The sequence below is a fragment of the Terriglobales bacterium genome (assembly GCA_035764005.1).
In the GTDB taxonomy this organism is placed as follows: domain Bacteria; phylum Acidobacteriota; class Terriglobia; order Terriglobales; family Acidobacteriaceae; genus Gp1-AA112.
On sequence record DASTZZ010000125.1, the window covers coordinates 1 to 57,671 of the forward strand.

Here is a 57,671-nt window from a genome sequence, read left to right on the forward strand (position 1 = left end):
TACCACGAAGGCGACGAATGGATGCTACGGCGTAGTCGTTGGGGCAGCGACGGCTGCGCTGCCATCGGGTGTCTATGGGACAATCGCGGGTGACACGCGCCGCGACCTTCCTGGTGTGCAGATGGTGTTGTCAACGGTCGCCCGTAAGTGAACAATAAACCGGCGACAGACGGAACGTATTCTCCTTATCCTTCCCCATTTGGGGAAACGTCCCGTCTGGAAGCTGTGAAGAAATGGCTTTCTGGCCCCATGTTTCTATGTTTCCCAGTGCCGGAGGCACAACATGTGAAAGCCCAGGACAAAGTCCTGGGTGCGATTGGTTTTAAACATGAGTCCCGCAGGGACGATACCTCCGCGAACGTAGGATTCAACAGAGCCACAATCCAAATCGCGGAAAACGGGAGTCCATCGTCCGTAACCGTCGCTTTCAACGGTGCCGTCCCTCCGGGACTCGAACTTTTTTTGTTGCTGACCCAAGACTTTGTCCTGGGTTTTCACCGGGGCCCCCAGCAAGCGCCGCTGTTGCGGTTACTGGGGTGGACGCATGCCGTGCCTCCGGCACTGAATCCACGACAAGAGGTGTATGCCGACTAGATCCCATCAGGAAATAGCGCGGTCAGGTTTCCCGCACTTCTCCGGCCTCCCGGATTCGTCCAGCGCAACCACTTCACCATCGAACACAGCCTCTTTGAGCTTCAGCCATTTCAACGCCTCCGCAATCTGCGGATATTTCGCTGTGTAGTTGAGGCCAGACATGGAATGCAGCACCGTCGTGTTGCCGTCGATTACCGCAATCACGCGGTACCCGTCCTGCTTGGGTTCATAGACCCACTGCTCGCCCTCCGGCAGCTTGGCGACGCGCTGACACTCCATTGGTTCAATGAATCGGGGACGCGGCTTCGGATGCAACCCAACACGCTGAACCATCTCTCGCGATTATGAGGGTGTTTTCCTGCTTGCTGTTGCCGTTGTTTTGGCTGGAAGCTGAGTGCCGAGTGCCGACTGCAGCTTTTCTTGTGTTGCCATTGCCGTTCGCAGTTAGCTAGCAGCTCAGCAGCTTAGAGGCTTAGCAGCTTGCTCACAGCCGAAAGCCGACTGCCGATTGCCGCTCTTCTCAGACGTATCGAGCGCGAGGAAGAGGGTATCTGAAGGTGCGGTGCGAGCGGCTTTGTGGGAGGGGCACCGTCAGGAAGCAAAACGGCGGATCGGGTTGTCCCCATGCGTTATTCGTTTTTCGTGTTGCAAAACGCCTTTACGATTTCGTAATGCCTGCTGACTCAGGTAATGCAAATTCCTTCCAGAAAACTGGCATGAAACAGGCAGAATTCCGCCAGTTATTTTCAATTTTGTAAGAAGTTGCTATACGCAGTAATTCGAGCAACGTTACCACAGTCGCAGCTGCTAAGATGCCCCGGATTGCTATTCGTTCCCTTGGGCCCCTCGGCAGTCATCGCGACGATTTGCAGCTCGCGCCACAGCTGCATTTAAAAAGGAAACCTTAAAACACTTTGACTCGGCTCTGAAGGTAGCAAGTCGGTCTGCGCGAAACAGGTGTGATCGGCGCTTGCTTCCGAGCGGACGGTCCAACTCCACGTGCGAACGCAATTCTAGCTTTTAAGGAGACTTGAGCGATGCTCAACATCTGTCGATTTCACTGTGAGCGATGCAACAAGGAGACGCATTTTATGCCCATTTATCGGGTTCTCGCCATGACAGGAGTAAGCTGGTCCACGATCTATTACTGGATGAGTAAACAATGGGTGCACTGGATGACGCTTCCGAGTGGGAGAAAACTTCTCTGCGTGGAGTCCCTGCATCAGTCGGGCAGTGCGTCCTCAAAAGCTCTGTCCAAAGGAGCCGCTGCGTAGAGAATCCTCCAAAAATATCCGAACGTGTACGAAAGTGTCGGACGCGGTAGGTTGAAGGATTAGCTTACTCCGCAGTATCGTTTGCTGCGTGATTCTTAGTAAAACAGATTTCGATCAGGGGTGTTTCAATGAAACTCTCAACAAAGCTTGAGGTAGCCGCGAATGTTGCAACCATTGTACTGGCCTCGGTAGCTTGTTTCGTGTTTATCAGAGGAAGCTTTAACTCCCCTCCCCGAGCAGCCCAGTCATCTCTTGCGCGAACACAGAGTCAGGTCGGCGCGAACCTAGCACATTCTTCTCTCCCTGTTGATTGGAGAGCCAACGATCGGACCCTAATTCTGGGGATGCAAACGACCTGTCACTTTTGTACAGATAGTGCTCCGTTTTTCAAAAGATTGTCCGCAGCTGCTTCGGGAAATGTGAAACTCGTTGCAGTGTTACCACAAACTGTGAATGACTCCAGAGCTTATCTAACTAAGTTGGGTGTGCATGTTGACGATGTCGTGCAAGAGCAACTTTCAACAGTAGGCATATCTGGTACACCTACGCTCCTTCTTGTGGATAAAAACGGTGTAGTTAAGAATGTGTGGGTAGGCAAATTACCGCCTGAACGAGAAGCTGAAGTGCTATCAGTCATCCAGAATAGAGCAGACTCCAAAAAAGCGAAGATGACGATGTTCAAGCATTCCCCAATCGGCTGACTACGTGATCGGAGTAGGATATGAAAGCTGGCACCTGAGATGACCGATTTGGAACCCTGTTCGTCAGCTAATGTGAAGCGAGAATGAGACTGGAGTGCTGGATGCGATAAGGGGAGCCTTAAAGCCGAGCCCGATCAATAGGTAGGTGGACCATCAGCCACAGCGACCAAAGATGAGAGGACGAAAACATGATGTATAGATTGATGATTGCTACAAGACTGCTGACTTATTTTCTTTGTGTTATGGCGGCTTCGCTAGCAGCCCAACAGGCCTCTCCTGAGCAGAACTCCGCTGTACTAAGGCGCCAACGGGAAATTCAAGCCGCTCACGTTCCCGGATCGAAAACCGTCCGCTTAGAGCGTTACACACGAGATGATCCGGTTCGTGTAGTCGGGATCATGGAAGACGGTCGGGATATTTCCGCAACCCCGCCGTTCAGACCAACGGATGGTAAACCGTTCTTGCCGAATGACAGTGAAAACTGGATTAAGGACATCAAAGTCGTAATCAAAAATGTGTCAAATAAGAAAATCGTTGGCGGAAGTATTCTACTCTTATTTCCGGAAACGATCACCGCCGAGCACCCAGGAGTTGCCCAGTCAATTACGCTTGGACAAAGGCCAGAGCACTATTCTCCGATCGCGAGGCACACCGTTAAAGGGTCATCTGATACTCCTCCTTTAAGCCTTCTCCCAGGTGAAGAATTGACAGTTTCAGTCGAGCCGTATTACGCCTCGCTAAAAGGGGCTCTCGCAGCCAAGGGCCCAGTATCAACAATTAGCAGCTGCATGGTTAAACTCAGCTTTTTCTACTTCGCTGATGGAACGAGATGGGCCCCTAACAATTTCCAGAAGCTTGGTTCTGACGGCAAATACACGAATATTAGCGTGGATGAGTTCCGATCGACTACGAGTGCGGATTAGGGCCACGTGCTTTCGCAATGCGGGAATAAGATCTACGAAGAGGTTTACCGATGCGTTCACTCTTGTTGCTACTCAGAGCTACTACAATTCTGGTTTTGGCGGTCGTTTTGTTTATGCATCCTAGGACTGTATATGGGCAATTTGGTAATTGCGAAACCTTTAACACCGACCAAACATGCTGCAGTGATAATCAAAGCTCTTGTACTCTTCCCAACAATTGTGCAGACTTTATCATAACTGGTAACGGGACCGGTACCAAGACACCTCAACCATTTAGTGTTTCCTGCACAGCGGAGAGTACTTGTGGTTCGCCTTGTCCGAGCTGCCAGGATTTGAGCGGCTTTATCGCAGTTGACAACGGCAATTGTTGTGCAAGCGGAGGCGACGCCTGCAACACGTCAAGCGACTGTTGTTCCCCCATGATTTGTTCGAGCGGCCAGTGTCTGGCATGTGCTCCGGAAGGAAGGTCATGTACGGCGGACTCCGATTGCTGCCAGTCCTCAGACGTTTGTCGTAACGGGACCTGTAGTGCACCTTGCCAAGTTTTCCCTTCGAATTGCGCGGATTGGGACGCCACGAATTGCATCTGTAATTCCTGCCCCGACACTTCCTATTGTCCCCAGGATCCGTACACCGAATTTCCTGCTGATCCGTGCTCGTCTGGAGGAACTGATAAGAACGGCTGCCCAGACGGCGCGGTTGACGACGGTGCGTGCTGCTATTGGCAGGGTAGCCCAATAATCATCGATACTGACGGCAGCGGGTTCTGCCTCGGTGATGTAGCACATGGCGTCAGCTTTGATTTCTTTGCAACCGGTACGCCTGTCCGCGTTTCGTGGACCGATCTCGGCTGCAGTAATGCATGGTTGGTACTTGACCGGAACGGGAATGGCGAGATTGACAGCGCTAAAGAGATGTTTGGCGATACTACTGATCAACCGCCATCGTCGAATCCGAACGGGTTTCTTGCACTCGCAGAATTCGACAAAACCGAAAACGGCGGCAACGACGATGGAGTGATTGACGCGCGCGATGTTGTATACACGAGACTGCGCCTATGGATCGATCGTAATCACAACGGCATTTCCGAGTCCGATGAACTCTCCACACTTCCGCAGCTTAACGTATCTTCAATTGACTTAAAGTATCAAGAGCACAAGTGGAAGGATGGATACGGTAACATGTTTCGATTCAGATCTAAGGTGGATGACGCTGCGCATAGCTCTACCAGCCGCTGGGCATATGACGTTTTCCTGCATTTCGCCAACGGAAGCAAATCGCGTTGAGGAAGCTACGGACAAATCGCCGGAACCGGGGGGAGAAATCGGGGACATCCTAAGAGCCTGTCGGAGATAGATTTTCTGGAACGAAGAATCAACAACTTACACGAAAGCCGCTGTCTGTAGGTTGTTGATTCCTGGTTCGGGAATCATTTACCGCGACAGGCTTTCAGGCTGTCGCACTTTGTTGAGGTTGTCCCGCTTTGTTGTTTCCTGGCTATTGAGGGCGAGTTGTAGGTTTTGAATCAGAATCGAGAATCTGAACTTCCGGCGCAGAGTATGCGGCGACGTCAATCAGATGATTCAGACAGATCAGCTTGTGGTGCTGAATCTCGCCTAGATGCCCGCCAGTGTCCTTAGCGATGTGATCAAGGAAGTGCGATTTGCTGTAACGTCGGAGTATTGTGCCGGTGTACGATTCGTCGCTGTACCCATCTCTTGCGTTGGAACCCACCAGCTCTTCAGTAACCAAAAATGCGACGTAGTGCCTCCAATACAGCTCGAATTTGCGACAGCCCTCGATTGATTCGATTGGACGCGCATCAGCGATGATGTGCTGCAGCTCGGGAAGTTGCGCCTGTGGGACAGCGAACTCATTTGCGACGGCTTCCTCGACGACCAACCTCAGTGAATTGTCCTTCGGCTCGTAAAGCTCGCGAAGATAAATGTACTTCACCGAGTTGAGTCGCTCGATGGCTTGGCGGTCTGACACTCAAACAGTTTATAAAACGGAGAGCCCGTCACCCTCTTTCATTGCCGTCTTTTGGTTTCGCCCTTGGTTTCCTGGCAGATCAGGGTGTGCCGCTTAATAATTTTCGAGTCCGCTCCCCCTCACCTCACAATTAGGGCTCATTCATGCGCAACTCGATTCTTGCTGGTACTCTCACCTTCATTCTCATTCTTCAACCACTGGCGCTGGCTCAGGAAAAGCCGTCTTCGCGGCTCGTCACGAACCCTGAACAAGTCGCGAACCCTGAACAAAAAGGAGCGACGGACGTCAATCCGATCGCTCCTGGTTTTGGTTTTGAATTTTCCGGGTTTGCGTTTCGTCTAAGCGGCTTTCACTTCTACTCTGTTTGCTTTCGTTGTTGTGGCTTTGGGTAAGGTGATGTGGAGCACGCCGTCTTGCACGCTTGCTGTCACTCTATCGGGATTCACTTTCGTGGGAAGGTTCAACACTCGGAAGAGCTGGTTCTTCTGCGTTTCGCTGTAGATCGTTCTACCCGCCGATCTCTGCTTGCTCTTTTCTGCCTCTCCGCGGATCAAGAGTCGCGTTGGCTCGACTCTGACTTCCAGATCCTTTGGCGTAAAACCAGGCACTTCAGCCCGCACGGTCAGTGTTTCATCATTGTCGGCAATTTCGACCGGAACCGGCTGTAGTATCTCTGATTCGGCGCGCAGCCAATCGTCGAAGTGCTGTCCGTGGGTGTATCCGCGCTGCGCAAATAGTTCATAGGCGCGATTTGAGATCTCGCTATAAAGCTCTGTCAAAGTGTGATCGAAGGTGCTGGTCGGCTCTGGCATGGTGATGACGGTGGGACTCGCTGCGGGAGCGAATGCCGCTTGACCTTTCATTTTTGGCTTCTCCTTTTCTGGAACCCTGGGTTGGGTCGGTTAAATGTGACTTTCTGGAAATAGGCTTTCGACGAGGGTTTGTCCGGCTGCAACTCGAATTGGAGATCTGTTGCAGTAAGACAGGAAGAAATGGATGCCAACACTCTAGGACCAAAGCAGAGCTGGTTCAATGTCACGGGCTGTATGCATGCCAACGAGGACTGTTGAGCTGCGAGCAAGTCGGCTAGTGGCTTCCGGCTAAAGCAAAGGCAACACCGTTGAAGCTACTAGCTGCAAGCTTCCAGCCAAAAACAACGGCAAATGCAAAGGCAAAAGCGCCATCGGCATTCGGCTCTCGGCTAAAGCAAAAGCAACACACGACACGGGATCGCTCCGGCCTCCCCGGCAACTCGTTTTCGTTGCTGGGGTGGTCGCACGGATGCTCACGGATTACACGGGGAAAAGGGAGGAAGCGTCGACAAAACGTCTTCGCGGGGGCAAGTGTTTCGTGTGTGCAGAAATCCGTACAAAAATTAAAAAGGAAGCTGCTGAGCTCCTAAGCTGCCAGCTGCTGGCTAACCCGCAAGCCAACAGCAAAGGCAAAACAACCCACGAGTCGCGAAGCTACGGAGCTGAACGGCGACGGCAAAAATCATTGAAGTAGCAACTCCTTCAACGCTGCTGTGCTCAGAAGGGGCTGGCGAACTTCGGGTCACTCAGGAACGCGTTGTCCGTCAGAGTATTCAAGAAATTGATGAGGTCTTGTTTGTCCGTAGATGACAGGTTCAGCTTTCGAACGGTGCCATCTGAGTTTTTAAGAAGCGGGTCGAGGTCAGGATTGTTCTGTACGCCGTTGTCGTAAAAGTCGATCACCGAGCTCAATCCCTCGAAACGGCCGTCGTGCATGAACCATATTCTTGCGCCGACATTGCGCAGCGACGGCGCCTTGAACTTTCCCGAGCCGGCGCCGACATCTTGGGTCACCAGGTCCAGGCCAATGTTGTGGATTGTGTCACTCACGTGTCCGCCGGTGGTGTGGCACTGCGCGCAGCCCAGGCTGGTAAACAGCGCTTGACCGTGCTGCTCTGAGGCATTGAACACAGCAGCGAAGTTCGGATTGCCGTTCGTGCCTGCTGCGAATGCCTGGTCGAACTTCGACTGGTAGCTGACCATAGAACGTATGAACTGCGCCAGCGCCGACGATATGCGATCGGGCGTGATGTCGGGCGTGCCGAATGCAGCCTGGAACAAGCCAGGATAGTAGGTGGTCTGCGCCATTTTCGGTATCAGCGTGGAAAGACTGTTGCCCATCTCAATGGAGTTTTGAATCGGCTGCAAGACCTGTTCTTCGAGCGTGGCGGCGCGCTCGTCGGAGAAGAAATGTCCGCGCTGGTAGAACTTGGCGTTGGAAAGGCCCATACTGCGGCGCGTCGTCAGGCCGCCTTGAAAGCCGACACTCAGCTGGTTGGGATCTGCGAATCCGTCCTGCTGTTGATGGCATGAACCGCACGACGTTGTGTTGTTGGCCGAGAGGAACTTGTCATAGAACAATACACGGCCGAGCGTCGCGCCGGCATTGGTGATCGGATTCGTGGCAGGCGTATTGTCAGTGCCCGCAAGGTTGCCGGCCGGTGAATTGGGATTCTTGTAGTGCTGCGGAAGGTTCGTGACCGCATAGCCCACGTAGTCGAACATGACGTTCGGCAGATTGGGTGGAGGCGGGAACGGTAGGACCACCGAGAAGCCTTGCGATTCAGTGGCATTGATGTTTGGGTTCCGGACCGAGACGATCACGGTGCTGGAGGCTGTCTGGGAGCCTCCTCCGAGTGTGAATGCTATGACGCCGGGCGCGGTGAGCGTGCCGCCGAAATCAACTGAACAGCACAAAATGCCTGGGCCCTGTGGCTGGATGATCGCGATTGCGCCGGGAATGAAATTGCTGCCGGTAATGGTGAATGTGACCAGGCCGCTTCGTTGCGTCACACTCACGCTTGCGATCGACGGTGTCGGCACTTCGCTTACAAGTTGCACGCTAAGATTCGCGCTCAAGGACGGCGACGCTGATTGCACCGCGCCGATAGTCACGGTCCGGGCAAAGGGCAAGATGGTTGGGGCCGTGTAGCGGCCCGATGAGTCAATCGTACCGAAGGCGGCACTTCCACCGTTGACACCGTTCACCGACCACTGGACGACGGCCGTGGTGCCGTCTGACAACACAGCGGTGAAAACGCTCGTGGTTCCTGCACGCACGCTAGTCGCTCCTTGCACAGTCATGGTGAGCACGGGAGCGGGCGGGGGTGGTGGAGGAGGTGGCGGGGGCGCAGGTTGTTGGGTTGAATTGACCGCAGGCGCCGCTGAAGCGGCACCTGATGCGCCGCACCCGGCAAGCGCAGCCGCAAACAAAAACATCGCGGCCAGGTAGCACCAGGTGAGAAACAGATTTTGTGAAAAACCTGCGCGATCAACAAAAAGAAAGAGGGGGCCCGAGTTCAAGGAATTGTACTTCCTATCCGCAGGGGAACTCTGAATACGAATATCTCTGATTCAGAGCTCCGGCGGCAGGATGTACTAAGAAAAGACGCGGGCTGAAGTTCGGTCCTTTGTTTTTCTTGGCTGACTTGTCGGCACGATCGTGGCAAGGTTCGCTGGTGATTCCCGAAAAGGAAAACAAGCTGCTAAGCTTCTAAGCTGCTGAGCTAGAAACCGGCTATCAGCATGCGGCATTCGGCTAAGCCAAAAGCAATACACGGCACGGATCACACGGAGATCGGCAAAAACGTGTTCGCAGGAGCAAGTGCTTCGTGTGTGCTGAAATTCGTACAAAAATTAAAAAGGAAGCTGCTGAGCTCCTAAGCTGCCAGCTGCTGGCTAACCCGCAAGCCAACAGCAAAGGCAAAACAACCCACGAGTCGCGAAGCTACGGAGCCACGAAGCTGAACGGCAACAGCAAGAAATCATTGCGGTAGCAACTTCGACAATGATGTTGCGCTCAGAACACGTCGGCGAACTTCGGATCGTTCAGGAACGTGTTGTCCGTCAGAGTATTCAAGAAATTGACTAGGTCTTGTTCGTCCGAAAATGACAGATTCAGCCTGCGCACCGTTCCATCTGAGTTGCGAAGCAGCGGGTCCAGGTCAGGATTATCCTGCACGCCGTTGTTGTAAAAGTCGATCACCTGCTGCAATGCCCCAAAGCGGCCGTCGTGCATGAACCATATTCTTGCGCCGACGTTGCGCAGTGACGGCGCCTTGAACTTTCCCGAGCCGGCACCGGCATCTTGGGTCACCAGGTCCAGGCCAATGTTGTGGATTGTGTCACTCACGTGTCCGCCGGTGGTGTGACACTGTGCGCAGCCCAGGCTGGTGAACAGCGCTTGACCGTGCTGCTCTGAGGCAGTGAACACAGCGGCGAAGTTCGGATTGCCGTTTGTGCCTGCTGCGAATGCCTGGTCGAACTTCGACTGGTAGCTGACCATGGAGCGTATGAACTGCGCCAGCGCGAATGACATGCGATCGGGCGTGATGTCGGGCGTGCCGAATGCCGCCTGGAAGAGGCCCGGATAGTAGGTGGTCTGCGCCATTTTTGGTATCAGCGTGGAAAGACTGTTGCCCATCTCAATGGGATCTTGGATCGGCTGCAAGACCTGGTCTTCGAGCGTGGCGGCGCGCTCGTCCGAGAAGAAATGTCCGCGCTGGTAGTACTTGGCGTTGGAAAGGGTCATACTGCGTCGCTTTGTCAGGCCGCCTTGAAAGCCGACGCTCAACTGGTTGATATCTCCGAATCCGAGCTGCTGTTGATGGCATGAACCGCACGAGGTGGTGTTGTTGGCCGAGAGCAGCCTGTCATAGAACAGGACACGGCCGAGCGTCGCGCCGGCATTCGTGATCGGATTCGTGGCAGGCGTATTGTCGGTGCCCGCAAGGTTCCCTGCCGGCGAATTGGGATCTTTGTAGTGCGGCGGAAGATTGGTGACCGCATAGCCCACGTAGTCGAACATGACGTTCGGCAGATTGGGTGGCGGCGGGAACGGTATGTCCACGGAGACGCCTTGGGATTGCGTGTTGTTCGGATTCCGGACGGTGACGCTCACGGTGCTGGAGGCCGTCGCGGAGCGTCCTGGGATTGTGGCTACGATGGCGCCGGCCGCATTGAGCCCGCCAACCTGTATGTCTGAACAGCACAAAATGCCCGGACCCTGTGGGTGGATGATCCCGGTCACGCCCGGCAGGAAATTGCTTCCAGTAATCGTGAATGTGATTTGGTCGAGGCCAAAGTTGGTGTGTTGCGTGACAGTCACGCTTGCGATCGACGGTGCCGGCGGGGGTGGCGGAGGAGGTGGGGTTCGAGTAACTGCAGTCTCCGGTGAAGCGGATGATCCGCCGCCGCATCCGGCAATCGCCACCACAACTAAAAAGATCGCGGCCAGGCAGCACCACGCGAAAAACAAATTTTGGGGAAAGCCTGCGCGCTCAACAAAGGGATCGAGGGGGTCGGCGTTCATGTACCCGTACTCCTATCCGCAGGGGAACTCTGAATACGAACAACTCTGATTCAGAGTTGCTGCTCTGGGATGTACAGGCAAAGACTTTGTTTTTTCTTGCCTGACTGGTGGGCACGGATGATGACAATGTGCGCTGGTGATTCCCGAAAAGGAAAACAAGCTGCTAAGCCGCGAGGCTTCTAAGCTGCTGAGCTAAGAGAAACCGGCTATCAGCATTCGGCACTCGGCTAAGCCAAAAGCAACACACGCCACGGATCACACGGGATTGCGCGGATGCTACGGATCACACGGAGACGGCAAAAACGTGTTCGCAGGAGCAAGTGCTTCGTGTGTGCGGAAATCCGGACAAAAATTAGAGCCAGATCGCCAAAACATGCCGGAAATCTGCATTTCTATCTGGCAGGCAAGCATGCACACGCTGCGGCTGTGCGGTAAAACGTACAAAAATTAGAAAACAAGCCGCAAAGCCGCAGCGCTGCGCAGCGAGTGCCATAGGCAGATGACAGCTCAGCGTGGAATCCACGACTCTCAGTGCCGGAGGCACGGAAGATGACAGCCCAGGGCGGACCTGCCGTTGGGGAGCCCTGGGATGGGAAACCGAACAAAATCAAATTCCTCTCTGCCGAGGGCGCGCGCGCAGCATCGCGGAGCGCTAAAAAAAATGGGCTTCTTTTATGGCTCCGCGCTGTCGCGCTCCGGGATAGCCTGCGGCAGGGTGGAATTGATTCCTTCCGCTGTTATCCACGGTTCCGCGATTCGCTTCACCCTGAGCTATCATCTGCCGTGCCGCCGGCACTCACGTTCCGATTTGCAGTTCCGCAATTATGCGACGCTTAGGCGGAGGCCTCTAGAGGCCTTCACGAAAACTCATTCCACCGCTTGGGATAGTAGAGAGTACAGGGGATTAGATACAGAATCGTGGTCCAGATCATCCCCCGCCAGAAGAAGGATGACTGAAGAAGCCAGAAGAGGTCCATGTGATGCGTTGCGAGACTATGCTCCATCAGCCACGCAAAATTGGCGTATGCCTCCAGAGCTATCAGATAAAAAAGAACGAGACCATAGCGTCGTTTATGACTGAGGCCGCGCCAAACGATGAGGCACACGACGCACAGAATCCAGTCAAAGTATCTTTGCCAGCCCCGAACGTCATATGCAACAAGGTATAGAGCGACGGCTGTAGGCAATGCCAGCCACGCTTGAAACTTTCCCCAAAGATACGGTTGTCTCGCAACGCGCTTCGCAGCGGCAGTAGAAATATCTTGTCCCATGGACCGTCTGAGTCCTGAGCGTGTGAGCATAACTCAATCTCATCCCACGCGAGAAGCGATCCGATTGCCCCAGGCCGCGGGACGGCATGCGTGAAAATCGGCAGAGCCTTGAAAATGGGAAGAAAGCTTGTCCTTATTGCGGAAGTCTATAAGGCGCAAGCTCGACAATTTCACCCCTGGTTGAGAAGCACGCGCCACGAACCCGGCTTGGTGCTGCTCGATGTCCAGGAGCACCGTGAGTTGTTCGCCGCAGCGGGTTTTTCCCACATTGAAATCACAACGCAACCGGAAAAGGTTGGATCTGTGTGTTGGGGACCAGGGCATCCGTCGTATAAAGCGAAGCCCACGAAGCCGCAAAGCTCAGATGTCTTTATTAAGATTAAGCAGCCGGTCATACGCCTGATCATCTACTGCACACCGATCTTTTTTAATCAGGGGTACCGTTGTGTGTCCGCAAAAATCTACGGGGCTGGTTTTACTGTTGCGATTTCGCTTGACTTTCGCCCTGTTTCGTCATAGCACAGAAGTAGAGGAGAACCAGCTACCAGCTACCAGCTACCAGCTACCAGCTACTGGCTACTGGCTACTGGCTGAAGTAAAGGCAAAGGCCAGATCACAAGCTGCTGAGCTTCTAGACTCTGAGCGGCTAGGTTAGGCGCAAAAAGTAGCAGCAAAACAAATGGCGATGATGAAGCAAAGAGTACGAGAATCCATTGGCTGTATGACGGTTGCTGGGGTAACGCCATGGAAGCTCGGGGTTACCGTGTGGAAAAGTCGGCGTTACCCCGTGGAAATTTCGGGGTTACCCCGTGCACAATTCGGCGTTACCCCAGGTGCTCGCTGTCGCCAAACTTCGCGTGTATGTACTTCATTGTTTGAGCGTTATCGATGGTCACAAGCTGCGGAGCTGCGAAGCCACAGAGCCACAAAGCGAACGGCTCAGAAAAGCGTAATTACTAAATAGTAATAAACAAGATGTCGGTACTTCGAATTTTCGGAATACAAGATATTGGGTACAAAATTGGGAAAAGTACGAAAAAACCAGGCTAAGTCTTTTGAAAGATGTATTTTGGCGAAAAAGGGGGAGGGGGGAGGGTAGAACGGCGTAGAAAAGGAGCAAAACAAAACCAACACGGATAGCACAGATCAGACGGAGTTGGAAAGCTCTTACGAATGTTCCGGAACGGCTAAGCATGCGCCGGACTGTTCGCGTTAGTCTCGTCTCGCTGCCTCGATGGCGGAGACGTCGATCTTTTTCATCGTCATCATCGCAGCGAAGGCGCGCTTGGCTTCACCGCCGCCGGCGGAAAGTGCATCGGTGAGGGCGCGCGGCGTGATCTGCCACGAGAGTCCCCAGCGGTCCTTGCACCAGCCGCACGCGCTTTCCTGGCCGCCATTGCCGACGATCGCGTTCCAGTAGCGGTCGGTCTCTTCCTGAGTGTCGGTCGCGATCTGGAAGGAGAAGGCTTCGTTGTGCTTGAATGCTGGTCCGCCGTTGAGTCCGAGACAGGGAATGCCCACGACCGTGAACTCCACGGTCAGGACATCGCCCTTCTTACCGCTGGGATAATCGCCGGGCGCGTTGTGAACGGCGGTGACCTTGCTGTCGGGGAAAGTGGCGGCGTAGAAGCGCGCCGCTTCAAGGGCGTCTTTGTCGAACCAGAGGCAGATTGTGTTCTTTGGCTTCATTCAGTTCGTCCGTGCGCTCGATAGGGTGAACGCTGTGGTTTTTCTTTGGTCCTTGTGCGCGTGCACAGGTGATGCTGTGCGGGCGCTCGAAATCCTCATCACGCGTGCTCCCCTTCCCCATCATATCGCTGGCGGGGGATCGATCAGATCATTCATGAGAGAGAGGCAATTAGCTAGAGAAGTGCACAATGAAGTTCCAAACTAGTGTGAGCCGGAATTACGGCTGATCCATGTCTTTACCACGCGATAGCTGCGCTGCAGGGCATTGCTGGTTTTTCTTTTGGCCGTTTCGAGCCCGTTATCTGTTTGTCCTTGAGCCAGTTCGAGACTGCCGAACGTGGTGTTGCTCACTGCGATGGTTCTCTGCATTCCTGGAGTACTGGAAGAAATTCGCACCGGACCTGTTGCTGGAATCGTCTGCAACTGCGCCATGACATTTTGGTTGAAGTCCGACGACATTTTTGCGGCGAGCGGCCAGAGGGACGATGACGAACTCGTCCATACTGCTCCACTCAGGGGCGCTCCCGGCTCACCTAAGTTGACTATCGGCAGGACCGGAGCGCTGCGCGCAGCGCGACAGGAATCGCCGCCGCATCCGCCGTTGCACAGCTCGCCACTGAAGTACGACGCGTGCTTTCCCGCGGATATCCAAACCGCGGGTCCTTTATTAAGTGCGTGCAGTTCTGCGGCGTGGGCAAACATGCTGCGCTCGCAAACTGTCTGTTCATGCGCAGCTGCGTACCAATACTGCGCTTGCCATGAGCCGTCTTTCTGCCTGGCGATCAGTGCTGAGACATGCTCGACGTCTCCTGGATGACCATGGCGACCACAGTCTCGTGACCAAAGGTGGAAATAGTGCAACTCCACCTCGCCTTGCGCGTGAGGTGTCGCTTGACCGTAAATCGTGCCATTGCGCGCGAGCACACGAGGCAGAGCTACTCCGGAAGAAATCTCTGCTGGAAGGACGTCGCATTCGTCGTTGCTGATCATGAATGAAGGACGGAACTGTTCCAGCAGCACGGCTTCGAGTGCGTCGGCCATGCCGTCATGATCGTTATCGACAGAAGCCGTCTGAGCGGAAGCCAGAGGGAGCAGGAATAAGAAGATGAGGGCGAGCCGAATGCGGGCTTTGTCCATTGAGATGAACGCCGATTATATCTGTCGTCGGGATCGCCGCAGGTGAAAGATATGAAAGAAGCTTCGGAAGGCCTATGGGTCCTATGTCGTGTGCGCGCCGGCACCCATGTCCAGTTCAGCTGCGCATCCGGCTCACGAGTTCATGCATGCGGCTTGCGGCAAATGTCACGATCATCTAAAGCGGTTGTCAAAAGACGATCGCCCGTTGCCGCTCCATCCAGCTTTGTTATTCGTATCTCAGAGCAATCATCGGATCCACGGACGCTGCCCGGCGCGCCGGCAGGTAGCAAGCCAGGAACGCAATGATCGAGAGGACAATGAGGACCGCGCCGAATGTGAGCGGATCGGTCGGAGTGACTTGGAACAGAAGCTTCTGTATGAATCGGCTTCCGGCCAATGCGGCAGCTGTACCGATTCCGGCGCCTATCAGGCACAGCCTCATCCCTTGCTTTACAACCAAGGTTAGAACGTCTGCCGAGCTCGCTCCCAGCGCCATGCGTAACCCGATTTCCTGCGTGCGTTGGGTCACCGAATAGCTGATTACGCCGTAAGTTCCAATTGCGGTCAGCACCAGCGCTAAAGCCGCGAAGCTGATCATCAGAATCATTACGAACCTGTCCGATGAGAGATCACGTTCGATGAGGTACTCGACGGTGCGAATCTTCCATACCGGTTGATCGGGATCGACTTTCCAGATCGATTGCCGCAGCGCGTCGGCCAGTGACATTGGATCGACTGCTGTCCGCAATACCAGCGTGGAAAAAATTTGCCGGTCATTTTGCGCCGTGGGGAAGTACATCGCTGGACCGGGCTGGTCGCGCAGGCTGAAATACTTGTTGTCGCTTACGACGCCGATGATGGTTGCGTCGAAGTTGTCGTCGACCACATGCACTCTGCTGCCCAGAACATTGCCTTTCGGCCAATACTGCCTTGCGAAGGTCCGGTTCACAACGACCACTTTGGGAGACTGTTGCGTATCGCCTTCATCAAACGAGCGCCCTTGGAGGACAGGGAGTCCAATGGTGGTGAAGTATTCAGGGCTGGCATAGTTGACGCTAGCCTGAGGCTCGCGACCTTTTTCCGGAGTCGGCCGTCCTGGAATGGAAAACTTTGTGTCGTCGAAATTCCCGCTGAAAGGCAGTGCCTGTACCGACGCAGCCGAGATTACGCCTGGAATCTGGCGCGCGTTCTCGACCACCTGCTTGTGAAAATTCAACTGCTCGGCGAGCCTCGGATACTTGTTGCGCGGCAGCCGGTACTCCGCCGTAAGCAGGTTGCGGGAATCGAATCCGGGATCTACGTGCACGAGAGTGCGGAAACTCTTGATCAGCAGTCCCGCTCCTACCAGCAACACGACCGAAATTGCCACTTGCGAGATCACGAACGCACTGCGTAATCGCGTGCTGCCGGCGCTTTCGGTGCCGCGTCCGCCCGCTGAAGCGAGCGCGTTGCGTAGGTCGGGATTGGAGCTTTGCCAGGCCGGCAGCAGTCCGAAGAATATTCCGGTCAGCACCGAAACTACCGCCGTGAAGGCAAGCACGCGAACATCGAGCGGTGGAGCGGTGCTCAGCGGCAGAGCCGTAGCGCTCAACCTGACCACCAATGCGGTGCACCACTTCGCCAGTAGCAATCCTATAACGCCACCGGTCAGGGAGAGGAGCAAAGCTTCGGCAAGGAGCTGCCGAACCAGGTCTGCACGCGAAGCGCCGAGAGCGATGCGAACCGCGATCTCCTTGGTGCGGGCAAGGCTGCGGGCCAGCAGAAGGTTCGCGATATTCGATGCCCCAATCAGCAGAATCAGCCCGACTGCGCCAAGCAGTACAAGCAATGACGTGCGCACCCCTGCAGAGTTCATCTCGGCTGCGCCAGTGAGCTCAATATGAATGTCCTTGCTGAACTCCGGATACTCCGCGCCAATTCTCTGCGCGATCACATTCAGTTGCTCGCGCGCTTCCGCCCGACCGATGCCTGAATGGATGCGTCCAACGACGAGCTGTGCTTTAGCACCGCGATCCAGCTTGTAATTGGGGTAGTGCTGAATGGGAAGCCACACACTCACGTCGCTAATGGGAAAGACGAAATTTTCGGGAAGCACTCCCACCACGGTGAACGATTCGCCGTTGAGCGTGAGCTTGCGGCCGAGGATATCCGGATCGGAGCCGAAGCGACTCTTCCACGCGCCATTGCTGATAACGACAACAGGCTCAGAGCCGGGCTGATCTTCACCGGCGACGAATGTTCGTCCACGCTGCGCCGATACCTGGAGGACTCCACTGAAGAAATTGGCGGAGACAAATCCTCCGATCACTCGATCCGGGTGCTCCTGGCCGGTGAGGTTTACGCTTTGTGAGATCCATGCTGAGAGCGCGTCGAATGCATGTTGCTGCTGGCGATAGTCTTCTAGATTGGGCAGAGAAATCGCCAGTCCGCCGAACGCGCTGGAGCCTTGCTTCGGCTTTTCTCGCACGAAGACGATCTGACCGGGATCGCGAAACGGCAGCGTCTGCAAAAGCACCGCATTCACAATCGTGAACATCGATGTGTTCGCGCCGATGCCCAGCGTGAGAGTCAGGAGGGCAATTGCCGTAAACCCAGGACTCTTGCGCAACCGGCGGAAGCCGTAGCGAACGTCATTCAGAAGTGTGTCCATAGCAGTTGAATAGACGCAAAGAAAGAAAATCTGTACGGCGACCAATTATGGACTGCACTGGATTGCCCAATGCAGCCGTTGGAATCTCCTTCACAACACAGTAGCAGAAGCTACTGTGGAGTTACATGCATTGTCCATCGCGGGCATTCGATGTACGGATCGACCTTTGAAAATGTTTGAGTTTCAACCCTTGCGGATCTCGATACTGCCGTGATCTGTCGTGAGCTGCAGCTTCGATCCGCCCTTGCCGACGTTGCCTTCGGCTACCTGATCATCGCCGCTTCTGGTGACACTCAGAGGAAAGTCGCTGTCGAAATCGCCGCGGCTGCTGCGGGCATCGACCGTGTAGTTTGAATTTTCAGGCAGGACCACATGAATTGCGCCCTGCTGATTGCTCACCTTGATGTCTCCCAACGGCGACTTCGGGTGCAGCTCGACTTCACCATGGCTGTTCTCGACCGTGATCGCACCGGAAACGTCCTCGAGGCGAATGTCCTTGGCGCGCGTGCGCACCTGGAAGGACCCCGAAGCCGAGGTAACGCGAAGATCGCCGGAATCCATCTCCAGGTCGCCGGCAAGCTTGCCCAATTCCAAATCGGTACGCGTGCTGTGGAAGGTCACCGATTTCCCTATATGAGACAAACGCGTGTCGCCAAAGAATTCGCCTTCAAGCAGCGCGACTCCGGAGATATCGCTCAGAGTGACGTCATCGGCGCGGCCGTCGAGGTGGACATCGCCGGTCACCTGGCTGACTTGTACATCGCCTTTGTGCGTGGTGACGTCGACGTTCCCTTTCACGTCGCTTACCTGGATGTCTCCATGGGTGGTACTGACTTTGACATTTCCATCGCGCGCGGAGAGGTTCACATCTCCGTGCGCGGCGTTGATCTGAATCGGAGCCTTGCGCGGCGCCCAGATTTCGAGATCGCTGACGATGCGCGGTCCCATAACGAAACCGACCTGCACGTGCGGAGCATGTTCGCCGGAATCAAGGCGCAGCGTGTTGCCGTCCACGGTCATCGTTGGCTTCTGCTGATCGTTGTATTTGTTGGCCGCGTCCTGCGAATCGGCGGAGATGTGCCGATGGACGACCAGCTTCACCGGATCGTTCGGATTATCCGTGGCATGGACCGTGACAGCGCCGTGATCGGACTCGACATCGATCGATCCATTGGCCGGCAGTGGCTGCGAGAGCTCCTGCGTGAATTCGTATTTCGTGCCGAAGACGCCATCCCACCCGGGATTCACGTCAACGTTGTCGTTGATCGCCTGCCAGTTCCAATGCCGCGCAGAGGAGGCTGAAACGCCGATCAGCACGAGCAGGACCAGTAAGAACACAGCTCCGCCTCCAAATCGCGGAGCCGGCCCGCCCTGGCTGCGAGCTACTGCATACTCGATGATCCGGATCAGGCCGAACAGAATCAGCAGCGCCGGCCACCACGTAGCAAAAAACCATCCAATGCGCGCGCCACTGACTACGTGCATGTTGGCGAGCAGGAACATCACACCGATAGCAATCAGAATGATCGGTCCCGCAATCGAGCGCCGTCGATAGCGGCGGTAATAGCGTGGGTCGTACTGATACGGCGGTGGAGGCGTCTGCGGACTAGCCACGGTTCACCTCCGAGTTCGGGGGATTCCCCTCAATCGTTGGTCCGGAAGGAGAAACGCCGGTCTTTCTCGCGATATCTTGATCCATTCGACGCTGGATGTCATTGCGAATCCGATCCTCGAAATATCCCGGTGGATAATAGGGCGTCGGTTGCACGTGTCCCATATCGGGAGCCGATCGCTGGGCGATCTTTACCAGGCCAATCACGATCAGCAGGATAGGAAACGTGCGTCCGAACGGCGCTACATGCAACTGCTCCAGCAGGAACAGAACACCAATCGTAATCAGAATCGCCGGACCCATCATCCAGTAGGCCATGCAGCGCGGGCAGTGGCAATTGCGATTGCGGACGTAGTAGTCGCCATATCCGTCATTGAACATCGCTAGCTGCCTCCGTGCGTCGTTCCCATGCGACGCATCGCCAGCCATACTCCCAGGATGATCAGCACGATGGGCCAGAATTCTGCGGTCCAGCGGAACGAGAGGACGCCGAGGTTGTCGAGCAGCAACAACACGCCGAGTGCGATCAGAATCACTGCGCCGAGAGGCAATCCCATCGGCCCGCACGAGCGCGAGAGATTCAGCGGATCTTGAGCGTAAGGCTGGTTCGCCTGCGCGGAAGCTGCATTCGGATCCACAACTCCGGGGTTAACCTCTGGCGATCCTGGCATTACTCCCGACACCGGCGCACCTGGCGCAGCTCCTGCTGCGGCCGCTGCAGCAACCGGCTGGTGCGCCGAAGTTCCCAATCCGAAACTGCCCAGTAAAGCGTTCAGGCCGAGATGATCGGGAAGCGGCAAGCCAAGCATGCGAGCCTTCGCCGTCGTGTAGGCGTCAAAGACCATGTAGAAGATCCACACGGCAACCAGCCATCCCAACCAATCGGCTCGATCTGCCAAGTGGCAGAGAATGGCAAAGATGAAGACGTGAACGAATCCCTTGGCGAACTGCCCGTTGTAGAAAGCTCCAACTCCGGGAATAAAACCCAGCACAGCCGCGAGTCCGGGACTAGCTCCACTCGGCGCAGGCGGATAAACCGCGTTGGGCGCGTTGGCTGCTGCGGCGGGAATCGTGCCTTCAAGGCGCGCGGCGAGGCAATCCTGACAATAGATCACGCCCCGGACGTCGCGCTGGCAGCTTTGGCAAAGCGCTTTCCCACAAGTACGGCAGTAGGCGGTTGCCACCTGGTCTGTGTGAACGGCGCAGGTCATGCGAGTACGCTCCTCATGGAATTACCGCTCGGGTACAAACCGCGGGAGAGCTCGGTGCTGCTGAAAAGTTCAGCCTTGCTGATAATTGTGTCCGCGTCAATGGCTTTTGTGACCCATCCGCTACCGCGGACGGTACTGATTGAAGCGGCACGTGTTTCTCTGGTACTGCCCTGTTTCAACTCGTTGGTACTCCGTTTCGCTACCAGCACGTTCTGTCGTTCCATGCTGTAGTAATTCTGCTTGCGATCTCGATTCTTCTCGTTTTCGGTCTTATCGCGATTAGGACGCTGCTGCTGCTGACTTTCATCACCGCTGCCGGCGAGCCGCTTCAGCTCCTGTAGCTGTAATTGAACTTCGTAAACGGTCCGGAGGCTGTAGTAGTACTTAATCACACGATTGCTGGCTTCGGTGTACTTCATCGTCGCTGAATGGCGAATTGCACTGGGACGAAGGTCAATGTGACGCAGATCGTTCAACCGCACTCCCGCCACATCGAGCGAGAGCATGATCGAGAAGATGGCCATTGCAGTAGTCATGGCAATGCGCGGCTCGCGGATCAGCGGACGGAACGGCGCTGCTACATCGGCGACGAAGGTGCGAACGCGTTCTTTCCATCCCAATTTGGGAGCATTGGCCAGAGCTGTTGCCGTCTGCATCGAAGTGGCGGCGAGAATGTTGTGCAGCAGATTCGCCGGAGGCGCTACTTCGGGCAGAACATCCAGCCAATTCATTCCGGCAGAGGTCTCGGCGAACAGCGGACCACAAGTGGCACACGTCTCGCGATGCGTATCGAAGCGCCGCTGCGACGCCGGAGTGAGCACGCCGTCGAGCGCGTCGCTCAGCAGAGCGTCGAACTCAGAGCAGGTGAGCGCTCGTTCCGTGTTCCCGAATTGGCTGTTCCGTTCCACTTCTTTATATGGCCTGTTTATTAGTACGCGATAAAACCCTTGCCAGTTCCGCCCGTCCGCGGTTGATGCGGGACTTCACCGTGCCCTCCGGCACCTTCAGCGTGAGGGCGATATCTTTATAATCCATGTCCTGTAAGTCGCGCAGAATCACCGCCTCCCGCAGGTCTGGCGACACCTTCTGCAGCGCCTGTTGGACCATCTTCTGGGTCTCCTTGCTGGCTAGCCGGGCGTCGGGCGAGGGGGCGCGGTCTTCGATTTTCTCGGACAGCGTTGGCGCGTCCTCGTCCGCCGCCGGAGCGGCGTCCATCGAGTCCGTCAGGCGCTCCTGCCGGGTACGGCGGAAGTGGTCGACCAGCATGTTGCGGGTCAGAGTCGTCAGCCAAGTGTTGAAGGAGCCTTTCTCCGGCTCGTAGCTCGACATCGTTCGATAAAGGCGGATGAAGACCTCCTGCGTCAGATCTTCAGCGTCGCTCCCGGATCCCGTAAACCTGTAGCAAATGTTGTAGATACGCCGATTCTGCTGGCGAACGAGTTCCTCCCAGGCGCCGGCATCGCCTGAGATGCAGCGCCGAACCAAAGCCGCAGTGAGCGCGTTCTCTTCCAACCGGTTCTGGCTTCCTCCACGTGGGCCCTGGATCACAGCCGACCGCGGCTGCGGGACTGGCGTGATCACCATAGGGTGACGCAGTGCAGGAGAAGGCACAGCGGCCAGCAAAGAATGACGTGCGAGCTTATGCGTCGACGACAACTTCGGCGTACGGGCGCATCGTACCAAGCTGGGCGGAATCCGTCCCGCGCGCCGATTCTTAACTGTTTGGGCTGAATGTCTCAACTTGCCATCGAGATACGCAACCCGTCCAGCGAAAGTTCAACAAATCTTGGAGTTTACGGATTCTAGCAGGGAGACCGCAGAGCGTTGGATTCTCTACTGGGTCTGAATTTCGCGATTTCGTGATTTCGTGATTGTGTGATTTTCAATCGCGAAATCACGAAATCAGGAAATTCCTGCCCTCCCCGTCCCCCTCCCCCTCCCCCTCCATTTCGTCGAATGTTGATAGCAAAGCAGTTCTGCCGAAAAGTGTGTCGCTTTGGGGAAAACTGAATACAACATCTTGGGTTTGAAAACTTGGAATTCCCATATCTTGGGATTAGCGCTGCGGTTTGTTGTCAGTTTCGTCTATTCAGCTTTCATCACGCGTCCAAACTCTGATGCACCGAAGCGACGGCCAAAAGCTTCGCAGGGAACGGCGAAATTTGGCTCGGGACGGAGAGTCACGGGCAACATGGTAGGCGAAAAAAAGGCAAATATCAAGTGTAGTTTGAAGAGCTACAACATCATTCGGGGGTTATTGTCCGGCTGCTTAGTTTCCGCTTTATGTAGAAGTATGTTGCGCGGCACCAATCGCCAGCAGCCGAGATCACCGCATGGCGTGTCCACTCCGCTAAAGCGAGGGTGTGATGGAGCCACGGTTCTTCGGGGCGTAGTTGCAAAGCCCATCGAAGTTCTCGCATAGCCAAGTCAATTTGCTTGCATCGGAGATATGCCGCGCCCAGGTTGGCGTGAGCTTCCATAAAGTTTGGATTTATTTGCGCAGCCGGTTTGAAGGCATCGATCGCCCCAGAGAGGTCGCCGGTTTTTGTACGTGCCATTCCGATTACCACGTAGGGTTCGGGATACTCGGGGTCAATCTTCAATCCTTTTTCGGCCGCGAGGATCGCGTCTTCGTATTGATGCTTATGGAAGTAGAACAGGCCGATGTTGTACCAACCAATGGCGAAATCGGGCTTTAATTCCACCGCACGCGAATAAGCCTTAATGGCTTCTGAATATCGCTTCAGCTTCCCGCAGTTGTAGCCGATGCTAACGAACAACGTCACATCATTCGGTCTTAGCTCCGCGGCGCGTTTGAAGGCATGAATCGCCTCAGCGTACTGCTGTGAGTTCACGTAATCGACACCGAGGTTGCAATAGGCCTGCCAATCGCTCGAGTCGATGTGAATGGCTCGTCTGTAGGCTTTGATTGCGGCTTTCCATTGCCGAAGTTCGCCATACGCAACTCCGAGGTTATAGAAAGTCTCCGCGCAATTGGGGTTCAGCCGAGCGGCTTCACGGTATTCTTTTATGGCTTCAGCGAACCTGCGTTGGTATGCAAGATTGATTCCCGTTTGATAGTGTTCGGCGGACCGACTCGACAGAGTAACTTTGCTCACCACGTCGGGATTCTATCGTGTTCGGGCTGGCGACTGCGCTTCCCTCCATTCCAGATCGAAAGTATTCCACCTCGCCAGGTTTCTATTGCTTCCTATGTCGAGAAAATCAGATAATCTGATTATATGAAAAAGAAGGCAATTAGCGTAACGGAAGCGGCGCGCAATTTTGCCGAGTGCGTGAACCGTGTCCACTATCAGAATGTGCAATATGTGCTGCTTCGCAATGGAACACCACTGGCGAGCTTAATTCCGGAAAGAGTCTGTACTGGACGTGATCTGGCCGAGGCGCTTGAAGGGTTCGATTTGCCCGCGGCTGAACGCAGGTCTTGGGGAAAGGATCTGCGTGTTGCACGCAAGAAGCTCAAGGCGCCTAAAGACAAATGGCGATAATGATCGATGCCGACGTCATTATCGGTGGAGAAAAAGGCACTTTTGATCTCCGCCGCTGGCTGGCTTCTAGGCCTGATGATGAGTTCGAAATTGCGGCGATCACCGTAGCAGAGCTGTGGCATGGCGTGGAGCGAGCAACGGGCTCACACCGCCTGCGGCGCCAACAGTATCTTGAGCGAGTGATCGTGACGCTATCCGTCGTTCCATATACTCAGCGCACAGCATATGAGCATGCGCGGATCTGGGCGGAGCTCGATTCGCGTGGGAAGATGATCGGCTACTACGATCTGATCGTCGCGGCAACCGCTTTGGAACGCCGAAGCCAGGTGGCCACCTTCAACAGGCGACACTTTGCTCAAATCGCCGGGTTGGACATCTTGGAGCCGCGTCTCTAGTCCCTCCGCGAGCGAACATCTTAATTCCTACTCACTACGAATGGCGTATATCGGGTTGGTTTGTGCGGAATCATGGCTGGCAGAAATGCCGATCCCACAGCTACCAACAGTGCCATTGCTAATGCAATCGTAAAGCTGGTCGGATCGAAACTGCTGAGTTCGTAGATCTGTGAGCGCAGTAAATGCGCGATTCCCATCGAGAGGGGTGTTTCGCGTTTGTGTGATTCACCCATTCGCTACCCCGCAAACGGTGCTGAAACGTCAGGCGACCCGCCGCGTAGAGCCGCTAGCGATACCGATAAAAGGTTTGCGTTCATGAAGAACGGCCCACGAGAGCCTGCACTTCTCTTGTTGCACTTTGACGCGCATTCCATTATTGTTTCGCACCGCAGTAACTGGCAGCGACCGTTACAACCCTCAACCGCAACGCGAATCTGCCGAAGGAGGTTCTATGGGCAAGTTTTGCCTGGCTGCGGTTTCGCTCTGGCATTTGCGGCGCTTGATCGGGTGTGTGCTGCTTCTCATTTTGGCTGGATTTCCGGCGCACGCTGCTTCTAACCATGCGAGCGCCGTTCTACATATTCAAATCACCGTCGTACCGACCGTTCAAACGGCCACCTCCCAACCAAGCTCGACTAGCCCGACAGGCTCAGTCACTTATAATTTGCAGCCGGCAACGACGCCGAAAATGACATCATTAGTCACGATTCGGCCGATTTCCACTTCAGGTGATACGCAGAACGCGAACCCCAGCGGCCAATCCACAAAACGCGCAGTGCTGCAGACAACAACGGTGATCGTCGACTAGCTATTTCGGATTTGCGGTGCTGTTGAGCTTGAGCTGACGCAGACATTGCGCGATCTCGCCCAGCGATGGCAACTGATTGCAAACTTCGCGAGTCAGCACACCGTCGGGAGGCGCAGTAGGGGCAGCACCGCTTACATCTGCATGGGGCACCGCCGGCGGAATCGGAGGCGCGGACGCAGTATTGTCCGCCGCAGTCGTTCGGGATGGTGATTCAGTTGGCGCTATTGCTGGTATTGCGGAGACTTGAGTCTCAGCTGCAGAAGGTTCGGCCTGAAGCGAAGCGGGCGGTGTGGAGGAAACGGGCGGCTCTGTCGTTGTGGGTAAGGCTGGCTTCGTACTCGTCACAGCGGGCACCATCGGCACAGGCTTCATGTCGGTCGGTGTGGTCGCCATCGGTGCTGCGTTGTTCCACGTCGCGGTAGTAGGCGTTTTGTCGAATTCGCGACTGAGATAAGGAAGCAAGTCTGAGTTCGTAATCACGATGGTGGCGCCCTGAATTTGCACTGGCTCTGCAGGCAAGGTCACCATGCCGCTGGGAACGTTCATTCCAGCGGAAACTGGCTTCACCGGAGTAACTGTCACCTTCAATTCTCCAGCGGGAAGATTGCGCAACAGGAATTTGCCATCCGCATCCGTGGTCGCGGTGGCGGGACCTGCGGCGATCTCTATTCCAGCCAGCGGAACCATCTTGAACTCCTGAGCAGGCGGTACGGCCGCGGGCTGATTGCCTGCTTTCGACCCTTTTCCCCGCTTGCGATCAGCCGCCTCAGCATTTGGAACTGCAGTCTTCAGCAGCACGGTTCCCGATATGGAACGAAGGGCCCGAACTGGAATGTCTTGGACGATTGTAGACACCGGGCTGACGTGAACGGCAACCGAATCGACAGGAGTGAGGTAGTTTGGCGGAATCGATGCTGGATCCAGCGAGAGCTTGTAATCTCCAGGCGGAACATCATCCAACTCAAAATCGCCGGAGCCGGCGGTTTGAATCTTGCGGACCTCTTTGCCGTTCTCGAGCAGCAGTTGAATATCCTGCATCCCTTTCGAATCCGGCTGGCGGGCGTTGTCGAAGCGCAGATCGTTATAGACGTTGCCCATAACGCGAGCGAAGTCGAGAATACCGAAGTTGACGACCGCAATTCGCTGCTGAATGAGATCAACATCGGCATCGCTGCGTGTAGTCATGCGTACGGGATTGCGGAACTGCGTAAGGGCAATCGACACGTCATGCTGATCGGCGGAAACGGATGAAAACTTATATCGTCCCAGTTCATCAGTAATCGCGACTTCTCCATCGTCCAGCCTAACTTCGACTCCCTGCATTCCAGGTTCTCCCGAATTGAAATAGCCATTGATGTTGTTGTCGCGGAAGACCCGTCCTTCAATGATTCGGCTGCGATGGAAGAAGGCCAATGTTCCGGGCGCAGCCATAAAGGTCTTCTGGAATCCGAAGGAAAGAAGGGTTGTCCGTTGGGCTGTGTTGTGAACCGTATCCCACAAAAACAGATTGTTGAGCGAGGAGCGGAACTGGAGCGTTGGGCGGAATTGGTAGCTGAACGTGTAGCCAAACGTCTGAGTCCAGTCGCTTGAAGAGCCGCCGTTTGCAGAGTGAGTTGCAGAGGCGGAAGGACTGAACCGAATCTTGGAGCCGAACTCAAAGATGGTGGAAACCGATATGCTTGTACCCGTTGGCTGCTCAGCCGCGAGCAGGGCCTTTATCTCGGGAGGAAAATTCGACGAGTCAATGAACCCTGACGGATCAGCCAGGAATTGGGCCTGCAGTGCGGGAGAGAGAAGGTTGAGCTCCTGGTTTAATTTTGACAGAAGCGAAGGCTGCACGCGGTCGTGCTCCACCCCTAGCAGTACAGTGTGGCGCTTAATCGGGAAGCTTACCGTATCGCGAAGCGTCAGCCGGTCTTCCGAATTGATTTGGAGTGGATCCTGAATCGATCCGACAGTGACCTCTGCATTATTTCCCACCTGTGGTGCGATTTGAGAATTCAGCGACACATCGTATCGGTTTCCGGTAGAGCTTGTACTGGTGAATCCTCCGGTATTCCGACTGTAGATGTAGTAGAAGCCGAGGTTCTCACCGCGCGAGATTTGGTAAGAAATTCCCGGACTTAAGTAATCGCTGCTTCCGGGGACGCGGTAGATGAGTCCGGGAGTAATGTCGGTGTGCTCATAGTACAGCCGTTGACTGAGGCGCTGCGTAATCCTGTAGTCCGTCTCTCCTTTGTAGGTGGACGTGCCGGAGAACAATGACTGGAGTTGCTGCAGCGGAAAGGTCTGCGTCGCTGCGATCGCGCTGGCGTACGCCGTCAAGCGATAAGAAGCATAGGAAAAATCGCCGCGCAGCATACGGCTGCCATCGTTGGCATATCCGGCTTGTCCGCCAAGTAATAGATCTTTTGTCAAGTGATAGCTGACGCCGCCAGTCTCCATGGCATAGGCGTTCCTGCGAATGCCCACAGGGAAATTCACCGGAATGTTTACGTAGCTTGCTCCGCCATAAAAGTTGAGCTTGTCAGTCTGCTCACGGCGAAAGCTGAATCCGGCCACATCGCGTGTACCGTTCAACGACAGGAAGTAATAAGGAGGTGTACTTCCTCCAAATAGCGAAAACTGATTACGATTGGAGCCGAGAGTGATTCCGGCGCCACGTAGCTCAACGTAGTTTCCAGAAGCAAAGTTGTTGATTCTGTCTTCTGGAGTTGCTCCTGTGATCGTCTGACTGAAATCGATCAGGCTGAATGAGAAGCCAGGTGAACGAAAGTTTAGTCCCGCGGTACGCAGATTGGTTCCATGGCCGCCGAATTGATTGTTGTCCTCTACCTGGCTGTTGAAGTTCATCGCATGATCCCCAACGTGCTGTTCCCAGGCGAGGCTGCTCAGCAGTGTGTGGTTAGAGCTGTTGCCCGAAGTTGTCTGTACGTCTGAAGAGATGACACCGTGAGCCATTTCCGCCTGCCTGCGAAGCAGGCTCGGAGGTATCACGTTAACTGGTCGGTCGATCACATGGACCACAATGCTTACAGGCGCGCCATTTACGTATGCCAGAGCCACGGTTTCGCCGCGCGTTAGACCGACGAATTCGATCGTGTCACTCCCAATTTGGGCATGGGCGATATCTTCATCCAGCACAACCACTGTGCTCACTCCTGGAGCCACAATCGTTCTGGTGGATTTCCAGTAAACATCAACGCTCGATGGTGTCGTGGGTTCTACCGCGAACGCGCCGAGGGCGCACACGAAGATCATCAGCAGCAATCGAATGGCTGCTCCGACCAAATCGTCGTAGCGCTTCAAGGGCATGAATCAGGTTCTCGTCAATTACTTGCTGTTTTCGCTGGAACAGTAAATGCGATCTGGCGTGTCTCAACCTGGGAACCGCCATAAACGAACGACAGCACAGCGGTGTAGTCGCCTGGCTTGAGATCGCCATTCCATTCCACCTTCATCGAATCTTTTTGCCCGGGTAAAAATCGCTTTGCATCGCTCTCCGCTTTGGCAACGAGCTTGTGTTCCGGATTCAGGATCGCCAATTTCGCCTGCGGAAACACGTGAGTGTTGCTCTTGTTGTCGACTGAGAACGTAAGTCTTAGCGCCTGATTGTCACTGGGCGGCACTAGTTTCAAGTCGTCGAGATTTACGTTGTAAGCTTCGGTGTCCTTTGCCGTGAGCAACACCAGGCATCCGAGCCGCATGTTCGTGAATATCTGCTTCCCATCCTGAGTCTGCTGGTTACTGGCGACCGGCTTCGATTCGACAAACAGAACGGCGTAATAGCCGCCACGAGCGTCCGCCGGAGGGGTGACTATTGCCTTCAGCTTTTGTGAAGCGCCAGAGGCCACTTCAAATTTGTCAGGAACAAACTGGATCCAGTTGGCGGCGGAGCGTGGAGAAGTACCCGGCGCATTGAATGTCTTTTCGTTCTTGTCGTTGTACCAGAAGTCAGTGATCTGGACATGTAGCTCAACCGCCTGGCTGCCTTTGTTTTGCACCGTGAGCGAATACTCAAACGGAACGCCAGGTTTGAAGTCCTCGACGATCTGCGCGGGCGCGAGCGCCAGCGATTGCGCAAACAACGGAGTCACGGCTGCCAGCAGCAGCGCAGCAAAAAAAAGCTTGGAAACAGTAGTTTTCATCATTGCACCGTGATTGTGTAAGTGAGTGTTGCCTTGTCTGCTCCTGTGAACGAACCACCGCCGTTCGCGTTCGAAACAAACAATCCTAGATATTCCGTTATGGAACTTCCGTTACTGGCATTGCCTGTGATTTGCGTAGGTGCGCCTGAGCTCTTTGAGATTGCGTTGTAACCTGCGAATTGACTTTGAGAGTCATATAGCTTCAGCACAGCCGGATGGACGAAGTCGGTACTTACGTAGACCGTGATTTTCGTGTTGCTGAAACTTGAAAAACCACTGAAAGCCGGTTGGAGTAGATACGGCGTCGAATAGATCACTCCACCCGGAGCTTGTCCATTAATAACGGTCAGGCCTGCTCCCGGACCGACGCCCAGTCCGTTCACAGTTCCAAAATTGGCGGCATAGTCGGTGGTTCCTCCAGCAGAAATCGGGAGTCCCGAAGGAGCAGTCGCTAGTTGAAGCTGGATTGCCTTTTGAATCGTTGTGCCTGGAGTATCTAAATTCAACAACGTATGACTGATGATTCCGTGCCGATTGTCATAAACGTCGAACATCACCGTGGCCGTGTCTGGACTCACGATTGAGCCGTTGAAGCTCTGCACCAGGATTCCAAGATATGCGGTGTAATTCGTGCTCGTCGTTTGCAGAGGCAGTACGACAATATCGGCGGCCTGAGTATTCGGAAGTGCTGTATAACTGGCGAAGGTATTGCACGGACCTGGATACGCGCAGCTCATAAGTTGGATCACGCTGCTGGAATTGGAGAATGCAGAAGATATGTACGCATCAACTTCTGCAGGGTGGCCTGGATTCGCACCATTCAACACAATCGTGTATGGCGTGTAGTAAAACTCGCCACCTGCGACTGCGATCTTTTGTAGGCCGATGGGATTGCCAATTCCCAGACCATTTACAGCGCCGAAGCCCGCGTGATATGTCGGCGTAGGATTCGCAGGATTCGGACCAGAGAAAGTGATGCCTGCTCCGGAGGTCGCCAGGCCAATCGTTTGCGCGCTCGTGGGGAGTGCAACCGTGAAGAAACTACAAGCTAGAAGAGTTAGGACGATCTCACGAGAGCGGTGAATTTGCTTCCCCAAACGCGACAATCCACGCTTCCCTTGATGCACTTTGCAGTCGGTCGGAGTGGATTGTTCACGTTGCTGAGGATTGTTGAGCATTTCATTTCCGGTTTTTGGGGGAGAACCGGAAACCCGAGCTTAGTTGACGGTTAATGTGAAAGTGACGGTAGCTGTCTTCGCGCCATTCATACCCGCGCCGTTGGTGTTCGCAATGTCCACACCGATGTAGCGAGTCAGAGCCGTTCCGCTGGCAACTGCGCTGGCGATCGTGTCCTGAGCAGCCACATTCGTGCTCAGTGCCGAAAATCCATTTCCAGCCGGAGCAGCAGCCGAGTTTGCGGTATCACGAACGATCTTGACGTTCGCAGTGGTGAACGGAGTCGAAACATACGCGGTGATTACTGGATTCGCTGCGCTTGGCTGCGAAGCGTACGTCGGGTTCAGTTGATAGTCGGTGTAGTAGACAGCATCGGTGCCGGTTTGCGCAGGAGTGAACTTCTGGCCGCAGAGCGCGTTGCTGACCGCCAAAGCATCGACCGTACCAAAGTCCATGGTGTAGTCCGGCGGCGCTCCACCGTTTGCGATTGCGCAGGCTGTTCCTGACGCGCCCTGGGTCAATGTGAGCTGAACCACAGAAACGACGTTTGCCGAAACCTGAAGTGTCGGTGAAACCGCGTTCGCATTTGTCGCGCTCGTGGCAGCAAATGTTGTGGAAGCCATCGTCAACAGGGTCGCCAAGATGGCCAGTGATGTGCGTTTCATCAGTTTGTTCTCCTCTTGAGTAATCCCTGTTGCCACTCGACGCCTCTGTCGCGTGGTTTAGGGGTAAATGCAAATCAGTACGGCTTTTACTGCGATGTTTCCGCCGCGTCAGCGGGCGCAAGGAACCGTTCCGTCCCGTGCACCTCGTCAACTACAGCCCGCACCTCGACCCAATTTGGGAATTCTTGAGGTTCCGAAAGGGTCTTGTACTTCGGGGTGCGTGGCCCAACATTAGGACGCTCTAATCCAGGGGTCAATGTAACGGGCGGGTGCGCACGAGTAACCTCCACCTTCGTGGAAGCTCAATGAGAATGGCAGTTCAGGTTAAAGATTCGGATCGCGAATGATGACCGAAGATATTGAAAACATGATGCTTGAACACGTCCTAAGATGGGAATTTGGCTCTCTGAATGCGATTGGAACATCGCCACTGCTAAGCGAAATCACTGGTAACCACCGTCACCAACGACATTGACGATTTCGATGCCTCAGCCGAGCAGGATTGATCCTGGAGCTAGCGCAAAATTACCGAAGACGAGACAAAATTGCTCTTCCCAAATGACACAACCCGCTGCGGGAAATTTCACCGCAGCGGGTTGCCGGTACGCTGTTGAGATTGGCTTGAGGCGGTCACTCTATGTGAATGGCCTCTGCAAACCTCCAAACTAGCGGAGTTCGCCAGGTCTTTAGAGCTGAACGCCCTAAGCCTCAGCCACCTCACGTTTATTACTACTACCATCAGAACTTTGCATATGTATGGATCGCCCTCCTTTCCCGTGTAAGCCAAGAATAATGGGCTGATTACCAGAAAGTCAATGGAGATCGGGTGATCGGGCCATCGGGTGATCTGCTGAAGTAAACAGCACACTTAAAACATGACGCGGATTGCGCGGATGGGACGCGGATGAACGCGGAAATTAGAAAGAAAAAGATTGGCCCGCAATCGATCACTTAACCCTTTGCCAGAAGACCTGGAAAGTCAATCAAGGTGCGCAACCAGTCTGGTCACTTCCCGAGGGTAAACAGCGATTCTGAAAGGTGCGCGGAATACGGCGAATGCTTCCTTGCAGGTTCTCAACAAATGCTTACGTTGTCTGAACAGCTACTAAAGTTCCGCGTTCATCCGCGTCCCATCCGCGCAATCCGCGTCGTGTTTTCCGTTCTCACCGGATGATTGGGCCGCCGATTTTCCTTGCAACTTCTCTGCTTCACAGGGCGTAATAGCCACAGGTCCAATCACGTCAATTCTCTAATGCCAATTCAAAACATAAGCCAAGGCGCCGCCATCGAGGTGCAGGGACTCGCCCGCGTTTATCGTATGGGTGAGTCGGAAATTCGGGCAGTCAACGACGTTACGTTTTCAATCGCGGCAGGCGAATTTGTTGCTTTGCTGGGAACGTCGGGATCGGGCAAGTCTTCCCTGTTGAACTTGATTGCCGGACTCGATACTCCGACTGCGGGTTCAGTCAGCGTGGCTGGAGACGATCTTGCTCGCATGTCGCGCGAGGAACTGGCGCGTTATCGTCGCAGCACCGTGGGAATGGTTTTTCAGGCTTTTAATCTCGTCCCCGCGATGACGGTTCTGGAAAACGTGGAGCTTCCGATGCGCTTCGCCGAGGTGCCACGGCAGCATCGCATGGATCGGGCGCGGACGGCGCTAGAGCGTGTCGGACTCGGGCATCGTTTCGATCATCGCCCCTCCGAACTCTCCGGCGGCGAGCAGCAGCGGGCGTCGTTGGCTCGAGCACTCGTCAATCGTCCCTCCTTGCTGTTGGCCGACGAACCGACGGGCAATCTCGACAGCCGTACAGGAACAGAGATCATGGATTTGATCCACACGGTGAATAAAGAAGGAACTACGGTTTTGATGGTGACGCATGAGCGTCCGCTTGCGGAGCGCTACGCGTCGCGGTTTATCTTTTTGCGCGATGGAAAACTGGTGGAAGATCCCGCAGAGGTGACCGCGTGAAAACCGGTGATCTCGTGGAACTTGCGACGCGCAATCTGCGCGAGTCCGTGCTGCGTAATTCGCTCACGACGGTCGGCATCTCGGTGGGGGTCGCATCGCTGGTTGCGATGCTCTCGCTCGGCATAGGTTTGCAACATCTGGCAGCTTCTCGGCTGGCGAAGTCAGGATTGTTTGACAGTGTTTATGTAACTTCAGGACGGCGAATTCAAGGTCCAAACGGACGACGAGAAAACCGCAAAGCGCCGCCTCCACCGCTGGATGAGGCAGCGCGCCTGAAGATGGCGAAGTTTGAAGGTGTCGCCGAAGTCTATCCGGATATTCGCTTCCCTGCCGAGCTGAAGCTGCCGTCCGCGAGTGCATCCGATCTCGCGCCTAAGCCGCCAACCCAAACCTCAACAAGTGAAAGTTCATCGCAAACACCGGAAGGTGCAAATTCCCGCGAGTATCAGCTCATCAGCGGACTACCGATGTCAGCGCGTCAGCTCGAGAGCTTCGACAACATGAAGGGCAAGTACTTCTCCTCACCTGATGCCGCGGAGATCATCCTGCAGAGCGACGAAGCCAAAACTCTGACTGACAAGCCCGCAGATCTTCTCGGCAAAGATGTCGTGCTGAGATACGCGTCGCGGCATTTGCTCAACGACGATGGCAGTGCATCGGCGGCTTCTCAATACGGCGCAGCCAGCGAACTGAGCGTGTATGCGGTGTCGCCGAAACAAGCAACTTTGAAGGTAGTCGGCCTGGTGGAATCGAAGGCGGATGCCGGAATTCGCGGCGCGGGCAGCGCCGGCGCATACGTCCCCATCGACTACGCGCTCAAGCTCGAACCGATGCAGATGACCCAGGTGCGCCTCGCAGGCGATCGTGATCCGCTCGCCAACAGTTACTCGGCGCTGATCGTGCGCGCGACTCGATCAAGCCAGGTAGAAGGAATCGAGAACCAGATCAAGCAGCTTGGCTACAATACATTTTCTCTGCTCGACGCTACGCGCAACCTGCGCAGGTTTTTTGCCATTCTCGATTTGTTCCTGGGGATCTTCGGCAGTCTCGCGCTCGCGGTGGCTTCGCTTGGGATTATCAACACTCTGGTGATGTCAATCCTCGAGCGGCGTCGGGAAATTGGAATCATGAAGGCAATCGGCGCGAGTGATGGTGACGTTCAGAAGCTGTTCTTCGCCGAAGCCGGAGCGATGGGCGTCTTCGGCGGTGCAATCGGAGTCCTGCTGGGCTGGATCATCGGGCGCGCGATCAACTTCGGCACGCGCATCTACATGCAGCGCCAGCAGCAGTTCACCCCCGACGATGTTTGGCTGGTGCCATTGTGGCTGGTGCTCGGAGCAATCGGATTCTCCATCATCGTGAGCCTGCTTGCGGGACTCTATCCTGCGGCGCGCGCGGCCAGGCTCGATCCGGTCCAGGCGCTTAGATACGATTAGCCGTCTGCTCCTTGTCATTCCGAGCGTAGCGTCTGTGCTTTTCGGACGCGAAGAGAGGAATCCCTACTGCCGCTATGTAGGTTGACTTCTCCTAGCAGTCGGGACGGAAGCGGATAGGGATTCCTCACTTCGTTCGGAATGACAAAAGGGGTTGCCTTCTGCGACACTCAAGCATGAATCCCCAATCCATCGTCATCCTCGACTTTGGCTCGCAGTATACCCAGTTGATCGCGCGACGCATCCGCGAACAGCGCGTCTTCTCGGTCGTCCTTCCCTGCACCGCGCCGCTGGATGAAATTAAGAGTTACTCGCCTGTGGGGATCATTCTTTCGGGCGGGCCATGCTCGGTGTATGACGACGACGCTCCTCCGGCCGACGAACGCGTGCTGCAACTCGGTGTTCCTGTTCTGGGAATTTGCTACGGACTGCACTTCATCACGCACAAACTTGGCGGAAAAGTAGTTCCCGGTCCAAAGCGCGAATACGGGCACGCTCAAGTCGAGGTTCTGGATCCATCCTCTTCTCTATTCCGGAATCTTCCGTCGTCGCTCTCCGTTTGGATGTCACATGGCGACGAGGCTCGCGAATTGCCCAGCGGATTCCGTGTGGTGGCCCGGTCATCGAGCGCTCTGGCGGCAATGGAGAATCCTGAGCGAAGAACCTGGGCGGTGCAGTTTCATCCCGAAGTTCATCACACCAAATTGGGAACGGACTTGCTTCGCAATTTTGTTTTCGAGATCTGCGATGCGGAGCCGAACTGGACGCCGCAGCGCTTCATCGACGAGACGGTCACGACGATTAAGAACACGGTTGGCGAGGGACACGCGATCTGCGCCCTTTCCGGGGGCGTGGACTCCTCAGTTGCCGCCGTGCTCGTGCATCGCGCCATTGGTGATCGCCTGACGTGTGTTTTTGTCAACAACGGCGTACTGCGCAAAGATGAGTTCAACAAAGTTCAGAAGAGCCTGCGCGATCGCCTGGGCTTAAACCTGGTCGCTGCCGATGCAGGTGAGCGCTTTCTCGCGAAGCTGAAGGGCATTACCGATCCCGAAAAGAAGCGCAAGATCATCGGCAATGAGTTCATCGCCGTCTTCGATGATGAAGCCGAGAAGCTCATCCGACGCCATCAGCAGGAGAAGAGTTCCAATGGTAGAGCTTCCAAGGCTGAGTTCCTGGTGCAAGGGACGCTTTATCCGGACGTCATCGAATCGCGCTCGGTGCGTGGGCCATCGCAGACGATCAAGACACACCACAACGTGGGTGGTTTGCCGGAGAAGATGAACCTGAAGTTGATCGAGCCGCTGAAGGATCTTTTCAAGGATGAAGTCCGCCGCATCGGCCGCGATCTGGGCATGCCGGAGGAGATTCTGCAGCGCCAGCCGTTCCCTGGACCGGGACTTGCGGTACGCATCCTCGGTGAGGTCACACCTGAGCGCGTGAAGCTGCTTCAGGAAGCTGACGACATCGTGGTTTCAGAAATCAAGGCGGCTGGGCTGTATACGCAAATCTGGCAGTCATTTGCGGTGCTGCTGCCCGTTATGTCGGTCGGCGTGATGGGAGACTATCGCACTTATGCGTACACCTGTGCGATTCGCGCGGTTCACTCCGAAGACGGCATGACCGCCGACTGGGTGCCGCTTCCCTACGAGGTGCTGCGCACAATTTCAAGCCGGATCGTCAATGAGGTTCGCGGAATCAACCGTGTGGTGTACGACATTACTTCTAAGCCTCCTGGCACGATCGAGTGGGAATAGGCTTTGCTACTATCTCCTCACCAATGCCATCGACCGGCGAAAACGTAATCCGCATTGAAGCGGAGGCTCTCACCGCGCTTGCGAATCGGCTTGCAGGCCCGATGAAGCATGACTTTGAGAGCGCGATCGATCTTCTCTTTCGTTGCTCGGCACGCGTCGTGGTTACCGGAATGGGAAAGAGCGGTATCATCGCCCAGAAGATCGCGGCCACGCTCAGCTCGACCGGTACGCCCTCCTTGTTCATGCATCCGGCGGAAGCATTGCATGGGGACCTCGGAATGGTCGCGAGTGGCGACGTGGTAATCGCGCTCTCCTCCAGCGGCGAAACTGAAGAACTCCTAAAGCTGTTAGCGAAGATCAAGCGCGTGGGAGATGCGCTGATCTCGTTCACGTGCGATGTGAAGTCCACACTGGCTCAAGCTTCCGATGTAGCTCTCGACTGCTCCGTTCCGCGGGAAGGATGCAATCTGGGCCTTGCTCCTACGGCAAGTACAACGGCAATGCTTGCCCTTGGAGATGCGATCGCTGTAGCGCTCTCAGAGAGGCGCGGATTCAGGGAAGAGGATTTTGCTGAGCTGCATCCAGGCGGAAAACTTGGCAAGAAGCTGATGCGTGTTTCAGACTTCATGCATGCGGGCGACGCGCTTCCGCGGGTCTCGCCCGATACGGCAATGCACGAAGTGATCTACGAAATGTCACGTAAGAAACTGGGCATGACGACGGTAGCCCAGAATGGGAAATTGTTGGGAGTAATCAGCGATGGGGACCTTCGCCGCCTGCTGGAGCGCCGCGGCAAAGATGCGATGGATCTGAAAGCCGGTGAGTGCATGACCGGGACGCCGGTGACCGTGAATCCTTCTACGTTCGCAATGACTGCGCTCAATTTAATGGAGCAGCGAAAAATCACATCGCTCGTGGTTGTTGAAGACGACTCGCAACTGCTGGGCGTTGTGCATCTGCATGATCTGTGGGGAACGGAATCGATCTAGTCATCGATGATCGGGCCATCGGGTCAATGGGCGAAGCGAGGCTTCCGTACTCGCGATTAGTAGCAGGCAAAATAACTACTAGCGGTCAAAACTGCCTAGGCTAAGCACTTTTTGCCTATGCTTATTGCCTATCGCCCGGCTTTGGTTCTTACTTCACCCGATGGCCCGATTCAATACTGAGCCTTCGCTACAATAGAACTCTTACCCATGCATCGTTGGTCACAGCTATTCATCCCCACATTGCGCGAAGCTCCTGCCGACGCCGAAGTAGCCAGTCACAAGTTTCTGGTGCGCGCCGGATATGTCCGCCAGCTCGCCGCCGGCATTTACTCCTATCTCTTCATGGGCCAACGGTCCATCAATAAGATCATCAGGATCGTCCGAGAGGAGATGGACAAGATTGGGCAGGAGTTCCTGTTGCCCGCACTGAATCCGCGCGAGCTGTGGGAGGCCAGCGGTCGGTGGTCGGTGATGGGCGACAACATGTTTCGCCTGAAGGACCGCAACGGACGCGACCTCTGCCTCGGCATGACCCACGAAGAAGTCATGACGGAGATTGCGCGCAAGGAGCTGCGCAGCTACAAGCAGCTGCCCCAGATCTGGTATCAGATTCAGACCAAGTTCCGCGACGAGCCTCGTCCCAAATCGGGACTGCTGCGCGTTCGGCAGTTCATCATGAAGGACTCGTATTCGTTCGATATCGATCCGGCTGGCCTGGACGTCTCTTACCGCAAGCACTACGACGCCTACACGGCCTCGTTTACCCGCTGTGGATTGAGGTTCGTTGTCGTCGAAGCGCACTCCGGCGCGATGGGTGGATCGCAATCGCACGAGTTCATGGTCTACACGGATGCGGGCGAAGACATGGTCGCAAGCTGCCCGAAGTGCGGCTATGCTGCCAACCTGGAAAAGGCGACATCCCGCCTGCAGGTAGTAGAGGACCTGAAAGCCACTGGGAACGGCTCTCCCGAATTAGTACATACGCCCGGCAAGAAGACGATCGAAGATGTTGCGCAGTACCTTGGCGTCTCACCAAAACAGAAGATCAAAACGCTGGCCCTGATTGGAACCTGGGATAGCAAAGATGGGAAGCACACAGATCGCCCTGTCGCGGTTTTCGTACGCGGCGACCATATGTTGAACGAGGCCAAGCTGCTGGCCACACTGGGCGCCCGCGAAATTCGGCCCATGCACGCGGAGGAAATTGAGCAGGCCTTCAAATCTCCTGCCGGTTATCTCGGTCCAATCGGCCTGAACGGGCTCGAAGTCGTCGTCGATACAGCCCTTGAAGGCCGAACGAATCTTATCGCCGGCGCCAACAGAGAGGAGTACCACCTGCGCAACGTCACTCCTGGCCGCGATTTCGCAGTCAAGCAATATGTGGATGTGCGCAACGTGGAGCCGGGGGAAGGCTGCCCCAATTGCGGAACGCCGATGGTGGTTGCAAAAGCCGTCGAGATCGGACACATCTTCAAGTTGGGCTACAAGTACTCAGAGTCGATGGGCGCGCGCGTGCTCGATCAATCGGGCAAGGAAGTTGCTCCCATTATGGGAAGCTATGGTATTGGCATCGAGCGCATCCTTACGTCGGCAATCGAGCAAAGCAACGACAATGAGGGCTTCTGGCTTCCGCGCAGCATTGCGCCCTTCGACGTAGTGGTCACATCTACGAACGTCGCTGATAGCACTATTCGCAGCACCGGCGAGGAACTCGCCGCGAAGCTGAGCGCGGCGGGATTCGACGTGCTACTGGACGACCGCGAAGACCGCGCCGGCGTGAAGTTCAAAGACGCTGATCTAGTAGGAATCCCTTACAGAATCAATGTTGGCAAGAAGGTTACCGAAGGTAGGGTTGAGCTCGTACAACGCTCGACACGTCAAATTACCGATGCTACGATGGCCGAAATTACTGACAAATTAAGCCAAATTGCGCAGTAATTGTGGCCTTCAGCCATGCAGAGACTTAAAGCACTGTTTGGGGTTTTCCTCGTCGTAGCTTTTTTCTACCTAGCCTGGAAAATGCTCCCGCCATATATTCAGGAGTACCAGTTCCAGCAGGAGATTCAGAGCATTGCTCGCAACACCGAGTATGCTGCTGTGGACGAAAACGGCATTCGTAAGCAGGTGGCGCAAAAAATCAGCGATTTCAGTATTCCTGTGAATCCTGAAAGTGTAGTGATCAGCAAAAACGGCTTTGACGTCAGCATTGGCGTAAATTACACGGTACACATCGACTCCGCAGTTCACCCTTTCGACATTCAATTTCATCCTTCGACAAAAAATGGAGATGCGGCTGATCCGGTCCCGGCCAATCGCACCACTCAGTAAGCGCTGACATTTTGCGTCGGATCGACCACAAACGTGTACTCTTTGACACTGCCGTCTTCGGCGGCCCTGCTTAAGTCTCTGAATCCAATGGCGCAGGAGTGGTAAGCCGTGTGCCTTCAAAAGCACCAGACGCGGCATGGATGATGCGTCAACTTTCGTCTAATCTATTAGGTAGCAGTCACCACATTGGCAATTAAAATTAAAATTCCACGCGGCCAGGGGATTCACAAGCGACTCTCCCATCCTGCCGTCAAGGCCTCTGTTGCCGGATTCATCATCGTATGCATGGTCCTGTTCGGGGTCTTTGCGTACTACTACGTCAAGTATCAGAAGATCGTCGACAAGCGCCTGAATGGGCCAATTTTCGCCAACTCGGCCAAAATTTACGCGGCGCCTGAAACCGTCAGGGTCGGAGAGGATTTCACTGCCGACCGCATCGCCGATCAACTCCGCCGCGCCGGCTACACGGAAGCGAGCGACCGCAACCCCTCGCGCGTAGGAACGTACAAAGAAGGGGCCTCTTACATTGAGGTGCAGCCCGGGCCGGAGTCGTATCACACGCCTGAATCCGCAACCCTCCACTTCACCAGCGGCAAGATCGACCGCATCACCCAAAAAGGCGGCACCGATCTCGAAGCATACGAGCTAGAGCCTGAACTGGTAACCGGACTTTTTGATCGCGAGAACCGCTCCAAGCGCCGGCTGATCACCTATGACGATATGCCGCAGGTACTGGTCAATGCGATTCTCTCCATCGAAGATCGTCGCTTCTTCCAGCACAGCGGCGTGAACTACTACCGTCTGGTCGAAGCTGTTCTGATCGACCTGCGCGGCGGACACAAGCAGGGCGGCTCGACGCTCACCATGCAGCTCGCGCGTGGATTCTTCCTTACTCCGCAGCAGACGATCAAGCGCAAGATGGAAGAGATGCTGATTGCCATCGAACTGGAGCAGCGTCTCTCGAAGAAGCAGATTCTTGAACTCTATGTAAACCAGGTCGACATGGGCCAGCGCGGCTCCTTCACCATCAAAGGGTTCGGCGAGGCGTCACAGGCCTATTTTGGGAAGGACATAGGCGACCTCAATCTTCCCGAAGCGGCACTGCTGGCCGGCATCGTGAACGGCCCAACGTATTTCTCGCCCTACCGCCATCCTGATCGCGCGATGGAGCGCCGGAATCTCGTGCTGCAGGCCATGGTGGAAAACAATGTGATCTCGCAGGCGCAGGCCGACCAGGCCAAAGCGACTCCATTGAAGCTGGCGCCGCCGAATGTGGAGGCCAGTGACGCTCCGTACTTTGTCGATATGGTCCGCGAATCGCTGCTCTCGCAATATCGCGACAGCGATCTGAACGACAACGGCTATCGCATCTACACCAGCCTCGATCTTGATCTGCAGAAAGCGGCTGCGAGTGCCATCGATGTCGGCATGAAGCAGGTGGACGATCTCGTGCGCAAGCAGCGCACGAAGAAAGTGCGCGAGGGAAAAGGCAAGAACGCGAAGTACGTTACGACGGTGAAGCCCGGTCCTGAGGCTCAGGTGGCGCTGGTCTGCATCGATCCGCACACCGGCGCAGTTCTCGCTCTTTCCGGCGGACGCAACTACGGCTTCAGCCAGTTGAATCACGCAACCGCCAGCCGTCCAACCGGATCCATCTTCAAGCCGTTCGTCTTTGCTACTGCACTGAATAGCGGCGTCACGGGAACGCAGCCGGTGTTCACACCTGCCAGCATCATCGACGACGCTCCGACGGTCTTCCAGTATGAAGACAAGGTCTACACGCCGAAGAATTTCATGGACGAGTATTTTGGCCCGGTCAGTGCCAGCTTCGCCCTCGCACATTCGCTGAACAACGCAACCATTAAAGTCGCCGAAGCAGTGGGATATGACAAGGTCGTAGCCCTCGCTCGCGCCGCCGGAATCAAGTCGGTTCGTGCCACTCCCGCCATGGCCATTGGGTCCTACGATGCCACGCCCATGGAGATGGCAGGTGCTTATACGGTCTTCGCCAACGGCGGAACACGCATCTCGCCGATTTTCGTTACCTCCATTCGGGATGCTAAGGGCGACGTGATCCAGGACTTCACGACCGACACCCGTCAGGTTCTCGATCCTCGCGTTGCGTATGTGGTCACGAAGATGATGGAAGGCGTCATTAACTACGGCACGGCAGCCGGAGTACGCAGCCGCGAAGGTTTTACTGCACCCGCAGCGGGCAAGACCGGCACTTCGCACGACGCTTGGTTTGCGGGATACACCACCAACCTGCTCACCATCGTGTGGGTTGGGTTTGATGACTACAGCGATATGTGCCCGAGAGGCCAATTGTGCCTTGAAGGATCGAAGACCGCGGCCCCGATCTGGGCAGAGTTCATGAAGCGGGCCATTGCCCTTCCTCAGTACAAAGACGGGGCAAAAGACTTTACGCCGCCGCCGGGAGTCGTCGAAGTAAGCCTCGACAAAGTGACGAATTACTTGGCGACACCCGTTTGTCCCAACGATTACCCTGCCGCGTTTATTGCCGGCACTCAGCCCAGCCAGACCTGCGAGATGACTGCAGGCGACCAGCGCAACTTCTTCCAAAAGCTCTTCGGAGTTGGTCCAAAGCCGCCGACACCACCTCCGGTGTCTAATCCCGGACAGCAGGGCCAGACTACCCAGACTGGTCAAACGGTAGTCCAGCCCGGCCAGCCGGCGCAGCCTGCCCAAGCCGCCAGTGCCGACGACGATAAGAAGAAAAAGGGCTTTTTTGGCAAGCTTTTTGGGGCCATTAAGGGAGATAATAAGGACCAACATTCGCCGCAGAGTTCTCAACCACAGCCTGCGCCGAGGTAGAACCCGCGACCATCGACCTGGGGAGGTCATCGTGATGTATCGTTCCTGGTTCGCGCTACTGTTCGCTTTCACCGCTGTCGGATCGTTTGCTCAAACCGAAATTCCCCTCATTAATGACAGCTCGCAAACCATGACCACGCCGACGCAACTGCGTCGCATCGAGCCGCCATCGCCGACAGCAACCGTGAAGGAGCTCGAAGAACGTGGCGACATCCTGCGCGCCGAAAAGTACTACGCTGACGCGATCGACTATTACCAAGCGGCCATCAAAAAGAGCCCCTCTCCGGCACAGCTCTACAACAAGGAGGGCATCGCCGAGCTGCAGATGCTGCACTTCAACGAAGCCAAGCATCTGTTCGAGCGTGCCATCAAGAGCAATCGTGAGTTTCCTGAGGCGACTAACAATCTAGGCGTCGTGTATTACAACATGCGCAGCTATGGGAGAGCCGTAAAGTACTATCATCGCGCCATCGGCATGAACAACGATTCGGCCAGCTTCCACAGCAATCTTGGAACCGCCTACTTCGCGCAGCACAAATATGAAAAGGCGAGCAAGGAGTACGCCACCGCGCTGTCGCTCGATCCCGATATCTTCGAACGCCATTCGCAAGCCGGCATTACGGCACAGATGTCCTCGCCCGAGGAACGCGCACGTTACTCATACGTAATTGCAAAGATGTTCGCGACGCGCGGAGATGTTGATCGCTGTCTTCTGTACCTGAAGAAAGCGATGGAAGAAGGCTACAAAGTATCGGAAGGATTCGAGAAGGATCGCGAATTTGCCAACTATAGAAAAGATCCGCGCTTCCTCAGTCTGCTAAATCGACCACCACTACCGCTTCCGAACTAGCGCGTAACAGAACCGCTGTGTTAGCCGGCGGGGCAGCCGCGTGGTTGCGGCGGCATTTCTCCAGATTGCTTGCGGCATGGTTCTACCGGAACTGGCCACTTCGGCCATCTCCAGCCACCGTCTAGAGACGGCGGTTCTGTTTTTAGTCGTCACCGCCAGTGACACGTGGCTCGAACTTGCTCCAGATGCCGACGCTTCTTTTCCGCCTGTCGGCTGTTCACTCCATGACGCGCAACCGCGCGCTGAAGTTGCATCTCAGCATTGCGAACGCGCCGCTCACAGTTCGCCGCCGATGCGGCAATGCTGCCAAACACCAACATGCCGATCACGCCGATCAGTGTAATCCTCTGAAGTCGATTGAGCATGTACACACCTCCTGCCGCTTGAGCACGGATTCGCAAATTTGGTTTCGGAAAAAGTTTACGGAAGTCTACCTCAGCTCCAAGCGCAACCATCCGCGATTTGTGGCGGAAGACCGATTTGGGAAGGCAAGACGGACTCAAGACTAAGCTAGCTGCGCATGCCAGTCTCCTTTATCGATTGTCCGATTTACGCTAGCAAGCCGACCGCCCAAGAAGCGCCAGGCTCAGTCGCCGGTGACGGTGATCACTACCGTCCGTTCCCTGCTCCGCACATCGCATTCAAGATGAAATATCTGCTGCCACGTTCCGAGCACCAGCTTGCCGTCTGCAACAGGCACCGTCAGAGATGGACCGAGTAACGTCGCTTGCAAGTGAGAATGACCATTACCGTCGTGCCACGTCTGTTCATGCCCATAGTTGCGACTCGGCGGAATTAATTTGTTCAGCAAGGCCGGCAAATCTCTTTCGAGGCCCGGCTCGAATTCAATTGTTCCCACTGCCGCAGTACTGCCGACATTAAAGATGTTCACAATTCCGGTTTTGATCTTCGAATGCGCGACGATTGCAGCGACCTCGCCGGTAAGATCGTGCATGCGGCCGTGACCTGATGTCGAAAGCGTGACTTGATGCTGGTGAGTCATGTCCAGAGTCCGAGGTGTTGTTAAACCTCAATTTATTCCCGAGTTTAGACGATCCATTACCACTGCGAGCTGCTAGATGACCGTGCAAACCAACTACCGTGATTGGATAGAAACCCGATCAACTTTTGCTCGAAGCTCTGCTGGACTGCTGGGATGTAACTCGACTGCTTCCGATTTCAGAAAATAGATTTGAAAACGGGGGCAATAGATGTAGGCCCATCGGATTACAGAACTGTTTCGACAGATTTGCGTCAGTGAGGAGAAGCTGAGAAAGCAGGTGTTTCTTTCGATGCATACCGGCGAATTGTTCCGCGCCCAACAATCGGCGGGAGGTTCGCAAAGCTGCGCTCTGGCCATCGGCAGAGCGGATCAGTTCATCGCAATCACATTGCAGCCCTCCGCGTACTGACGTTCTACCCAGGTTCCCCAACATCACTGGGCTTTACTGCCGGTGGCCGAACTCGGGAAAGAAGACGGCTATGCTTCCGTGCGGAATCCTCCGCGGAAGATGTAAGGTACGCTCCTGAGTAGTCGAAATTGTACGGCCGCACCGCAGCCTTCGCAGGCTGGGAAGACATTGCCGCTGATGAGAACGGCCTCATGGGACTCGCGGTGACGGCCGCGATGAATGACTTCATAGATGCCGGTTTGTGGTACGCGCGATCCGGTTGCGCAGTCGAGAAGCGAAGCCACCGCATGTGCATTCATGAAATCTTGTGCTTGTTGCCGTATCGACTTCTGGCTGTCCTTCATCTCCGAATCTCCTTTTAAAAGGATGAGCGGGATAACGTTCGCCTATGTAAACGTCAATCATCAGATTTTGGATTTGTACCAGCACGCAACGTTCTTCCTGTGGCAACGCACGACGACATTTACTTGGTCCATTCAAATCCGGCTGCCGACTTTTGGCGTTTATGCTGGTATGGCGTAAGTTGACGCAGCCTGCGGGAGTGCACTCCTGGAGCGTTCTTTCTCCGGCTTCTTGACTCGCACGTTTGTGCCTAGCACAATTTTTGTGTGAGTGCGCCGGTTACCAAGACGGTCGGGGATACTCCACCCGTTAGACAGACGCTCGGCGAGATTCTCTACGCCGATAAGTCTAAGTCTCGGGTATCTGAGGACGAGTGGTTGCGGCTCGTCCGAGCTGTCGCCGGGGGTGATCAGAGTGCTCTCTATTCCCTTTACCAGCAAACGCACCGAATTGTCTTTACGCTGATTGTCCGGATCGTTATGAATCGAGAAACCGCCGAAGAAGTCAGCCTCGACGTCTTCCATGAGGTGTGGCAAAGGGCGGCTGGCTACGATCCCGCGAACGGATCGGTCTCCGGCTGGATCATGAACCTGGCGCGCAGCCGGGCCATTGATCGCCTGCGCTTCGATCAGCGAAAAAAACGAGTGAATACATATCCGCACAGTTTAGGGCCAACAACGGACATTGTGGATCCTCAGCAGGCCTGCTTGTTTGAGGAGCAGAGCCGAGTATTGCGGGATGCGCTCGAGGTTCTGACTCCGGAAGAACGAAACGCGATCGAAACTGCATTTTTCTCTGAATTGACGTATGAACAGACGGCAAAGAAGTTGAATCAGCCTCTCGGAACCGTGAAAACGCGAATTCGTTCCGGACTGGGAAAACTTCGGGAAGCGCTGAAAGGGGATTAAAGACCGGATGAAAGTAAAACCGGGCACCCACAATCAAGAGCATCTGGATCGCGTGTTCCTGTTTGCCTTGCAGGCGCTCCCTCCAAGCGAGCTGGCTTCAGCGGAAGCTCAAATCTCGTCATGCGAGGAGTGCCGCCAGGAACTCGAGACGCTCCGCCCTGTTATCCGGTCGTTTGTCGGCTGGTCCACCGAGGTGTTGCGCCCAACCGAATCGCTGTGGTCGCGGCTGGCGAACCGAATCGCCAGCGAAGCCGGAACGCAGCCATTCGCGGCTCCGCCCGAGGCGACAGTTGGACCAGAATGGGAAGAAGCTGCGCCCGGTATTCAGGTCAAAATCCTCGCGAAAAACGAGGAGAACCACAGCGTGAGCATGTTGGTACGGCTCGATCCCGGTACTGACTATCCAGGACACACGCATGCCGGCGTCGAAGAACTGCATCTTCTACACGGCGTCTTGAAGGTGGACGATAGAACGTTGTATCCCGGCGATTTCATCCACAGCGAGGCGGGCAGCGTGGACCACCGAGTGTGGAGTGAAACCGGCTGTACCTGTTTTCTGCTGACCTCGACCGAAGACGTCCTTTCCTGATTTGATGGATAACTCACCCTGTTTGCAATAACCAGTCTCTTGCTAGCAGCTCAGCAGCCTGGAGGATGAGCAATTACAAGCTGAGCCGCACGTTTCACTCGGTAGCTACCAGGTTGAATCGTCTAGAGTGATTTCACATGGGACTTAACGAAGGCGATAAGGAAATCGTCGCGCCAGATGACACCGCTGTGCGCGTCGCGTTGTGGCGTGCTCTACACCTTCAGGTCGATCCGTCGCCGCACGTGTTTGTAGACGAAATCGGACTAAAGCTAGTCGCTCCGGATGAAAGATGGCGCAGCCGTCCGGACATGAGTCCCTTCACCCGGCCGTTTCGCGCTTCCATTTTGGCACGCGCTCGTTTCGTCGAAGATCTCGTGGAGCAAGAAGCTGCGCGCGGCCTTCCGCAGTACGTCATTCTCGGAGCGGGGATTGATACGTTTGCACAGCGCCGTCCGGAGTTGGCCTCGCGCTTGCTCGTCTTTGAGATCGATCAACCGGGCGCGCAGGCGTGGAAACGACAGCGGCTCATCGATCTTGGCTTCGGCATACCGTCCTTCTTGCGATTTGTGCCAGTTGACTTCGAAGCAGGCGATGCGTGGTGGATGCGGCTCGTAGCGTCGGGCTTCGATCCCGGACGCCCGGCTGTCGTCGCATGCACCGGTGTGAGCATGTACCTGAGCCAGGACGCGATTGCGGCCACGCTGCGCCAGCTCGCCGCACTGCCGCCACGTTCCAAATTTGTAATGTCGTTCTTAGTGCCGATCGAAATGATGGATCCTGAGGTGCGTCCCGGAATGGAACGAGCAGCAGAAGGGGCTCGAATAAGTGGCACACCGTTCATCAGCTTCTTCGCGCCCACGAAGATGCTGGCGATGGCCTGCGAAGCAGGCTTTCGCCACGTCCAGCACGTATCGGCGGCAGAACTTGCCCAGCGATACTTCGCCGGCAGGACCGATGGCCTTCGTCCTCCAAACAACTCGGAAGAGCTGCTGGTTGCTGGTAACTAAGCAGGTCGAAGGGCAACAGGCACTAAGGCCTCGAATGTACTTCTGAGGTCTCTTTTCGTGTTCGACTTCGCACAAGCACTTTCAGCTCTGAACAGCCGGCTGGCGCGACAGGATGAAGTGCTTGGCGAGTAATCTCAATAATGTGAACGACATCCGGAACTGTTCGGCTCGGAAAATGAATTGCATTCTCAGTTAGAACCTTCATACAACATCCTGCGTACCACATCGCATGGTTATGTGATTACTCTGGGCTCAAGGAAAATGAATGCAGAACCTTGTTCGCGATTTGAAGTTTGTTGTCCGGCAGTTTCGCAAGTCGCCGGGATTTTCCGCAACGGCAGTCTTAATGCTGAGTCTAGGCATCGGCGCGACGACGGCGATCTTCTCCGTCGTTGAAGGCGTATTGCTGCGCCCGCTTCCTTTTCCGGAGCCAAGCCGTCTGGTTTCGCTCGCCGACGTTCTTCAGGGAGTCGATTTGGGAGGAGGCGACGAAGACGGAGTCACCGCTCCCGATATCCGGAACTACACGCGTGACACGCACAGCTTCGAGAGTCTTGGAGGATACGGCCAAACTGCTTTTGAACTCTCCGGAGCGGGCGAACCGGCGCAAGTGAACGCTGCACGCATGTCTGCCGGAGTTTTTCCTGCGCTGCAGGTCTCGCCGCTAATGGGCCGTTTCTTCACACAGCAGGAAGACGAGCAGAAGGAACAAGTCGCGGTCATCAGTTACTCGCTCTGGCAAAACAGGCTGCATGGCGATCCTCACGTGCTGGGCACGAAGATTCTGCTCGACCGAAAACCCTACATCGTGATCGGAGTAATGCCGAGGAGCTTCGAGTTTCCTCTGGTACCTGGACACTTGAACAACAGTGACCTGTGGGTTCCGATGAGCCTAACCGATCAGGAGCTCACAACCGGCTCCGCTTCATGGAACTTCAATATGGTGGGACGACTGAAGCCCGGGGTTACGGCGGCTCAGGCGCAAAGCGATGCCGAACGAGTCGCTAAAGAGACCATGCGGAACTATCCCGCGTGGATGGCAAGCCTGCATATCAACGCCGTAGTTCACTCCCTGCGCGAGGAGACGATTCGCCAGGCTCGCGCGCTGGTTCGCACGTTGTTTCTGGCAGTTGCGGTTGTGCTGTTGATTGCCTGCGCGAATCTCGCGGGCTTGCTCCTGGTTCGCGCCATTCGCAGTCGCCGCGAAATCGCAGTGCGGCTGGCGATCGGAGCGCGATCCTCGGCGCTGCTCCGGCAAACTCTCCTCGAGAGCCTGGCACTCAGCATTGCCGGAGGAATTGTGGGACTTGCATTGGCAGCGGCGGCGCTCCGAATTGGAGTGAAGCTATTGCCGGAGACGCTGCCGCGAATCAGCGAAATCGGTCTTGATTGGAAAGTAGTGGGCTTCGCGTTTGTGTTGGCAATCGTTACCGGAATCATCTGCGGATTGGCGCCTGCATTTGCCGCGATGCACACCAATGTGAACGAAGCCCTCAAAGAAGGTGGTCGCACCGGAACCAGCGGCAGCGGGCACGCGCGCCTGCGTTCGGCATTGGTGGTAGCGGAGATCGCGGTAGCGATGGTTCTGGTCGCCGCATGTGGCCTGCTGTTACGCAGTTTTGAAAAAATGCGTGCGGTGGATCTCGGGTTTCGTCCTGACCATACCTTGGTCGCCAGTTATGCGCTGCCGCAGAAACAGTACGCAAAGCAAGCAGCAGTGGATGAATTCAACCGCGAGCTGATTCGTCGTCTCCAGCAATTGCCTGGGGTTCGCGCCGTCGGTCTGACCTCTATCCTTCCTGCCTCGGGTGGGAACAGCAACGAAGCTTTCATCGCCGATGGCTATGTCCCTCCACCAGGTAGTGGTCTCAATACAGCGACGCCGATGGTTGTCGAGGGCGACTACTTTCCCGCGATGGGAATTCCTCTGCTTCGCGGTCGCGTCTTCAACGACGCTGACAATGCCAAAGGGCAGCTCGTGGTTCTAGTCAATCACAAGCTCGCGCAGGATATCTGGCCAAACCAGGACCCGATTGGCAAGCGTCTCCGCATCGGCGTCAAAGACATGCAGACGCCATGGCTCACGGTGATCGGAGAGGTGGCCAACCTTAAACAAGGATCCCCTGACGCTCCGGACAAGGAGCAGTTCTATCAACCACTCCAACAGGTCGAGGCCGCTATCGGTCCGCTAGGCAGGCCGGACGACCTCAACGGAAATGGCGGCTACATTGCCCTGCGAACCGCATCGGCGCCTGAGCAAATGGAAAACGCTTTACTCAATACTGTGCGGTCCATCGATCCGCAGCTCCCGCTTACGCAGGTGCAGACGATGGAGCACGGGCTTGCAGAAAGTGAAGCTCCCCGCCGCTTCAACACAAGCGTGATCGCTGCATTTGCTGTTGCGGCCATCCTGCTTGCCGTGCTCGGGATCTACAGCGTCATCGCATTCTCCGTCGCGTTACGGGCGCAGGAAATGGCGATTCGCATGGCGCTTGGTTCGCAGCGTTCAGGAATTCTTGGGCTCGTTCTTGTATCAGGTGGAAAACTGGTCGTCACAGGCTGCGTTATCGGCCTCATCGGAACGGTTGCAGCATCGCGGCTATTGCGGTCTTTCCTTTTTGGTGTGGGAGCTTCCGATCCCGTGGTACTTACGTTCGCTGCGCTCTCAGTTTTGCTGTTGGGGCTCGCCGCGACAGCTCTTCCCGCTCAACGCGCAGCCTCAACCGATCCGATGCGATCGCTGCGCGCGGAATAGCGGAGTGCTTCAGCCTCTCCTTCGATAGGTAGAAACACTAGGTGAAACTTGTGGATTGGCAGATCAATCCTTGCTAAACCTTTGAGCTCATCATGACCACGCGCGCCTGCGACTTTCACGACAAAGTGCCAGCAGATGTAAACAATAGCTATCCAAACGGCAAAGAGAAGGTAACCCATAGGCAAAACATAGTCTCATCAGCCATTTGGGTGCAATGATTGGCAATGTTGCGAATACAACCGGCATGGCGAAACGGCAAAGCTTCCGGAAGCACGCTAACGGATAGGTCGCACACGGAGAGTAGGGAAAACTCAGTCAAGTGCCTTCAGGGCTTCCAAACTCTATAATCATGGTCGGTGTTTAATCAGCATTCTTGATTCGGGAGAGGACTTCTATGCGACTTGTTGGGCGTCTGTGTACTGTTGCCGCTGTAGCGCTGTTTGCCGCTAATCTTCTATATGCGCAGGAATCGGCGGATGCTAATCGCAAGATAGCCGGTGGAGGGATTTCGGTTCCGGGTTGGCAGGGGAAAGTCGATCCCAGTGCGGAGAAGGCCGGACAGACGGTGAACGATGCGAAGCTCTCAAAAGAGGGCGACGCTCTGCACGTGACCACCGGCCCGGCGATCACGTATTGGAATCCAAAGAATGTGGCCAAGGGCGACTACACCGTGTCGGCGACGTTTACTGAGCCGAAGTTTATGAACCTGAATACGCATCCGCATCCTTATGGGATTGTGATTGCCGGAAATGATATGGGAACTCCGCAGCAGAGCTATATCTACTGCGCGGCGTATGGCAATGGGAACTTCATCGTGCGTGGCTTTGGGCCGGATGCTTTCCAGTTGAATGGAAGGCGCGAGGCGAACGATGCCGTGCACAAGGCCGCGGGACCAGGGCAGCCGGTGACGCAGGAGATCGCCATGCAGGTGAAGGGCGATAAAGTCTCTTGCATCATCAACGGCACAGTAGTGAAGACTTTCGATAAATCGGAGCTGGTGGTGCCAGGGAAACTGAAGTCGACCGATGGCGTGTATGGGATTCGCTTCGCGCACAATACTGACGGAACTGTGACCGATTTGAAGGTGACCAAGCCGTAGGATGGCTGGGGACGATCGGCTTCGGTGATCGGGCTGGACCAACAGCAACACCAGGCGTCGGCGATTCGGCAATCCGGCGTCGGTCTTTCGGCAGGCGAGGATTCATCGGAGGAGGTCGCCAGCAACGCGGGTTAACCGAGCTTGAAAAATCGAAAGAAATTCATAGCCGTAAGCTGACCGATCTCCTCTGCGTTCTTTCCTCGGAGCTCTGCGATCTTCGCCGCTGTCTGCGCTACGAATGCTGGTTCATTGCGTTTTCCGCGATAGGGAATGGGAGCGAGAAAGGGCGAATCTGTTTCAACCAGCAGGCGGTCAAGCGGAATGGAACTGGCGGATTCTCGGATGTTGTCCGCTTTCGGGAACGTCACGTTTCCGGCAAACGAGATCATGAAGCCCATGTCCAGGGCTGCGGCTGCATGCTTCTGCTCGCCGGTGAAGCAGTGGAGCACTCCTCCGAGCCCAGTGGAACTCCAGTGCTCACGAATAAGCTGCAGGGTGTCATCCCATGCATTTTCTGAATTGGCTGAGGGACGGCAATGGATAATGATCGGCAGCTTGGCAGCGCGAGCGATCTCCATCTGACGAATGAAGACTTTTCGTTGCACGTCGCGCGGCGAGTGGTCGTAGTAGTAATCGAGCCCAATCTCGCCAAAGCCGATCACGCGCGGATGGCGAGCTAACGATTCCAGCTCTTGGTAATCCAGTTCGCCGGCCAGCCTGGCCTCGTGCGGATGAATGCCGATGGAAGCGTAGATCCAGTCGTGCTGCTCAGCGATGCGGATAGCGCAATCGAGTGTGCCTGGTCCAGTGCCGCTGCCGATGGCAAGAATCGCAGTCACGCCTGCGGCACGAGCGCGTTCGAGCATTTCCGTGCGATCGGAGTCGAATCGAGGGCCTTCGAGATGCGCGTGCGAATCGACCAGCATTACTTGAGCCGCGCGCCGATCGGCACATCTTCGAGAAAGCTGGCGAGGACAGGCTGGCCTTTATCGCCAACGGAGGCGGCAACGATCATCCCATTCGATTCGATACCGCGCAGCTTGCGTGGCTGAAGATTGGCGACGATCACGACCTTCATGCCGATGACTTTTTCAGGCGCATACTTCTCGGCGATGCCGGCGACGATCGTGCGCACTTCGCTGCCGATGTCGACTTCAAGCTTCAGCAGCTTGTCCGCACCTTTGACCTTCTCGGCGCTCTTCACCTGACCAACCCGCAGTTCCACTTTGGCAAAGTCGTCGATGGTAATGCGGCCGTCTGTGGTGCTGCTCGGAGCGCCTCCGGCTCCGCCAGCTTCGGTTGCGCGCTGCGCCGCTGTCGAACTTGTGCCGGCGGGCGTACCACTTGCAGCGGCTGGTGCGACTGCGGCCTGGGTTGCAGGCTGACCTGCTTTCGTTCCCGCTCCGGCAGGTTGCGCTGAAGCCGCACTCGACGAACGCGCCTGCTCAGCTTCCTGCATGCGTTGCACGGCATTCTTCTCTGCGCGCGGGAATACCGGCTCGACTTTTCCCAATTTGGTGCCCAACTTCAGTTGTCCCCATTTCAAGTCATTCAGCCGACAGCTGGCGATGTCGCCAAGTCCGAGCTGTGCCCAAATTCGCGCTGTCGCCCTTGGCAGAACAGGATGTAGCAGAGCCGTGATGATTCGCAGCGCTTCCGCGCTGGTGTACAGAACAGTAGCAAGACGGGCGAGGCTGGCTTCATCTTTTTGCTCACCAAGCTGCCACGGCTCGTTCTCTACGATGTATTTGTTCACCGCGCTCACGAGCGACCATACACTCTCCAGCGCGCGCGAAAACTGAAAGCCGGAATACAGCTCATTCGTGCTCTGGATGACTTCTCCTGCAAGCTGCGCGATCGAGTCATCGCTGGCGCTACGCGAGGCTTTCGCCGAGGGATAAGGAATCTGCTCGCGGAAGTAGCGCGCAATCATGGATAGCGTTCGGCTCGACAGATTTCCCAGATCATTCGCCAGGTCGGAGTTGTACCGCTGCACCAGAGCGTCGAATGAAAAACTGCCATCCTGGCCAAAGACGACTTCCCGAAGCAGGAAATATCGGAGAGCATCGTTGCCGAGAACATCAACGACAGTTTCGGCGCGAACGATATTGCCGCGCGACTTCGACATCTTGTCCTGCTCGAAGAGCAGCCAGCCATGGACGACGATCTTTTTCGGCAATGGCAAGCCTGCAGCCATGAGAAACGCCGGCCAGTACACAGCATGGAAGCGAACGATCTCTTTGCCGACCATGTGAACATCGGCCGGCCAGTAACGCGCGAACTTCTTCTTTGCTTTTGCGTCGTCCGCGCCGTAGCCGATTGCCGTGATGTAGTTCGCATCGGCATCGAACCAGACGTAAAGAACGTGCTTCGGATCATCAGGCACCGGAATGCCCCAGCGCACGGTGGTACGACTGATGCTCAGATCCTTTAGTCCTCCGCGCACAAACGCGATCACCTCGTTACGCCGCGTCTCCGGCCAGATGAAGTCTGGATGATCCTCGTACAGCTTCAGCAGCTTGTCCTGAAATTCCGACAGCTTGAAGTAGTAGTTCTCTTCGCTGATGGTCTCCGTCGGTCTTCCGCAATCGGGACACGGCGCTCCCGGCGGGGCATCGACGTATAGCTCGTCGAAAACACAATATTGTCCGGTATATGTTCCTTTATAGATGTAGCCCTTGTCTCGAATTACGCGAAACAGGTGCTGAACGCCTTCTTCATGCTCTTTGTCGGTGGTGCGGATGAAGCCGTCGTAGCTGATGCCCATCCGATCCCAAAGCGCGCGATACTCACCGGCAACAACGTCTGTCCATTGCTTGGGACTCTTCCCTGCCGCCGCGGCGGAGCGCTCGATCTTTTGGCCATGCTCGTCGGTGCCGGTAAGAAAGAAGGTGTCGGCCCCGAGCATGCGCTGGCGGCGGGCGATTACATCGCAGACGATGGTCGTGTACGCGTGTCCAACGTGGGGACGCGCGTTGACGTAGTAAATCGGGGTTGTGATGTAGAACTTTGCGCCTGTTTCCATGCTGTTTTGGCACAGCCGAGGGCCGTGCATCCGAGAGTCTCCGGCGCTAGCTTGCTGCTATGGACGCGATGAAGACGACAATTCTTCATCATAGGGGCTGAGTCAGACAGCGTCAACGCGACGAATCATCGTAATCTGCTGTTTATAATCGAATTTTTATCGCCAACGCCCCCACGCTCCGAGGCTCCTTGTACCTTCACTTCCAGCAATTACTCGGCCAACGTGTACGCGCGATCCTGCGCCAGAAATATGACCTCGATCTGCCGAACATTGTCATCGAGCAGCCGCCCAAGGTTGCGCTCGGCGAGTACGCGCTGCCGCTCGCATTCGAACTAGCAAAGAGGCTGCGAAAGCCACCGCGCAAAGCCGCTGAAGAGTTGGTTTCGGAACTCGGTTCCATTTCGGGCTTTGCGTCATTTGACATCGCAGGAGCCGGATACATCAATGCCCGGGTTGACCGTGGCGCCTTCGTCCGGCAGATGCTTGCGCACGCAGTGAAAACGCAGCAGAGAGACAAAGTGCTGGTCGAGCACACCAGCATCAATCCGAACAAAGCCGCACATATCGGTCACTTGCGAAACGCGATTCTCGGCGACACCTTCGTCCGCTTGCTGCGCGAAGCGGGTCACCCGGTCGACGTGCAGAACTACATCGACAACACCGGCGTGCAGGTTGCAGATGTTGTTGTTGGATTTGAGCAGCTTGAACGCAAGTCCTACGAAGACGTCCAGGCGCTTATCCAACAGCCTCGGTTCGATTACTACTGCTGGGATTTGTATGCGCGGGTCTCGCAGTGGTATGAACAGGATCCCGCGCACAAGCAGTTTCGTCTCGACGCACTGCACAAACTTGAAGAAGGAAACAACCCCACTGCTCGTCTTGCCGACCTGATTGCGACGGCCATTCTGAAACGCCATCTCGAGACCATGCAGCGTCTCGAGATCACTTACGACTTCTTGCCCCGTGAGAGCGAGATTCTTCATCTCCATTTCTGGGACTTGGCCTTCGAGCAGATGAAACAGAAAGGCGTGCTGCGGTTTGAGACCGAAGGCAAAAACAACGGCTGTTGGGTGATGAAGCGATCTTCGGCAGCTTCGGCTTCGGCAGACGGAGCTGAAGAAGACGACAAAGTCATCGTGCGCTCGAACGGCACGGTCACGTATGTCGGCAAAGACATCGCCTATCACCTCTGGAAGTTCGGTCTGCTGGGGCGCGACTTCGGGTACAGGCGCTTCTATCTCTATCCGGATGGGCACGACTGCTGGATCTCCGCCGAGAGCGGCGAGGCCGATCATCCGCATTTTGGTGGCGTGGGCGAAATCTATAACGTCATCGACTCACGCCAGTCCGATCCTCAGAACAACGTTATCGAAGCCTTGCGCGCGCTCGGGTACACCGAGCAGGCATCCCATTACACCCATTTTTCGTACGAAATGGTCGCGCTGACGCCGCGATGTGCGATGGAGCTCGGCTACGACGTTCCCACGGAAGAGCAGAAGCGCTCGTACATCGAGGTATCAGGCCGCAAAGGCTTCGGCGTGAAAGCCGACGACCTGCTGGACGCGCTAATCGCTTCAGCGCGGAAAGAAGTTGATGCCCGCCATCCGGAGCTTGCGGCCCCAGGGCGGAAACAAACAGCGACGCAGATTGCCATCGGCGCTTTGCGCTACTTCATGTTGAAGTTCACGAAGAATGCGGTAATCGCGTTCGATTTCAAAGACGCGCTTAGTTTTGAGGGGGAAACCGGTCCGTACGTGCAGTATGCGATCGTGCGCGCTTCGAATATCTTCCGCAAAGGCGATACGACTCCGGAACAGTCTCTGAAGTTCTCCGATGAATTCGCAATCTTCCTAAATCGGGAAGATGATATCTGGGAGCTGTGGCTTACGGCGGGAAAGCTGTCGTTAATGGTGGATCAGTGCATCTCGACCACCGAGCCGGCGTATCTGGCGAAGTTTGCGTTTCAGCTCGCGCAGATATTCAACAACTTCTACCATCGCCATCACATTCTCACAGAAGAAGATGCGGGGAGAAAAGCGCTTCTCCTGGCGACCGCTGCGGTAGTACGACGCGAGCTGATCCGGACGCTTGCGATTCTCGGAATCGAAGCGCCGGAAGTTATGTAGGGAGGGTTACAGGGGACAGGTTACAGAGAACAGGGGAAAACTCGAATTAATCATCAGCAGCAGCTTCGAATGTCGCCGCGGGCAAGTTGGCTGAGGTGGAATTGAAAGACCTGCCTTTCCCTGTAACCTGTCCCCCTGTTCCCTGTCCCCTATTAGGCCGCCACCATTTCCCGTGGGCTTTGATCGACATTCTTGGTGCCGGCGATCTTCTCCATCAGCTCATCCCAGCTTGAGACGACGTAATCGCGCTGCGGCAGACCTGCTTTTCCATCGGCAATCATGAAGAGCTTCTGCGCGGGATCGCAATTCTTGATGTGGTCGCACAGTTCGATCGCCGCATTGGCGTTTTCGACAACATTCACGACGATTAAGTCGAATGCGCCGGGCTTGCAGCGGCCGCGCGCGTCGGGCATGCGCAGCACCGGATACACCTTGTATCCTGCATTCTTCAGGGCCGTGTTTCGGTCTTTGCGGCGATAGCGGTCCTTGTCTTCATCGACGACCAGCGCTCGGCGCTGCGGGGTGGAGGCCGTATTGTTCATTCTGTTCTCGAATTGCATAGTGTCCCTTGTGAGTGCGAAGGATTCCAGGGGTGTACTACTTTACAAATAGAGAGAAGCTGAAGGAGCACTACGGGTTGCCGCGAGAAACTCACAATATTCGAGCCTTGGACAGCCCCGACAATGTAAGCAACCCGCGAGAAGGGCCTCGTTAGAACGAGACAGAGGCGGGGGCTAACTAGCTAAGCAATGGTTCCCCGACTCTCTCGACGGAATGTTGAATGAACCTGAAAATTTGAATATTGGCGATGATCCGCCACATCCCTCTGCGCTTGCGCTGCTAGTACGTTCGTATTATTGCTGCCTCACTCTTTCACCATTACATTTTCGGAACTCTGAATTCCTTAAGTCGTCGAGCTGCAGCCGATACGCGATCGCAGCCTTGCCGCAACTAACCGCTTTCGGAGATTCGATCCAATGCGTAAGTCGGTTTTGCTCCAAGGTCTTCTTGGGCTCACGATTAGTGCCTTCGGCCAAAGCAACTACGGCGTCATTACCGGAACCGTCACGGATGTGCAACATCTGAGGATCGCTACAGCCACAATCCAACTCAAAGCGGCAAGCACTGGTGCAGTTCGCCGAGTAATAA

At 55.6% G+C, this 57,671-nt stretch carries 47 protein-coding genes (1 of these 47 running past the window's edge); 22 read left to right on the forward strand and 25 right to left on the reverse strand.

Annotated elements, in window-relative coordinates; genetic code table 11:
- Positions 1 to 600: 600 nt before the first annotated feature.
- Complete coding sequence (locus tag VFU50_20900; protein HEU5235328.1) at positions 601 to 873, reverse strand: hypothetical protein; 273 nt, start codon at positions 871 to 873, stop codon at positions 601 to 603.
- A gap of 1,123 nt (positions 874 to 1,996) precedes the next feature.
- Here VFU50_20900 and VFU50_20905 point away from each other — a divergent pair.
- From VFU50_20905 to VFU50_20915, 3 genes are all read left to right on the forward strand, one after another.
- Positions 1,997 to 2,569, forward strand: a complete 573-nt coding sequence (locus tag VFU50_20905) for a hypothetical protein (protein ID HEU5235329.1) — start codon at positions 1,997 to 1,999, stop codon at positions 2,567 to 2,569.
- A 188-nt stretch (positions 2,570 to 2,757) separates the two neighbouring features.
- On the forward strand, positions 2,758 to 3,492 hold the full coding sequence (locus tag VFU50_20910) for a hypothetical protein (GenBank protein ID HEU5235330.1): 735 nt from the start codon (positions 2,758 to 2,760) through the stop codon (positions 3,490 to 3,492).
- Between the two features lie 914 nt (positions 3,493 to 4,406).
- Positions 4,407 to 4,778 carry a hypothetical protein gene (locus tag VFU50_20915; GenBank protein HEU5235331.1) on the forward strand — a complete coding sequence of 124 codons (372 nt, stop codon included), beginning with the start codon at positions 4,407 to 4,409 and terminating at the stop codon, positions 4,776 to 4,778.
- A 211-nt stretch (positions 4,779 to 4,989) separates the two neighbouring features.
- Here VFU50_20915 and VFU50_20920 read toward each other — a convergent pair whose 3' ends face one another.
- The 5 genes from VFU50_20920 to VFU50_20940 form a co-directional block, all read right to left on the reverse strand.
- Positions 4,990 to 5,484, reverse strand: coding sequence for a hypothetical protein (locus VFU50_20920; GenBank protein HEU5235332.1), 495 nt, complete (start codon positions 5,482 to 5,484; stop codon positions 4,990 to 4,992).
- A 338-nt stretch (positions 5,485 to 5,822) separates the two neighbouring features.
- The gene (locus VFU50_20925) at positions 5,823 to 6,347 is read right to left on the reverse strand and encodes an Hsp20 family protein (protein ID HEU5235333.1); all 525 of its coding nucleotides are present in this window, start codon (positions 6,345 to 6,347) and stop codon (positions 5,823 to 5,825) included.
- Positions 6,348 to 7,013: 666 nt separating this feature from the next.
- Complete coding sequence (locus VFU50_20930) at positions 7,014 to 8,600, reverse strand: cytochrome c peroxidase (GenBank protein HEU5235334.1); 1,587 nt, start codon at positions 8,598 to 8,600, stop codon at positions 7,014 to 7,016.
- 715 nt (positions 8,601 to 9,315) lie between these two features.
- On the reverse strand, positions 9,316 to 10,827 hold the full coding sequence (locus tag VFU50_20935) for a cytochrome c peroxidase (GenBank protein ID HEU5235335.1): 1,512 nt from the start codon (positions 10,825 to 10,827) through the stop codon (positions 9,316 to 9,318).
- An 857-nt stretch (positions 10,828 to 11,684) separates the two neighbouring features.
- Positions 11,685 to 12,098, reverse strand: a complete 414-nt coding sequence (locus VFU50_20940) for a hypothetical protein (GenBank protein HEU5235336.1) — start codon at positions 12,096 to 12,098, stop codon at positions 11,685 to 11,687.
- A 90-nt stretch (positions 12,099 to 12,188) separates the two neighbouring features.
- On the opposite strand from VFU50_20940, the gene VFU50_20945 reads away from it, so the two are divergent.
- On the forward strand, positions 12,189 to 12,617 hold the full coding sequence (locus VFU50_20945) for a hypothetical protein (protein ID HEU5235337.1): 429 nt from the start codon (positions 12,189 to 12,191) through the stop codon (positions 12,615 to 12,617).
- 693 nt (positions 12,618 to 13,310) lie between these two features.
- Here the strand turns inward: VFU50_20945 and VFU50_20950 are convergent.
- From VFU50_20950 to VFU50_20990, 9 genes are all read right to left on the reverse strand, one after another.
- Positions 13,311 to 13,787, reverse strand: a complete 477-nt coding sequence (locus tag VFU50_20950) for a VOC family protein (GenBank protein HEU5235338.1) — start codon at positions 13,785 to 13,787, stop codon at positions 13,311 to 13,313.
- 201 nt (positions 13,788 to 13,988) lie between these two features.
- Entirely contained in the window at positions 13,989 to 14,924 is a 936-nt protein-coding gene (locus VFU50_20955) for a hypothetical protein (protein ID HEU5235339.1), read from the reverse strand.
- A gap of 226 nt (positions 14,925 to 15,150) precedes the next feature.
- Positions 15,151 to 17,574, reverse strand: coding sequence for an ABC transporter permease (locus VFU50_20960; protein HEU5235340.1), 2,424 nt, complete (start codon positions 17,572 to 17,574; stop codon positions 15,151 to 15,153).
- A gap of 183 nt (positions 17,575 to 17,757) precedes the next feature.
- On the reverse strand, positions 17,758 to 19,188 hold the full coding sequence (locus tag VFU50_20965) for a DUF4097 family beta strand repeat-containing protein (GenBank protein ID HEU5235341.1): 1,431 nt from the start codon (positions 19,186 to 19,188) through the stop codon (positions 17,758 to 17,760).
- Entirely contained in the window at positions 19,181 to 19,567 is a 387-nt protein-coding gene (locus tag VFU50_20970; protein HEU5235342.1) for a DUF5668 domain-containing protein, read from the reverse strand. Before VFU50_20970 ends, VFU50_20965 begins: the two co-directional genes overlap by 8 nt.
- Before the next feature lie 2 nt (positions 19,568 to 19,569).
- Positions 19,570 to 20,397, reverse strand: a complete 828-nt coding sequence (locus VFU50_20975) for a B-box zinc finger protein (GenBank protein ID HEU5235343.1) — start codon at positions 20,395 to 20,397, stop codon at positions 19,570 to 19,572.
- Complete coding sequence (locus VFU50_20980) at positions 20,394 to 21,305, reverse strand: zf-HC2 domain-containing protein (protein ID HEU5235344.1); 912 nt, start codon at positions 21,303 to 21,305, stop codon at positions 20,394 to 20,396. Before VFU50_20980 ends, VFU50_20975 begins: the two co-directional genes overlap by 4 nt.
- 4 nt (positions 21,306 to 21,309) lie before the next feature.
- On the reverse strand, positions 21,310 to 21,909 hold the full coding sequence (locus VFU50_20985) for a sigma-70 family RNA polymerase sigma factor (GenBank protein HEU5235345.1): 600 nt from the start codon (positions 21,907 to 21,909) through the stop codon (positions 21,310 to 21,312).
- A gap of 731 nt (positions 21,910 to 22,640) precedes the next feature.
- Positions 22,641 to 23,516, reverse strand: coding sequence for a tetratricopeptide repeat protein (locus tag VFU50_20990; GenBank protein ID HEU5235346.1), 876 nt, complete (start codon positions 23,514 to 23,516; stop codon positions 22,641 to 22,643).
- A 123-nt stretch (positions 23,517 to 23,639) separates the two neighbouring features.
- Here VFU50_20990 and VFU50_20995 point away from each other — a divergent pair, with 123 nt between their 5' ends.
- The 3 genes from VFU50_20995 to VFU50_21005 all read left to right on the forward strand — a co-directional run bounded on the left by VFU50_20995 (position 23,640) and on the right by VFU50_21005 (position 25,109).
- On the forward strand, positions 23,640 to 23,906 hold the full coding sequence (locus VFU50_20995) for a hypothetical protein (protein HEU5235347.1): 267 nt from the start codon (positions 23,640 to 23,642) through the stop codon (positions 23,904 to 23,906).
- A complete protein-coding gene (locus tag VFU50_21000; GenBank protein ID HEU5235348.1) occupies positions 23,897 to 24,301 on the forward strand; it encodes a PIN domain-containing protein in 405 nt (134 codons plus the stop codon). The genes VFU50_20995 and VFU50_21000 overlap by 10 nt, the downstream gene beginning before the upstream one ends.
- A gap of 451 nt (positions 24,302 to 24,752) precedes the next feature.
- Positions 24,753 to 25,109, forward strand: coding sequence for a hypothetical protein (locus tag VFU50_21005; GenBank protein HEU5235349.1), 357 nt, complete (start codon positions 24,753 to 24,755; stop codon positions 25,107 to 25,109).
- Here the strand turns inward: VFU50_21005 and VFU50_21010 are convergent, their stop codons facing one another.
- The 4 genes from VFU50_21010 to VFU50_21025 are packed head-to-tail and all read right to left on the reverse strand — an operon-like array spanning position 25,110 to position 31,098.
- Positions 25,110 to 28,424 carry an SdrD B-like domain-containing protein gene (locus tag VFU50_21010; protein ID HEU5235350.1) on the reverse strand — a complete coding sequence of 1,105 codons (3,315 nt, stop codon included), beginning with the start codon at positions 28,422 to 28,424 and terminating at the stop codon, positions 25,110 to 25,112.
- 14 nt (positions 28,425 to 28,438) lie between these two features.
- Positions 28,439 to 29,260 (reverse strand): hypothetical protein, encoded by an 822-nt coding sequence (locus VFU50_21015; GenBank protein HEU5235351.1) that lies wholly within the window; start codon positions 29,258 to 29,260, stop codon positions 28,439 to 28,441.
- A complete protein-coding gene (locus VFU50_21020) occupies positions 29,257 to 30,435 on the reverse strand; it encodes a hypothetical protein (GenBank protein ID HEU5235352.1) in 1,179 nt (392 codons plus the stop codon). The genes VFU50_21015 and VFU50_21020 overlap by 4 nt, the downstream gene beginning before the upstream one ends.
- A gap of 39 nt (positions 30,436 to 30,474) precedes the next feature.
- Positions 30,475 to 31,098 carry a hypothetical protein gene (locus VFU50_21025; GenBank protein ID HEU5235353.1) on the reverse strand — a complete coding sequence of 208 codons (624 nt, stop codon included), beginning with the start codon at positions 31,096 to 31,098 and terminating at the stop codon, positions 30,475 to 30,477.
- Between the two features lie 1,252 nt (positions 31,099 to 32,350).
- Here VFU50_21025 and VFU50_21030 point away from each other — a divergent pair.
- The 8 genes from VFU50_21030 to VFU50_21065 all read left to right on the forward strand — a co-directional run bounded on the left by VFU50_21030 (position 32,351) and on the right by VFU50_21065 (position 43,259).
- Positions 32,351 to 33,067, forward strand: coding sequence for an ABC transporter ATP-binding protein (locus tag VFU50_21030; protein ID HEU5235354.1), 717 nt, complete (start codon positions 32,351 to 32,353; stop codon positions 33,065 to 33,067).
- Positions 33,064 to 34,503, forward strand: coding sequence for an FtsX-like permease family protein (locus VFU50_21035; GenBank protein ID HEU5235355.1), 1,440 nt, complete (start codon positions 33,064 to 33,066; stop codon positions 34,501 to 34,503). The genes VFU50_21030 and VFU50_21035 overlap by 4 nt, the downstream gene beginning before the upstream one ends.
- 173 nt (positions 34,504 to 34,676) lie before the next feature.
- Positions 34,677 to 36,257 (forward strand): glutamine-hydrolyzing GMP synthase, encoded by a 1,581-nt coding sequence (gene guaA / locus VFU50_21040; GenBank protein HEU5235356.1) that lies wholly within the window; start codon positions 34,677 to 34,679, stop codon positions 36,255 to 36,257.
- 23 nt (positions 36,258 to 36,280) lie between these two features.
- The gene (locus VFU50_21045) at positions 36,281 to 37,246 is read left to right on the forward strand and encodes a KpsF/GutQ family sugar-phosphate isomerase (GenBank protein ID HEU5235357.1); all 966 of its coding nucleotides are present in this window, start codon (positions 36,281 to 36,283) and stop codon (positions 37,244 to 37,246) included.
- A gap of 207 nt (positions 37,247 to 37,453) precedes the next feature.
- Complete coding sequence (locus tag VFU50_21050) at positions 37,454 to 39,184, forward strand: proline--tRNA ligase (protein HEU5235358.1); 1,731 nt, start codon at positions 37,454 to 37,456, stop codon at positions 39,182 to 39,184.
- Between the two features lie 81 nt (positions 39,185 to 39,265).
- Positions 39,266 to 39,574, forward strand: coding sequence for a hypothetical protein (locus tag VFU50_21055; GenBank protein HEU5235359.1), 309 nt, complete (start codon positions 39,266 to 39,268; stop codon positions 39,572 to 39,574).
- Positions 39,575 to 39,760: 186 nt separating this feature from the next.
- A complete protein-coding gene (locus tag VFU50_21060; GenBank protein HEU5235360.1) occupies positions 39,761 to 42,409 on the forward strand; it encodes a PBP1A family penicillin-binding protein in 2,649 nt (882 codons plus the stop codon).
- A gap of 34 nt (positions 42,410 to 42,443) precedes the next feature.
- Positions 42,444 to 43,259: a tetratricopeptide repeat protein gene (locus VFU50_21065; protein ID HEU5235361.1), complete on the forward strand. Its 816-nt coding sequence runs from the start codon at positions 42,444 to 42,446 to the stop codon at positions 43,257 to 43,259.
- A 149-nt stretch (positions 43,260 to 43,408) separates the two neighbouring features.
- Here VFU50_21065 and VFU50_21070 read toward each other — a convergent pair whose 3' ends face one another.
- The 3 genes from VFU50_21070 to VFU50_21080 form a co-directional block, all read right to left on the reverse strand.
- Positions 43,409 to 43,624, reverse strand: a complete 216-nt coding sequence (locus VFU50_21070; GenBank protein ID HEU5235362.1) for a hypothetical protein — start codon at positions 43,622 to 43,624, stop codon at positions 43,409 to 43,411.
- A gap of 221 nt (positions 43,625 to 43,845) precedes the next feature.
- Positions 43,846 to 44,262, reverse strand: coding sequence for a secondary thiamine-phosphate synthase enzyme YjbQ (locus tag VFU50_21075; protein ID HEU5235363.1), 417 nt, complete (start codon positions 44,260 to 44,262; stop codon positions 43,846 to 43,848).
- 477 nt (positions 44,263 to 44,739) lie between these two features.
- Positions 44,740 to 45,015: a hypothetical protein gene (locus tag VFU50_21080; GenBank protein HEU5235364.1), complete on the reverse strand. Its 276-nt coding sequence runs from the start codon at positions 45,013 to 45,015 to the stop codon at positions 44,740 to 44,742.
- Positions 45,016 to 45,279: 264 nt separating this feature from the next.
- On the opposite strand from VFU50_21080, the gene VFU50_21085 reads away from it, so the two are divergent.
- From VFU50_21085 to VFU50_21105, 5 genes are all read left to right on the forward strand, one after another.
- Complete coding sequence (locus tag VFU50_21085) at positions 45,280 to 45,921, forward strand: sigma-70 family RNA polymerase sigma factor (protein ID HEU5235365.1); 642 nt, start codon at positions 45,280 to 45,282, stop codon at positions 45,919 to 45,921.
- 7 nt (positions 45,922 to 45,928) lie between these two features.
- The gene (locus VFU50_21090) at positions 45,929 to 46,510 is read left to right on the forward strand and encodes a cupin domain-containing protein (protein HEU5235366.1); all 582 of its coding nucleotides are present in this window, start codon (positions 45,929 to 45,931) and stop codon (positions 46,508 to 46,510) included.
- Positions 46,511 to 46,647: 137 nt separating this feature from the next.
- On the forward strand, positions 46,648 to 47,517 hold the full coding sequence (locus VFU50_21095; GenBank protein ID HEU5235367.1) for a class I SAM-dependent methyltransferase: 870 nt from the start codon (positions 46,648 to 46,650) through the stop codon (positions 47,515 to 47,517).
- Positions 47,518 to 47,782: 265 nt separating this feature from the next.
- Positions 47,783 to 50,272: an ABC transporter permease gene (locus VFU50_21100; protein HEU5235368.1), complete on the forward strand. Its 2,490-nt coding sequence runs from the start codon at positions 47,783 to 47,785 to the stop codon at positions 50,270 to 50,272.
- Positions 50,273 to 50,666: 394 nt separating this feature from the next.
- A complete protein-coding gene (locus VFU50_21105) occupies positions 50,667 to 51,371 on the forward strand; it encodes a hypothetical protein (protein ID HEU5235369.1) in 705 nt (234 codons plus the stop codon).
- A 131-nt stretch (positions 51,372 to 51,502) separates the two neighbouring features.
- Here VFU50_21105 and VFU50_21110 read toward each other — a convergent pair whose 3' ends face one another.
- Both VFU50_21110 and metG read right to left on the reverse strand, forming a co-directional pair.
- Positions 51,503 to 52,297: a TatD family hydrolase gene (locus VFU50_21110; GenBank protein HEU5235370.1), complete on the reverse strand. Its 795-nt coding sequence runs from the start codon at positions 52,295 to 52,297 to the stop codon at positions 51,503 to 51,505.
- Entirely contained in the window at positions 52,297 to 54,396 is a 2,100-nt protein-coding gene (metG, locus tag VFU50_21115; protein HEU5235371.1) for a methionine--tRNA ligase, read from the reverse strand. Before metG ends, VFU50_21110 begins: the two co-directional genes overlap by 1 nt.
- Before the next feature lie 188 nt (positions 54,397 to 54,584).
- Here metG and VFU50_21120 point away from each other — a divergent pair, with 188 nt between their 5' ends.
- On the forward strand, positions 54,585 to 56,522 hold the full coding sequence (locus tag VFU50_21120) for an arginine--tRNA ligase (protein ID HEU5235372.1): 1,938 nt from the start codon (positions 54,585 to 54,587) through the stop codon (positions 56,520 to 56,522).
- 152 nt (positions 56,523 to 56,674) lie between these two features.
- Here VFU50_21120 and VFU50_21125 read toward each other — a convergent pair whose 3' ends face one another.
- Complete coding sequence (locus tag VFU50_21125; protein HEU5235373.1) at positions 56,675 to 57,064, reverse strand: hypothetical protein; 390 nt, start codon at positions 57,062 to 57,064, stop codon at positions 56,675 to 56,677.
- Positions 57,065 to 57,499: 435 nt separating this feature from the next.
- Between VFU50_21125 and VFU50_21130 the strand changes: the two genes are divergently transcribed.
- Positions 57,500 to 57,671: the start of a carboxypeptidase regulatory-like domain-containing protein gene (locus VFU50_21130; GenBank protein HEU5235374.1), read on the forward strand. It continues 3,206 nt past the right edge of the window; 172 of the gene's 3,378 nt are visible here — the first part of the coding sequence; it begins with the start codon at positions 57,500 to 57,502; its stop codon lies off the right edge, out of view.

What these genes read in the sequence shown, in the direction of transcription:
- VFU50_20900 (HEU5235328.1), bottom strand. Translation starts at nt 873, where the DNA reads ATGGAGTGTCAGCGCGTCGCCAAGCTGCCGGAGGGCGAGCAGTGGGTC.
- VFU50_20905 (HEU5235329.1), top strand. Translation starts at nt 1,997, where the DNA reads ATGAAACTCTCAACAAAGCTTGAGGTAGCCGCGAATGTTGCAACCATT.
- VFU50_20910 (HEU5235330.1), top strand. Translation starts at nt 2,758, where the DNA reads ATGATGTATAGATTGATGATTGCTACAAGACTGCTGACTTATTTTCTT.
- VFU50_20915 (HEU5235331.1), top strand. Translation starts at nt 4,407, where the DNA reads ATGTTTGGCGATACTACTGATCAACCGCCATCGTCGAATCCGAACGGG.
- VFU50_20925 (HEU5235333.1), bottom strand. Translation starts at nt 6,347, where the DNA reads ATGAAAGGTCAAGCGGCATTCGCTCCCGCAGCGAGTCCCACCGTCATC.
- VFU50_20930 (HEU5235334.1), bottom strand. Translation starts at nt 8,600, where the DNA reads ATGACTGTGCAAGGAGCGACTAGCGTGCGTGCAGGAACCACGAGCGTT.
- VFU50_20935 (HEU5235335.1), bottom strand. Translation starts at nt 10,827, where the DNA reads ATGAACGCCGACCCCCTCGATCCCTTTGTTGAGCGCGCAGGCTTTCCC.
- VFU50_20940 (HEU5235336.1), bottom strand. Translation starts at nt 12,098, where the DNA reads ATGGGACAAGATATTTCTACTGCCGCTGCGAAGCGCGTTGCGAGACAA.
- VFU50_20950 (HEU5235338.1), bottom strand. Translation starts at nt 13,787, where the DNA reads ATGAAGCCAAAGAACACAATCTGCCTCTGGTTCGACAAAGACGCCCTT.
- VFU50_20955 (HEU5235339.1), bottom strand. Translation starts at nt 14,924, where the DNA reads ATGGACAAAGCCCGCATTCGGCTCGCCCTCATCTTCTTATTCCTGCTC.
- VFU50_20960 (HEU5235340.1), bottom strand. Translation starts at nt 17,574, where the DNA reads ATGGACACACTTCTGAATGACGTTCGCTACGGCTTCCGCCGGTTGCGC.
- VFU50_20970 (HEU5235342.1), bottom strand. Translation starts at nt 19,567, where the DNA reads ATGTTCAATGACGGATATGGCGACTACTACGTCCGCAATCGCAATTGC.
- VFU50_20975 (HEU5235343.1), bottom strand. Translation starts at nt 20,397, where the DNA reads ATGACCTGCGCCGTTCACACAGACCAGGTGGCAACCGCCTACTGCCGT.
- VFU50_20995 (HEU5235347.1), top strand. Translation starts at nt 23,640, where the DNA reads ATGAAAAAGAAGGCAATTAGCGTAACGGAAGCGGCGCGCAATTTTGCC.
- VFU50_21000 (HEU5235348.1), top strand. Translation starts at nt 23,897, where the DNA reads ATGGCGATAATGATCGATGCCGACGTCATTATCGGTGGAGAAAAAGGC.
- VFU50_21005 (HEU5235349.1), top strand. Translation starts at nt 24,753, where the DNA reads ATGGGCAAGTTTTGCCTGGCTGCGGTTTCGCTCTGGCATTTGCGGCGC.
- VFU50_21010 (HEU5235350.1), bottom strand. Translation starts at nt 28,424, where the DNA reads ATGCCCTTGAAGCGCTACGACGATTTGGTCGGAGCAGCCATTCGATTG.
- VFU50_21015 (HEU5235351.1), bottom strand. Translation starts at nt 29,260, where the DNA reads ATGATGAAAACTACTGTTTCCAAGCTTTTTTTTGCTGCGCTGCTGCTG.
- VFU50_21020 (HEU5235352.1), bottom strand. Translation starts at nt 30,435, where the DNA reads ATGCTCAACAATCCTCAGCAACGTGAACAATCCACTCCGACCGACTGC.
- VFU50_21025 (HEU5235353.1), bottom strand. Translation starts at nt 31,098, where the DNA reads ATGAAACGCACATCACTGGCCATCTTGGCGACCCTGTTGACGATGGCT.
- VFU50_21030 (HEU5235354.1), top strand. Translation starts at nt 32,351, where the DNA reads ATGCCAATTCAAAACATAAGCCAAGGCGCCGCCATCGAGGTGCAGGGA.
- guaA (HEU5235356.1), top strand. Translation starts at nt 34,677, where the DNA reads ATGAATCCCCAATCCATCGTCATCCTCGACTTTGGCTCGCAGTATACC.
- VFU50_21045 (HEU5235357.1), top strand. Translation starts at nt 36,281, where the DNA reads ATGCCATCGACCGGCGAAAACGTAATCCGCATTGAAGCGGAGGCTCTC.
- VFU50_21050 (HEU5235358.1), top strand. Translation starts at nt 37,454, where the DNA reads ATGCATCGTTGGTCACAGCTATTCATCCCCACATTGCGCGAAGCTCCT.
- VFU50_21055 (HEU5235359.1), top strand. Translation starts at nt 39,266, where the DNA reads ATGCTCCCGCCATATATTCAGGAGTACCAGTTCCAGCAGGAGATTCAG.
- VFU50_21065 (HEU5235361.1), top strand. Translation starts at nt 42,444, where the DNA reads ATGTATCGTTCCTGGTTCGCGCTACTGTTCGCTTTCACCGCTGTCGGA.
- VFU50_21070 (HEU5235362.1), bottom strand. Translation starts at nt 43,624, where the DNA reads ATGCTCAATCGACTTCAGAGGATTACACTGATCGGCGTGATCGGCATG.
- VFU50_21075 (HEU5235363.1), bottom strand. Translation starts at nt 44,262, where the DNA reads ATGACTCACCAGCATCAAGTCACGCTTTCGACATCAGGTCACGGCCGC.
- VFU50_21080 (HEU5235364.1), bottom strand. Translation starts at nt 45,015, where the DNA reads ATGAAGGACAGCCAGAAGTCGATACGGCAACAAGCACAAGATTTCATG.
- VFU50_21090 (HEU5235366.1), top strand. Translation starts at nt 45,929, where the DNA reads ATGAAAGTAAAACCGGGCACCCACAATCAAGAGCATCTGGATCGCGTG.
- VFU50_21095 (HEU5235367.1), top strand. Translation starts at nt 46,648, where the DNA reads ATGGGACTTAACGAAGGCGATAAGGAAATCGTCGCGCCAGATGACACC.
- VFU50_21100 (HEU5235368.1), top strand. Translation starts at nt 47,783, where the DNA reads ATGCAGAACCTTGTTCGCGATTTGAAGTTTGTTGTCCGGCAGTTTCGC.
- VFU50_21105 (HEU5235369.1), top strand. Translation starts at nt 50,667, where the DNA reads ATGCGACTTGTTGGGCGTCTGTGTACTGTTGCCGCTGTAGCGCTGTTT.
- VFU50_21110 (HEU5235370.1), bottom strand. Translation starts at nt 52,297, where the DNA reads ATGCTGGTCGATTCGCACGCGCATCTCGAAGGCCCTCGATTCGACTCC.
- metG (HEU5235371.1), bottom strand. Translation starts at nt 54,396, where the DNA reads ATGGAAACAGGCGCAAAGTTCTACATCACAACCCCGATTTACTACGTC.
- VFU50_21125 (HEU5235373.1), bottom strand. Translation starts at nt 57,064, where the DNA reads ATGAACAATACGGCCTCCACCCCGCAGCGCCGAGCGCTGGTCGTCGAT.